Below are 57671 nucleotides of genomic sequence, written 5' to 3'. Positions count from 1 at the left end.
CGTTAATCCAGATAACCAGTTTGCCTTCTTCGATTTTGGCCAGAGCAGAGGCAGAAAACATCATTGTCGTCAGCGCAGACAACGCGAGGATACGTGCGCCGGTTTTAATTTTCATATGTTCCATCCTTTAGGTGATATGCACGTGGGTACACTGTGTGGCTTTACCTGCGCCAGTGTCGGATTAGAACAGAAAAATCTCATCCTCCCTGGCACTACGCCGTAGGGTTACTTTGTGTGATCGGCTTCTCATAAATCCCGGTTATGTGGCCCGCAGCACACAAAACGGCACCAATTTTTGAAATCAGGATCACGAAAATCCCTGTCAGCCCACGATTTTTCCTGCTTGTGTGCGTTTCTCATCCTCCCGTCTCCTCCCCCATAAAAAAGCCATGGGTGGAGGATTTTCCTCACGACAAACTCCCTCATAGTCGGACACATCTTGTATTACCTGCCGCTGGGCGGGTTGAGTGATGGATGAAGGGAGAAGTTCGATGGCAAACGTGCAGTTACAGAACGTAACCAAGGCCTGGGGAGACGTAGTGGTGTCGAAAGACATCAATTTAACAATCAACGACGGCGAATTTGTCGTATTTGTTGGCCCGTCTGGCTGCGGTAAATCAACGTTATTACGCATGATTGCGGGTCTGGAAACCATCACCAGCGGTGATTTGTTCATTGGTGAAAAACGTATGAATGATGTCCCTCCCGCTGAACGTGGTGTGGGCATGGTCTTTCAGTCTTATGCGCTTTATCCGCATTTGTCGGTAGCGGAAAACATGTCTTTCGGCCTGAAACTGGCTGGAGCCAAAAAAGAGCTAATTAACCAGCGTGTTAACCAGGTTTCGGAAGTGCTGCAACTGGCCCACTTACTGGACCGTCGCCCGAAAGCGCTCTCCGGTGGGCAGCGTCAGCGTGTAGCGATTGGCCGTACCCTGGTCGCGGAACCACGAGTATTCCTGCTGGATGAACCGCTGTCTAACCTGGATGCGGCATTGCGTGTGCAAATGCGTATTGAGATCTCCCGTCTGCATAAGCGCCTGAAACGCACCATGATTTATGTCACCCACGACCAGGTCGAAGCGATGACTCTCGCCGACAAAATCGTGGTGCTGGATGCCGGGCGTATCGCCCAGGTCGGTAAACCTCTTGAACTGTATCACTACCCGGCAGACCGCTTTGTCGCCGGATTTATCGGCTCGCCCAAAATGAACTTCCTGCCCGTTAAAGTCACCGCCACCGCGCTGGAACAAGTGCAGGTTGAGTTACCTAACCGCCAGCATGTCTGGTTGCCAGTGGAAAGCACTGGGGTACAGGTGGGCGCCAACATGTCTTTGGGGATTCGCCCGGAACATTTACTGCCCAGTGATATCGCCGATGTCACCCTCGAAGGGGAAGTACAGGTGGTGGAACAACTGGGGCATGAAACACAAATCCATATTCAGATTCCGGCGCTGCGTCAAAACCTGGTTTACCGCCAGAACGACGTGGTGCTGGTGAAAGAGGGCGCGACATTCGCCATTGGCTTGCCGCCAGAGCGCTGCCACTTATTCAAGGAAGATGGCACAGCCTGCCGTCGGTTGCATCAGGAGCCAGGTGTTTAAGTGACCCTCACAATAAAAGCAATGACCTCAGGAGATAGAATGATGATTACTCTGCGCAAACTTCCCCTGGCTATCGCAGTGGCTGCGGGTGTGATGTCTGCTCAGGCGCTGGCCGTTGACTTCCACGGTTATGCTCGTTCCGGTATTGGCTGGACGGGTAGTGGCGGTGAACAGCAGTGCTTTACCGCCACCGGCGCGCAAAGCAAATACCGTCTGGGTAACGAATGCGAAACCTACGCGGAATTAAAACTGGGACAGGAAGTGTGGAAAGAAGGCGATAAAAGCTTCTATTTCGACACTAACGTCGCTTACTCAGTTTCTCAGATGGATGACTGGGAATCTACCAGCCCGGCATTTCGTGAAGCCAACGTTCAGGGTAAAAACCTGATTGATGCACTGCCAGGCTCCACCATTTGGGCCGGTAAACGCTTCTACCAACGTCATGACGTTCACATGATCGACTTCTACTACTGGGATATTTCAGGTCCTGGTGCCGGTCTGGAAAACGTAGATCTCGGCTTTGGTAAGTTGTCTGTTGCTGCAACCCGTAACTCTGAAACTGGTGGTTCTTACACCTTCACCAGCGACCGTGCACATGAAGAGGCCTCCAAAACCGCCAACGACGTATTTGACGTGCGTTTAGCAGGCCTGGAAGTGAACCCTGGCGGTATGCTGGAACTGGGTGTGGATTATGGCCGTGCCAACCCGCGTGACAACTACCGCCTGGCAGATGGCGCAACCAAAGACGGTTACATGTTCACTGCTGAACATACTCAGTCTATTGGCGGCGGCTTCAACAAGTTTGTTGTTCAGTATGCAACCGATGCAATGACCACCTGGAACAGTGGTCATGCGCAGGGCACTTTGAACAACGACGGCCACATGATTCGTGTTCTGAACCATGGCGCAATCGACTTCAACGACAAATGGGCACTGATGTATGTCGGTATGTATCAGGATATCGACATGGACAGCAAGAACGGCAGCACCTGGTACACCGTGGGCGTACGCCCAATGTACAAATGGACGCCAATCATGAGCACCTTGCTGGAAGTGGGCTACGACAACGTCAAATCACAGAACGCTGGCAAGCACAACGACCAGTACAAAGTGACCCTGGCCCAACAATGGCAGGCTGGCGACAGCATTTGGTCTCGCCCGGCTCTGCGCCTGTTCGCCACCTACGCCAAGTGGGATGAAAAATGGGGCTACAACGACAGCGGTTACGCAGCTGCCGATACCAGCACCACCACCTACAGCCGTGGTGACAACGATGAGTGGACCTTCGGTGCTCAGATGGAAATCTGGTGGTAAGCCTGAAGACTACAACGCGTTAGACCAGAGGGGGGCAACCCCCTCTTTCACAGACCCAAATTGATTCTGAATACGGATACGCGCTATTGCCTGGCCACCGTATCCCGTTGCTACCGAGGTCATAACAATGAAAAAACGTCTCGTTGCCCTTTGCCTGAGTGCAGGGCTGCTCGCCGCTGTTCCCGCAATCTCCCTTGCAGCAGTAGACCTGGTGCCACAAAACCTCGCCGGGGCTCCTACTTTTAGTGCAAGTTCCCTCCAGCAACTGACCTGGCAGCCGTTGAATTCAGGCCAGAATGTGGAAGTTAAGCTGGCAACACAAGGCCAGCAACTGAATAATCCGGGCATTACCGGGCCGGTTGCAGCTTACAGCGTACCCGCCAATATTGGTGAGCTTACAATTACACTAACCAGTGAAGTGGCGCAGAACCGGGTCTATGCCCCGAATGTGCTGGTACTGGACCAGAATATGAACCCGTCGGCTTGGTTTCCGGCGAGTTTCTTTACCTATCAACAACCGGGTGTAATGGCCGCCGACCGGCTGGAAGGCACCCTGAAACTGACGCCTGCATTAGGGCAGCAGAAAATTTACTTACTGGTATTCACAACCCCGCAGGATTTACAACGCACAACGACATTGATTGCCCCGGCCAAGGCTTACGCAAAAGGCGCGGGTAACGCCATTCCGGATATTCCAGATCCGGTGGCGCAGCACGGCACAGAAGGTACGCTCAAACTGAAAGTGAAAACCTCTTCTGGTGCCAGCATTCTGGTAGGACCTATCTTTGGTTCTTCAGCCAGCACCCCAGCGGTTACTGTCGGGAATACTGCCACGGCGGTTGCGCCTGTTGCGGCACCAGCACCGGCTCCGGTGAAGAAAACTGAGCCCATGTTGAATGACACTGAAGATTACTTTAACCAGGCTATCAAGCAGGCCGTGGCGAAAGGTGATGTAGATAAGGCATTGAAATTACTCGATGAAGCTGAACGTCTTGGTTCCACCAGCGCACGTAAAACCTTTATCAGTAGTGTAAAAGGCAAGGGGTAATCACCCCACATTGCTGATCTTGTAAGCCTTGGTGCGCGTCTGCGCACCTTTTTTCCACAGACAGACTGGCCTGCGGCCGTTGGCTTTTTGTTACATAGCTGTTGGTTTCTGCTATTTTCCTGCCACACCCTTTTCATGTTCTGCGTTACAATGCCCACTGTTTTTTTTGGAGACTGTTGGGCATGATGCACCCTGCTTTAGCGCAATTACGGGCGCTGTCTTTCTCCGACACACTGCCGGATAACCTGTCGGCCTGGCTGCGAGACTGGCTGTTGTTGGAAGACTCAATGACAAAGCGTTTTGAACGCTGTTGCAGCAAGGTCAGTGTGACGCTGCTATCGGAAGGCTTTGTAACGCCGGAACAGGTGGGTGAAGACGCCGACTGGTTACCCCGTGAATCACTATACTGGTTACGGGAAATTATTTTATTGGGCGATGATACGCCCTGGCTGGTGGGGCGCACGGTAGTCCCCGAGTCCACGCTGAACGGCCCGGAGCTGGCGTTACAGCGTCTGGGCACCACGCCGCTTGGCCGGTACTTGTTTACCGCCTCGGCCCTGACACGCGATTTTATTCACCCGGGGCGCAGTGAAACCTTATGGGGGCGCCGTTCCCGCCTCCGTTTGTCGGGCAAACCATTATTACTGACCGAACTGTTTTTACCTGCGTCACCGTTGTATCAAGAGGATGAAAAATGGAGTGGAGTCTGACGCAGAAGAATAAACTGCTGGCATTTCACCGGCTCATGCGTACTGACAAACCGATTGGCGCGTTACTGTTACTCTGGCCTACTTTATGGGCGCTATGGCTTGCAGCGCCTGGTGTCCCGCCATTAACGATTCTGCTGGTGTTCATCGCTGGCGTTTGGTTAATGCGTGCCGCGGGTTGTGTGGTGAATGACTTCGCCGACCGCAAATTTGACGGGCATGTCAAACGTACAGCACGCCGGCCATTGCCCAGTGGTGATGTAACAGTACGTGAAGCGATTACATTGTTTGGTGTGCTGGTATTACTGGCTTTCGTGCTGGTGCTTACCCTGAACACTATGACAATTCTGCTGTCTGTCGCCGGGCTGGCACTGGCCTGGGTATACCCGTTTATGAAGCGTTACACCCATTTACCCCAGGTCGTTTTAGGGGCCGCGTTTGGCTGGTCGATTCCCATGGCGTTTTCGGCGGTGAGCGAACAGTTGCCGCTGAGTTGCTGGTTACTGTTTTTAGCCAATATCCTTTGGGCTGTCGCTTATGACACGCAATATGCCATGGTGGACAGAGATGACGACCTGAAGATAGGCGTGAAATCCACCGCTATTCTGTTCGGGCGTTATGACAAACTGATTATTGGCATATTGCAGGTGGCGGTGCTGGCGCTGTTAGTGCTGGTGGGGTTGCTTAACCACCTGAGCGGGGCGTTTTACTGGTCGCTGTTGCTTGCCGCAGGGCTGTTTTCATACCAGCAAAAACTCATTGCCGGGCGTGACCGGGATGCCTGTTTTAAAGCCTTTATGAATAACAACTATGTGGGGCTGGTGTTATTTTTAGGGTTGTTTGTCCACTATCTGCCGCCGTTATCCTGAGCGGCTATTATTGCGGGCATAAAAAATGGCGGGAATTCCCGCCATTTTTTCGCATACACTCAACAGTTATTGAGCCGGTGCGTCTTCGCCTTGTGATGCAGCGCTTTCAATTGTCAGGCGAATATCTGAGGTAATCAGTTCGGCCAGCAACTGGTAAACCTTCATGGTTTCTGTTGGCTCTGCATCACCGGTATCGCTGATATAGCCTTCATCACGCAGTGTCAGTACCAGTGAAGAGAACACCGCTTTATCGAAGAACTCCGGTGCGTTGATACCGTGCAGTACAGACAAACGCTGTGCCACAGTACGGCTCTCTTTCTCCAGTGTCCCGCGGTTAATCGTTGGGTTGGCACTCAGCAGCCAGAAGGTGATTGCATAACGCTGAATCGTCTCGCGTACCCCGGCCGCCAGCAACTGCAACGTACGTGAACGCGCAGGGTTCAGGCGGAAACGGCCACTGTCTTCCAGAATCAGGTTTTGCTGCACCAGCTCATTGAGCAGCGCATCCACCACAGAACTTAATGCTGCCTTATCCCAGTGCAGGAACAACTCGGCTTTAAGCATCGGGAACAGCACTTCTACCCGGCTCTGCAGATCCTCGCGCGTAATATTACGGTGTTGCGTAATAATCGAGGCCAGTAAAGACGGCATCACCAGCATATGCACAATGTTATTGCGATAGTAGGTCATCAGCACGGCCTGCTCACGTGGCAGAACGATAATATCGCCAATGGTGTCTTTTTCTACTTCGAACTTATTCATCTGCAACGCGTGATCAATCAGCTCGCTGGCCGACAATGCCGGGACGGTAGAATCCGGTGAATAAGGCACATTACGCAGCAGGCTCATGTAACACTCTAACTGCTCAGTCAGTTGTTCACGGGTAAGTGAACGCTGGCGAGAAGCAAGTAAAGCCGTACAACACAGGTTCATGGCGTTAGCCGCACCAGCATTGTTAATGCGCACCATCAGCGTATGAGCAATCTCGTTCACGCTGGGGGTTAACCATGGTGGGCGTATCGCTTCAATCGGGTCGATAGCATCGCGCCATTCTGGCACATGCTGGTTCAGCCAGTTAGTTAGCGGAATAGGTTCGCCAAAGTTGACATACCCCTGGCCCAGATTACGCAGCTTGCTCAGGCCGCGCATCATCTGGATAAGGCTCTCTTTCTCTTTCGTGGCACCACGCAACTCTTTCGCGTAGGTGCCCACTTCCATAACATGCTCATAACCAATGTAAATAGGCACCAGCGTAATCGGGCGGGTACCGCCACGCAGCATGGCCTGAATTGTCATGGACAGTGTGCCGGTTTTCGGGTCGAGCAGGCGGCCAGTACGTGAACGCCCCCCTTCAACAAAATATTCTACCGAATACCCACGGCTGAACAGCTCACCCAGGTATTCACGGAACACGGTTGAATAGAGTTTATTGCCTTTAAACGTACGGCGAATAAAGAAAGCACCCAGGCGGCGGAAGATCGGCCCGGCGGGCCAGAAGTTCAGGTTAATACCAGCAGCAATATGCGGCGGTACCAGCCCCTGGTGATACAGCACATAAGAGAGCAACAGATAATCCATATGGCTGCGATGGCAGGGAACATAAACCAGTTCGTGGCCTTCATGAGCCAACTGGCGTACCCGCTCAGCATTATGGACGTTAATGCCCTGATATAACCGGTTCCAGGTAAAGCCCAGCACGCGGTCCGTCATGCGGATGGCTTCATAGGAGAAGTTCGCGGCTATCTCTTCCATCAAGGCAACGGCATTTTGCTGTGCTTTTTCATGGGAGATTTTCTTGCTGCGCGCTTCATCTTCCACCGCTTTAGCAATAGCTTTTGAAGACAGCAATTTATTGAACAGATCCTGGCGAGCCGGTAAGCGCGGGCCTACAGCCGCAAGACGCAGCCGGGCAAAGTGCATACGTGCAACCCTTGCCAACTTCTGGGCGATAGTTTTGTCTGTGCCATGCTCGGTCGCCATCCAACGCAAAGAAACCGGCGGTGAAAAACGCACAAAGCTGTCGCGGCCCAGCCATAACACAGCAAAGAACTTCTGAATGCCGTTAAGCAGGCGCAGCGGCGGGTTTTCTTCGCCTTTTTCCCGGCCAGGTGAGCGGCCAAACATCACCGATACTGGCACCATCTGGACATCCAGATTGGGGTTGCTACGGTGCAGGTCCAGGTAATCATGAAACAGCTTGATAGACTCTTCTTTCGGCGTGTAATAGGTAAATACACGCGGCCCGCCATGTATAAAGACATAGCGCGGCAGACAAGCCCCGTCCACTTCAAGTGGCGTGAGTGGGTCTGGCAAATCGTGTGCCAGGCATTGTGCCCGTAATGTCAGTAAGTCTGCCTTTGAATTGTAAGGCAGCACGTACATAATAGGACGCGAGGTATCTAAACCCAATTCGGCGCAAGGATCCGCCGGAATAGATTTGCTTTTTACCAGCATACTTAATGGTAAATTCAGCAATTTGTAGTAAATTCGTGGCCAACCGGACATAAACGTTGTAAAGCCTCTGGTTAAAAACGCAAATGCGTCGCAAGAATAACAGAAACCCGTCGGGATTTCTGAGGAAGTTGCCTGCGCGACGCTACAGGCATTGACGCCACTAAGCTAAAAAGGTTCCTTCATGGCAAGTAACACCACTGGACTCACCCGAATCATTAAAGCAGCCGGCTACTCCTGGAAAGGTATTCGTGCCGCATGGAAAAATGAAGCCGCTTTTCGCCAGGAAGGGGTTGCTACTGTGCTGGCTATCTTTATTGCCTGTTGGCTGGATGTCGGTGCCATTGCTCGTGTGTTGCTTATCGGTTCCGTCACTCTGGTGATGATAATCGAAATTCTCAACAGTGCTATTGAAGCTATTGTTGACCGGGTGGGAACAGATTTTCACGAACTCTCTGGCAGGGCTAAAGATATGGGGTCCGCTGCAGTGTTGTTCGCAATTATACTCGCCCTGTTTACTTGGGGAAGTGTGCTCTGGTCTCATTTTTTCTGAGTTTTACCTGTAAAGAACGCCCGTCATTGTGGCTTTTGGGCTGTGGCGGGTTCCTCCTGGCGGCTTTATGGGATAAGTGCCTGGTTTTTTGCTTAATTGTGGTTTCAAAATCACCATTAACTGTATATACTCACAGCATAACTGTATATACACCCAGGGGGCGGAAGGAATGAAAGCACTTACTACCAGACAGCAGGAGGTCTACGATCTCATCCGGGATCACATTAACCAGACGGGGATGCCTCCAACCCGTGCGGAAATTGCGCAGCGTCTGGGCTTTCGTTCGCCCAATGCGGCAGAAGAACACCTGAAAGCACTGGCCCGTAAAGGGGTTATTGAAATCGTATCTGGTGCTTCTCGTGGTATTCGTCTGCTCCTGGAAGAAACTAATGATGACGGCCTGCCGCTGGTCGGCCGGGTTGCTGCCGGTGAACCTTTGCTGGCTCAGCAGCACATTGAAGGCCACTATCAGGTCGATCCTTCCCTGTTTAAACCACATGCTGATTTCTTACTGCGCGTTAGCGGTATGTCAATGAAAGACATCGGTATTATGGATGGCGATTTACTCGCAGTGCATAAAACGCAGGATGTGCGCAATGGCCAGGTCGTTGTAGCGCGTATTGATGATGAAGTAACCGTTAAGCGGCTGAAACAGCAAGGTAATACCGTGCAATTATTGCCGGAAAACAACGAATTTACGCCGATTGTTGTCGATTTACGCGAGCAAAACTTCACCATCGAGGGCCTGGCTGTGGGCGTTATTCGCAACGGCGATTGGCTCTGACCGAATCCTTAATCTGCTATGCTTTTACAGCCGTGATACAGCCAGCCTGTGTCACGGCTTTTTTGTGGGTGTTTTTCCCCAAACTTTTTTATCCGGGGTAAGTGATGCGATTTTTTTCCCGAACCGACCGGGCACTGTGGCGGCTTGCTATCCCCATGATTGTGTCCAATATCACTGTACCGTTATTGGGCCTGGTTGATACCGCCGTGATTGGGCATCTGGACAGCCCGGATTACCTCGGTGGTGTGGCTATTGGCGCAACGGCAACCAGTTTTCTGTTCATGTTGCTGCTGTTTTTGCGTATGAGCACCACCGGGTTAACAGCACAGGCTTATGGCGCAAGGGATGACCAGGGGTTGCTGCGGGCACTGATGCAGCCTTTGTTGCTGGCGTTAGTGGCGGGGGTTGCCATTGTGGTGTTTCGCACCCCATTAATTCATCTCGCGCTTACTGTTACCGGGGGCAGCGAAGCCGTGTTGGCTCAGGCACAGGCATTTTTATCGGTTCGCTGGCTGGGTGCCCCCGCTTCACTGGCTAACCTGGTGCTGTTGGGGTGGTTGCTAGGTGTTCAGTATGCTCGCGCCCCAGTTATTTTGCTGGTAGTGGGCAATGTGCTGAATATCGCGCTGGATATCTGGCTGGTAATGGGGCTGGGTATGAATGTGAAGGGTGCTGCGCTGGCAACCACCATCTCTGAGTATGTCACGTTGTTGCTGGGGCTGGTAATGGTCTGGCGGGTGTTGGTGATGCGGGGTATTCCCCTGTCAGGGCTGAAAACGGCGTGGTTCGGCAATATTCGGCGCTTGATGGCGTTAAACCGCGACATCATGCTGCGTTCTTTACTGGTTCAAGGGTGCTTTGCTTCTATCACTGTGTTGGGTGCCCGGCTGGGCGGCGACATTGTAGCGGTGAATGCATTATTGATGACATTGCTGACCTTTACTGCTTATGCACTGGATGGTTTTGCTTACGCAGTGGAAGCCCATTCTGGCCAGGCTTTTGGTGCCCGCAGCAAAGGGCAACTGTTGGCCGTATGGGGTGCAGCCTGCCGCCAGGCCGGTGTTGTTGCCTTGGGGTTCTCTCTGGTTTATGCCCTTGCCGGGCCACAAATTATAGGCTTACTCACTTCGCTACCGCAGTTACACCAATTAGCAGATAAATACTTATTCTGGCAGGTGTTGTTGCCAGTTGCCGGGGTATGGTGTTATTTGCTGGACGGGATGTTTGTTGGTGCGACCCGTGGGGCCGAAATGCGCAACAGTATGGCACTTTCCGCCGCCGGGTTTGCGGTGTGCCTGCTGACACTGCCGGGGTTTGGGAATCATGGGTTGTGGTTTTCTCTGGTGGTGTTTTTGGTGTTGCGCGGGGTGACGTTGGGGTGGTGCTGGCGGCGGCACTGGCGGGATGGGACGTGGTTTGAGGTGAAGTGAAAGTTATGTTCGTTTTGCGCTGATGCTGATGCTGATGCTGGTGCTGGTGCTGGTACTGGTTCGGTGAAAGTTCCGTTCACCTGAAGTGATGTGGTTAATGTGGCTTCACAGCCGGTGAACGTGTTAAGGGGCCCGCCCCTTAACAATCCGGTTTTTCGCGGGCAACCGGTGCTGCGCACTGCGTTCACCTCCGGGCAGTCAGCCTGCGGCCGGCTCGACTCGGCATCCATGCCTCGTTTCGCCTTATTCCGCCGTCCTGGCGGAATAACCTTGTCTTCCTTTCTGCGGTTCACCGGTTTTACGCGACTCAGCCAGCGCTGCAGGTGCGGGAATGCTTGTGTTGTCTGATGTGGCTGCGTTACGTTCACTGAACCGAATGCCGGTGTGGTGAAAGTTCCGTTCACTTCAAGTGATGTGGTCAATGTGGCTTCACAGACGGTGAACGTGTTAAGGGGCCCGCCCCTTAACAATCCGGTTTTTCGCGGGCAACCGGTGCTGCGCACTGCGTTCACCTCCGGGCAGTCATCCTGCGGCCGGCTCGACTCGGCATCCATGCCTCGTTTCGCCTTATTCCGCCGTCCGGGCGGAATAACCTTGTCTTCCTTTCTGCGGTTCACCGGTTTTACGCGACTCAGCCAGCGCTGCAAGTAGCGTGTTTTTTTGTGTGGTTCTGTGTGGCTGTGAGTTTTGTACCCGGTACGTCTGTATTTGTTTTTTCTGAGAGCTTACAAACGGGTGGGGTTAGTGGCCTCGAAATCGTTGAGGCGTGCCTGGCGGGCCGGGGCTGCCTGCAGGGATGCAGGCAGAGCGACGGGAGGCAGGAAGCCGACTCGGAGCGGTACCCGATAAGCCTGCCGGGGTAAGCCGAATGTCCGCGAAGCGGCGATTTTGCCAGCCACCAACGGGGGTGCAGGGGGGCCGGGCCCCCTGCGTGCGCCGTGCGCAGGCGGTGAGTGAAACTGGTGTTGCTGACACGGCGCGCAACCGGCGCTGTACTGGCAGAATATGGTTTGGGTTACATTCGCTGAACCTGTTGCCGGTTCGGTGAAAATTGCGTTCACTTGAAGTGATGAAGCTAATGTGGCTTCACAGACGGTGAACGTGTTAAGGGGCCCGCCCCTTAACAATCCGGTTTTTCGCGGGCAACCGGTGCTGCGCACTGCGTTCACCTCCGGGCAGTCCGCCTGCGGCCGGCTCGACTCGGCATCCATGCCTCGTTTCGCCTTATTCCGCCGTCCTGGCGGAATAACCTTGTCTTCCTTTCTGCGGCTCACCGGTCTTACGCGACTCAGCCAGCGCTGCAAGTGCGGGAATGCCTGTGTTGTCCGGTGTGGCTGTGAGTTTTGTACCCGGTACGTCTGTATTTGTTTTTTCTGAGAGCTTACAAACGGGTGGGGTTAGTGGCCTCGAAATCGTTGAGGCGTGCCTGGCAGGCCGGGGCTGCCTGCATGGATGCAGGCAGAGCGACGGGAGGCAGGAAGCCGACTCGGAGCGGTACCCGATAAGCCTGCCGGGGTAAGCCGAATGTCCGCGAAGCGGCGATTTTGCCAGCCACCAACGGGGGTGCAGGGGGGCCGGGCCCCCTGCGTGCGCCGTGCGCAGGCGGTGAGTGAAACTGGTGTTGCTGACACGGCGCGCAACCGGCGCTGTACTGGCAGATCATTTTACTGTGGCTGCGGTACGTTCACTGAGCCGGATGTCGGTTCGGTGAAAATCCCATTCACGCCAGTCTGGCGTGCCTGTAGACTCCAGACTCAGTTCAGTTTTGCAAAAAGAACACCCCCGTTGATCAAACCCCCTGAATCAATAACACCTGGTAGTCGGCACCCAAATTCCGGTGCTTTTTCGCTTTTTGGTAAGCATCGCTGTAGTACCAGGCTTTTGCGGCTTCCATATCCGGGAATGACAGAATCACCGCACCTTCGGCATCGTCGCCTTCAAGCGTGGTGATATCACCATAAAAAGCCAGCGGGGTAATAGGGTGGTTGCCACGCGCTTCGCCAGCCAGTTTGGCGTAGGTTTGCATTTCTTGTTCATCATGCGTGGTTTTGCGCACGAAAATCACATAAGCACTCATCGTTTCTCTCCGGGGATTGGCGGGTTAACTATAAAAGATAACGCCTATCATGGCAGAGTGCCCGTGGGTGTTTTTCGTGTTTCTTGCCTTTAACGCTATCAGGCGTTTTTGATTAACTGGTCGCGTAAGGTATCGAGTTGTTGCTTCAGCGTGATGAGTTCGGCCTGGTCGCAGGCGGAGGCGCACAAAATATGTTGGGGAATGGTTTCGGCTTGTTGCTGCAAGCCCCGGCCTTTATCCGACAGGCTGACAATCACCTGGCGTTCATCCTGTGTGGAGCGCTGGCGGGTAACCAAACCTGCAGCTTCCATGCGTTTCAGTAACGGCGTAAGTGTGGCGGAATCCAGGAACAGGCGTTCACCAATAGCCGAAACCGTTTGTTGGTCAGATTCCCAGAGGATCAGCAACACCAGATATTGGGGATAGGTTATCTCCAGAGGCTTAAGCACATTACGGTAGATTTTATTCAGCGCCAGGTTCGCGGAGTAGAGGGAAAAACACAGTTGGTTATCAAGGAGCAAATTTTCTGGTGGCATAAGCGGCAGGCCTTCACGGAGGATACCGCCAATGTTACCGCAACTTATTTTTTGGGGAAATCATTTTCCCCAGCGGGTTTTACAAGTTATTAACAGCGCTATGCAAGCGAGCGGAAAAGGCAGCGCTGTTTGAAGGAACTTACAGGCGGTATTGTTGGGGTTTATCAGTTAAACATTCTTAAAAAATAATCAAATACAATTTGATGAACTACAATTTTTCATGAAGTAAGCCAAACAAGCTGTCAGTAAACGGCACTGTTTCAATTAACCAACCGTGAGGACGCTGCGATGAATATAACGGAAATCAGTGGAGACTGGAAAATCATCAAAGGTAAGGTGAAAGAAGAGTGGGGCAAACTGACTGATGATGATTTAGAAGTCATTGAAGGGAAGCGTGACCAACTAATAGGACGAATTCAGGAACGTTATGGTTATGCAAAGGCCCGGGCTGAAGAGGAAGTGGCTGCCTGGGAAAAACGCGATGACTACCGGTGGTAAACCTGCTTTGATTCACAGTTACAGAGGGCTTCACGGCCCTCTGTAGACAAACTGTGGTTAGCGCTTTTTCTTGCCTGTTTCAGAATGATCATGCCCACAACTTTCCGGATGGCGGCAGCTCTCCACTTCCACGCATTGTGAACATAAGCCATGAGCTTCAATCACATTGTGGCGCAATGCAAACCCCATACTGGCCGCCAGGCCGTGCATAATGTCTTCTACGCCTTCCGCACACTCTTCTTTCACTGCGCCGCAACGGTCGCAAATAAACATGGCGGAGGTATGAGTGGGTTGGTCAAACAGGTGGCACAGCACGTAGCTGTTGGTTGATTCAACTTTATGAACAAACCCCTGCTCCAGCAAAAAATCCAGAGCACGGTAAACCGTGGGCGGTTTTGCCTGGGGTTCTGCAACACGTAATAAGTCCAGCAAGTCATATGCGCTTATCGACCCCTCCTGCTCGCTCATCAGGCGCAGCACTTCAAGGCGCTGTGGTGTCAGGCGTACATTGCGCTGCTGGCAAAGCTTTTCTGCCCGAGCTAACAGGTTTTGTGTCCCAGACTTGTCCATCCCGGCCCTCAACATGGTCGTAAAGAAGCTACTTTACCATGAACCGCTCAAAACACCGATATATACGCCACATTGCCGTTATTACCAGGACCAATCGATAGCCACCCTGTATCCCTTCGTCAAAAACCTTCACAAAAATCAAAACCCTGAACTATACATATGAGGTAGGTCACAAAATAACAATTTGTCCAGGATGGATACGTCTTTTCAAACACTGCAATAACCTGCTTTTTTCGCCGTTATTCACAGCAATAGCTTGCGGCTACCTGGGTGATAAAGAGGGTGGTCGAAAATTATTCACAATACCTGGACGGAATGCCTGTGAACAGAATAAGCAAAGTTTTAGTGGCGACCATGACTGCCACATTTTTGATTGCTCACCCGGCGTTGGCTGCCAATACCTGGGCCGAATCGCGGAGTGATGGGATGGGGGGAACAGGGGTAGCCTCTGCCAGTTATGGCAGCGGGGTACTGATAAACCCTGCTTTACTGGCGAAAGCGCACGATGATGACAATGTATCCGTTGTTTTGCCGTCTGTGGGTGTTGAGGTGTCAGATAAAGACAACCTGCAGGACGAAATTGACAACATCAGTGACAAAGTAAACACCTGGAAAGATGAACTGGGTAATATCACTTTGCTGAATTACACCCAGCAGTTGCCGCGGATTCAGGCTGCTGCAGGTGATTTGGCTGATGAACTGACTTACCTGGATGGCAAAACAGCCAGTGCTAAAGCAGCGGCTGGCCTGGCAGTTAGTATCCCCACCAGCACTATCTCTATGGCGTTTGTGACGAAAGCCTGGGCGCGTGCGCGGGTGAGTTCTTATATAGACCCCAATGATGTAACGCTCTTACAAGATATTGAGAACAGTACCGTAGCTGCGGCAGCCGCGGCACTGGACCCAAGTGCTGTTCAGGACAACCTGAAATCAACCGGCTTTGGCCGGGCGGCGATTGTCTCTGATTACGGCATTGCAGTGGCGAAGCAGTTTGATATTGGTGGTGTTCCCGTATCTGTTGGTGTAACTCCAAAACTGCAAAAAACCTGGCTGTATAACTACTCTGTTTCTATCTACAACTATGACAGTGACGACCTGCGTGACAGCAAATACCGTAACACCGACACCGGGTTTAACGTGGATGCAGGGATCGCGGCAGATTTTGGCGAACACTGGACTGTTGGCCTGAGCGGGCAAAACCTGGTCCCGCGCGATATCGATACTAAAGAGATCAACGGTTACAAAGATACTTTCCAGATCTCGCCACTGGTAACGGCAGGGGTTGCGTGGAGCAACGAGTTACTGACACTGACTGCCGATGGCGACCTGACAGAAACCAAAGGTTTTAAGAGCGAAGAGAACTCACAATACCTGAGAGCCGGGGCTGAAGTTCGCCCATTAAGCTGGTTGGCAGTGCGGGCGGGTTACCAGGCTGACATTAAAGGCAATGATAATAATGCGGTGACTGCAGGCCTGGGGTTTGCGCCATTTAACCGGGTTCACCTGGATATTAATGGCCTGGTGGGAGAAAAAGAAACATGGGGCGCGGGCGCGCAACTGACTTTCACCTTCTGATAAAACACACCCCGGTGGCAGTCGCTCGCCGGGGTGTGACTCTGCCAGTTATTTCATGCTGGCGGCGATGGTTTCCACGTTGTGTTTAAACGCAGCCACATAAGTCGGAGCAACCCCGTCTTTAGTGGTTAATGCTTCCGGGTACAATTCACCCCCAGGTTTAGCACCACTTGCTGCGGCAATTTGTTTTACCAGGCGCGGGTCAGTCTGGTTTTCAATAAAGTAGGTGTGGATATGCTCCTGCTTGATTTGGTTAATCAGCCCGGCAACATCGCTGGCACTGGCTTCGGCTTCAGTAGAAAAGCCTACCGGTGCAAGGAATTTCACACCATATTCAGCACCAAAATACCCAAAGGCATCATGGCTGGTGATGACATGGCGGCGGCTTTCTGGAATAGCGGCAAAGGTTTTTTTCGCCCAGGCATCCAGTTTGTTCAGCTTTTCAATATAAGCAGAACCGTGCTGGCGGAAATAATCAGCATCTTGCGGGTCTGCTTTAATCAATGCATTCATTACGTTACGCGCATAAATTGCGCCATTCGCCGCACTGTTCCATGCGTGAGGGTCAGTCACGGTTTTGCCATCTTCCTGCATTTGGCGCGAATTAACGCCCTCGGAAGCTGTGACTATTTCACCTTTATAACCCGATGCGCTGATCAGGCGGTTCATCCAACCTTCCATCCCCAGACCACTGACAAAAACGACATCAGCATTGTGCAGGGTTTGGCTGTCTGCCGGTTTCGGTTCAAAGGTGTGCGGGTCGCCATTCGGGCCCACCAGTGAAGTGACTTGCACATGTGTGCCGCCCACTTCTTTCACAATATCGCCCAGTACAGAGAAACTGGCGACGGTATTCAGTGTTGCGGCAAAAACGGCAGCCGGGCTGAATAACAGCGCTGCCAGAGATAAAGGCTTAATGTATTTCATGACGTTTCCTTCTGAGTGGTTCGCTTGCCAAAAACGGGAATCAGCCCGTTGTGAGCCCCAAAGAGAATTGAGACCATAAAGAACAGTGCGGCGGTGAGCACAATAGCCGGGCCTGCTGGTATCCCTGCATGGAACGAAAACACCAGCCCAATAAAGGCCGACAGCGCGGTTAATAGTGCTGAAATTGTGAGTAGTGCCGGGAGGCGGTTCACCCAACAGCGGGCTGAAATGGCGGGCAGCATCATCAGGCCTACGGTCATCAGTGTGCCGAGGATTTGAAAACCCGCCACCAGGTTCAGCACCACCAGTGTCATAAACAGCGCATTGATGATTCCCGGTGCCCGGCGGGCATTAACGGTAAGGAATGCTTTATCAAACGCTTCCATCACCAGCAAACGGTAGAGCAGGGCAATACACAGCAAAGTAAATGATGCGATATAGCCCACGAAAAATAACGCCTGCTTGTCTACCGCGAGAATGGAGCCAAACAGCATATGCAGCAGATCGACACTGGAGCCATGTAATGACACCAGGGTTACGCCAAGCGCCAGTGAACCCAGGTAAAAGCCAGCAAAGCTGGCATCTTCCCGTAACGGCGTCAGGTTGCTGACCCAGCCAGAAGCCAGCGCGACTAACAGCCCGGCGATAAACCCACCAAACCCCATCGCTACCAGCGACATGCCGTACATCAAATAACCGATTGAAACACCGGGTAAAATGGCGTGGGAAAGCGCATCACCCGCCAGGCTCATGCGGCGTAACAGCAAAAATACACCCGGTACAGTAATGCTAAGTGACAGCGCCAGGCAGGCGACCAAAGCCCGGCGCATAAAACCGAACTGAATAAAAGGATCGATAATGGTGTGATAAAACATGTCAGTTAACCCCGGACGGCATTTACGCCATCACTTCCAGGGTGTTCCCCCATTGGTAATGCTGGTTTTCAAGGCGCAGAGTGTCGGGAAAGCAACGCTTTACCAGGCTGCTGTCATGGAGAACAACAATTAATGTCTGCCCGTTACGGTGCATTTGTTGCATCACGCTGACCAGTAACTCACCGGTTTTCTGGTCAATCCCCGTAAATGGCTCATCCAGTAAAACCAGTGGTGCCTGTTGTAGCAGTAACCGGGCAAAAAGCATGCGTTGGAACTGCCCGCCAGAAAGCGTATTGATGGTATTTTTCGCCATATCCACCAGGCCAACCTGCTCAATAGCCTGCCAGACATGAGCCATGCGTTGGCGGGAGAAACGTTGCCAGAAGCGCAGGGCGGGCCAGCAGCCCATAGACACTACGTCAAACACGGTCAGTGGAAATTGATGGTCCAGCTCAGCCTGTTGGGGCAGCCAGGCAATCCGTGGCCGGCCATCCGGGAAACTCACCTGGCCGGAAACGGGCGGCAAAATGCCCGCCAGAGTTTTCAGCAACGTGGATTTTCCCGTGCCGTTGGCGCCAACAATGGCAGTCAGGCTACCAGTATGAAAGGTGCCATTAAATGGCGCGCCAATGCACTGGCGGCGGTAGCCTGTGGCTAAATTTTCAAGGTGTATCATGCTAGTGCGTTAGCCCAGTCAATGGCGCACCACATCCCAGCCAGCAACACCAACGCGAACACAATGCGCATCAATGAGGACAGCGTTAATAAGGAGTGGTGGCTTGTAGAAGAGTGCATCGTAAAAAAACCTGTAAAAATGTTATAACATAACATAATTGGTGCGCAGCAAAATGTGAAGTGATTTCATCAGAAAAAAGTGTCGGAATGTTTCGTATAAAGCGATGGGTTCTCGGTTGGTTCGCTGTATGCAGCAGGAAGGGATGGCGCAGCAGTAGTTGCGGGTGCAGCCATGCCGATTAGCTGCACCTTTGGTATTTTTGGTTAATCAAACGCATCATGAATAATTTCAGCAACAATGGCTGTGCTTATTACAACAGACACTAAATCATTTCCCACAATGCGCCATTCCCGGCCCGGGTAATAAGGCAACAAACGCCCCAGGTCGCCCGGAATCGCTTTTTTGGCGATCCCTGGTGGTAAAGGCTGCCCACGCACCAGTTTTTTGGCAATCCCTGGCGGCAGGGGTTTATACCCGGTGTACCCCATATGTTTTGCTTTCAGGCGGAAATCGCCCCAGTCGATATCTTTATCTTGTTTATTGTTGCCGTGGTTATTTCCCTGGCTGTGTTTGGCTTTGTCTGGTTTATGCCCGTTGCCATTATTGGCAAGGACGGCAGCAGGAAGTGATGCCAGGCTTATGGCGAGTAGTGCGTTTATCCAGAGGGTATGACGGTGACGCATAATAATTCTCCTTGTTAGCGCATCGCTGTGCACGTAACTGATAGATCCGCATAAAAATAAGTATAAACCTGGTAAGCGAATATCGCGGTAAATTGCAGCATTTGGCCGGGGCGGCCCGCAGGTATTAGCATAGCTTGCCCCCGCCACGTTGCCCCACTGTGGCCTGGACTGTATAATCCGTAGCCCATTTTTACGCCAGCCTGCTCAGGAATGCAGGTTGGTGGTGGGGTTACTGTTATCTACCGCTACTTTTCATAAAGGTTGTTTCTATGTGCTCAGCGTACTCAGCGTCGCGTTTCTCCATTGCCCCCATGTTGGACTGGACTGACCGCCATTGCCGCTATTTCTTGCGTCAGCTGTCACGCCATACGCTGCTGTACACCGAAATGGTGACAACCGGGGCGATTATTCACGGTAAAGGCGATTACCTGGCTTACAGCGAAGAAGAGCACCCGGTTGCGCTACAACTGGGAGGAAGCGACCCGGCGGCCCTGGCGCAGTGTGCGAAACTGGCTGAGCAACGTGGTTATGATGAAGTGAACCTTAATGTCGGTTGCCCGTCAGACCGGGTGCAGAATGGGCGCTTTGGTGCGTGCCTGATGGGGGAAGCGCAACTGGTGGCAGATTGCGTTAAAGCAATGCGCGATGTGGTGTCGATTCCGGTTACAGTGAAAACCCGTATTGGCATTGATGACCAGGATAGCTATGAATTCCTGTGTGATTTTGTGCAAACAGTTTCCCAACAAGGCGGGTGTGACATGTTTATTATTCACGCCCGTAAAGCCTGGCTTTCAGGCTTAAGCCCGAAAGAAAACCGCGAAATTCCGCCCCTTGATTACCCACGCGTATGGCAACTGAAGCGTGATTTCCCTCACCTGACAATGTCGATTAATGGCGGCGTGAAAACCCTGGAAGAGGCGAAACAACATCTGGAACATATGGATGGCGTGATGGTTGGGCGTGAAGCCTACCAAAATCCGGGTTTACTGGCGTCCGTTGACCGCGAGATTTTTGGCGACACCACAGACAGCCCGTCACCGGCTGATGTTGTGCGAGCCATGTACCCGTATATTGAGCGGGAACTGAGCCAGGGCGCTTACCTGGGCCATATCACCCGCCATATGCTGGGTTTATTCCAGAGTGTGCCTGGTGCCCGTCAGTGGCGGCGTTATCTGAGTGAAAATGCCCATAAACCTGGCGCAGATATTCAGGTTCTGGAAACCGCACTGAGTAAAGTGGTGCGTGTTGATTAAATTGACGCAATAATCGTTAAATTCGCTATATCCCAGCCTGTGTGCTGGGGTTTTTTATTTTAAAATCATGTAATTATATTTTGGCATGTTTCTTGTAATACCTCTGATTATTACCTGGAGGTACTAACGATGCTGGAACTGTTATTTGTGCTGGGCTTTTTTATTATGCTGCTGGTGACCGGTGTATCGCTGGTGGGGGTTTTTGTTGCGTTGCTGGTCGCTATGGGCGTGATGTTCTTTGGCGGGCTGCTGGTGCTAATGCTCAAAATGTTGCCCTGGTTACTGCTGGCTATTGTCGCGGTGTGGGTTATCAGGGCCATTAATGGTAACAATACCCAATCACGCTCACACTATCGCCGCGATATGCGTTGATAGGGCGGGACGTTTGAGCGCCTGATCACAACCTTGGAACTTTTTTACAACTTTTCCGTTAACAACATATTATTTACTTATTAAATCTGTCACTATGTTTTGGCTATCTACCAAATTCATCGCAGCTGTACCCTACAAATTCAGCGCGAACTATAAAAAATGAAGGGCTTCCTGCGGGAAGCCCTAATCATTTGTATTATTACCAATTTTCTGTCAGGGAATTAACAGGCTCGAGCCCTGAGTCTGGCGGCTTTCCAAAATCTTATGTGCATGGGCCGCATCTGCCAGAGCAAATTTCTGCGCTTGTGCCACCTGGACTTTAATCACGCCGCTGGCAATCAGTGAAAACAGTTCACTGCTCGCTTCCTGCAATTCTTCCCGGTTAGTGACGTAACCATTGAGTGAAGGGCGGGTTACATACAGCGAACCTTTCTGGTTGAGGATACCAAGATTTACACCTGTGACCGGCCCGGAAGCATTACCGAAACTAACCATCAAACCCCGGCGCTGCAGGCAATCAAGTGAAGATTCCCAGGTGTCTTTACCAACCGAATCATACACAACCGGCAATTTTTTCCCGCCAGTTAACGCGCGAACCCGCCCGGCAATGTCTTCTTCACGGTAGTTGATGGTGGCCCAGGCTCCGGCCTGCATAGCCCGCTCAGCTTTCTGTGCTGAACCAACAGTACCAATCAGCTTTGCTCCCAGCGCTTTAGCCCACTGGCAGGCAATCAGCCCAACACCACCCGCCGCGGCGTGGAACAAAAACATTTCACCGGGTTTGATTTCATAGGTTTTACGTAACAGGTAAAACACGGTTAGCCCTTTGAGAAAAGAAGCCGCTGCCTGCTCAAAGGAAATTGCCGTGGGAAGCAGAGCCAGGTTATGTTCAGGCACATTGTGTACGCTGCTGTAAGCACCTAACGAACTCTGCGCGTAAACCACCCGGTCACCAGGGCGAAAATGGGTAACATTTTTACCGGTTTTAGCAACGATGCCCGCCGCTTCCGTTCCCAACCCACTGGGCAGCGAAGGCGGGGGATATAACCCACTACGAATATAGGTATCAATGTAGTTGATACCTATGGCTTTATTTTCAACCTGGACTTCGTTGTCGCCAGGTTCGGGGGGCGTCCAGTCCACGGCGTGTAACACGTCGGGGCCGCCATGTTTGGTAAATTCAATACGCGTTGCCATAACTGTTTCGCTGCCTCCTGTGCGGGTATCGTGGTTTACTGATACAGGTAAGTGAATTCCACTGCCTGCAAACTGACGGTTTTCAGGTATAATGCCACGTTTCCCCGTTCAATTTTTGGTAAACCCTTTCACTATGGCAGGAAATAAACCCTTCAACAAACCCGCTGAGCCGCGCGAACCGCGTGATCCGCAAGTGGCCGGGCTGAAAGTTCCTCCGCATTCTCTTGAAGCGGAGCAATCAGTGTTGGGCGGGTTAATGCTGGATAATGAACGCTGGGACGATGTTGCCGAGCGCGTAGTCTCGGAAGACTTTTATACCCGGCAGCACCGGCTTATTTTTACGGAAATGCACCGCCTGCAGGAAACTGGCAACCCCATTGACCTGATAACGCTGTCCGAATCACTGGAGCGCCAGGGGCAACTGGAAAGTGTTGGCGGTTTTGCATACCTGGCTGAGTTATCAAAAAACACACCAAGTGCAGCGAATATTAGCGCTTATGCAGATATCGTCCGTGAACGTGCTGTTGTGCGTGAAATGATTGCCGTTGCCAACGAAATAGCGGATGCCGGGTTTGATCCACAAGGGCGCACCAGCGAAGATTTGCTCGACCTGGCTGAGTCACGGGTATTCCAGATAGCGGAAAACCGCGCCAGCAAAGATGAAGGCCCCAAATCGGTTGACCAGATCCTGGAAGCGACAGTTGCGCGTATTGAAACGCTTTACCAGCAACCGCACGATGGTGTGACTGGGGTTGATACCGGTTACCAGGACCTCAACAAGAAAACTGCAGGCCTGCAACGGTCAGACTTAATTATTGTCGCGGCGCGCCCCTCCATGGGGAAAACCACCTTCGCCATGAACTTGTGCGAAAACGCCGCCATGTTGCAAGATAAACCGGTGCTGATTTTCAGCCTGGAAATGCCCGGCGAACAGATAATGATGCGTATGCTGGCATCTTTGTCACGCGTCGACCAGACACGTATCCGTACCGGCCAGTTAGACGATGAAGACTGGGCGCGTATCTCCGGCACCATGGGGATTTTGCTGGAGAAGCGCAATATGTACATTGACGATTCTTCCGGCCTGACTCCGACAGAGGTTCGCTCTCGCGCCCGGCGTATTTTCCGTGAGCACGATGGCTTAAGCCTGATAATGATCGACTACCTCCAGCTAATGCGCGTGCCGTCTTTGTCAGACAACCGTACCCTGGAAATCGCCGAAATCTCCCGTTCTTTGAAAGCGCTGGCAAAAGAGCTTCAGGTGCCAGTAGTAGCGCTGTCTCAGCTTAACCGTTCACTGGAACAACGAGCAGATAAACGCCCGGTCAACTCAGACTTGCGTGAATCCGGCTCCATTGAACAGGATGCCGACTTAATTATGTTCATCTACCGCGATGAGGTGTATCACGAGAACAGTGATCTGAAAGGCATCGCGGAAATTATTATCGGTAAGCAACGTAACGGCCCCATCGGGACTGTGCGTCTGACCTTTAACGGGCAATGGTCGCGCTTCGATAACTATGCAGGCCCGCAATACGACGAAGAATAATTGAAGGAATAAACATGCAAGCGGCAACTGTTGTGATTAACCGCCGCGCTCTGCGACATAACCTGCAACGCCTGCGTGAACTGGCTCCGTCCAGCCGCCTGGTGGCAGTTGTGAAAGCAAACGCTTATGGGCATGGTTTGGTAGAAACGGCCCGTACCCTGCCTGATGCCGATGCGTTCGGCGTTGCCCGCCTGGAAGAGGCCATCCGCCTGCGCGAAGGGGGCATCACCCAACCTGTTTTACTGCTGGAAGGCTTTTTTAATGCCAGCGACCTGCCGGTTATCGCCAGCCAGCAGTTTCATACTGCGGTGCACAGCGAAGAACAACTTGAAGCCCTCGAACAGGCGCAACTGAGCCAGCCAGTCACGGTGTGGATGAAGCTCGATACCGGTATGCACCGCCTGGGGGTTCGCCCGGAAAAAGCAGAAGCGTTTTATGCCCGCCTGAGCCAGTGCAAAAATGTGCGCCAACCGGTAAATATCGTCAGCCATTTTGCCCGTGCCGATGAACCGGAAGTGGGGGCGACCGAACAGCAACTGGCTATTTTTAACCATTTTGCTGAAGGGAAACCTGGCCTGAAATCTATCGCGGCTTCGGGCGGTATTTTGCTCTGGCCTCAGTCTCATTTTGACTGGGTACGTCCGGGGATTATTCTCTATGGTGTTTCTCCGCTGGACCACAAACCCTGGGGGGCCGATTTTGGCTTCCAGCCGGCCATGAGCCTGACATCCAGCCTGATTGCGGTACGTGACCACAAAGCTGGTGAACCAGTAGGCTACGGCGGCACCTGGGTGAGCCAACGCGATACGCGCCTGGGCGTGGTGGCGATGGGGTATGGCGATGGTTACCCTCGTTGTGCGCCTTCTGGTACGCCAGTGTTGGTAAATGGCCGTGAAGTGCCACTGGTTGGCCGGGTCGCCATGGATATGATTTGTGTTGATCTGGGGCCAGATGCACAGGAACACCCCGGCGACAGCGTTGTGATGTGGGGGGAAGGGTTACCCGTTGAACGCATAGCGGAAGTAACAAAAGTGAGTGCTTACGAACTTATTACCCGCCTGACATCCCGTGTTGCCATGCACTACCTTGATTGATTCATTCATCCGGGCGGGTTACCGCCCGGTGTTATATCACCTGAATTGTTACATCAACTGAAGTGTTACACCGCCTGAAATCGTTGTTCCACCGTTAATCCACGCCGCTTTACTCTCGCTTTCCCGCTACTTCCGGTTTATTGTGTTATTCCCGTTAAACAGCGTGTTGTTACCTGCTTTATCCGTTGCTGTGGCTTGAGATAAACCCAGGTGAATATACAAGCCTTAGTTTGCGGCAACCCCTACTCAATGGATATCAGGAGAACCCCCGCGTGTTTCAGAACGTTGACGCCTACGCAGGCGATCCTATTCTGTCGCTGATGGAACGTTTTAAAGACGACCCCCGCCAGAATAAAGTGAACCTGAGTATCGGCCTCTATTACGATGAAGACGGTACTATTCCTCAATTGCGAGCCGTGGCAGAAGCCGAAGCCCGCCTGAATGCAGCGCCACATGGCGCATCTGTTTACCTGCCGATGGAAGGCCTGGGTGGTTATCGCAACGCCATTGCACCCTTGCTCTTTGGCACAGAGCACCCGGCGCTTCGCGAAGGGCGGATTGCAACCATTCAGACATTAGGTGGTTCAGGGGCACTGAAAGTGGGGGCCGATTTCCTGAAACGCTATTTCCCTGAATCCGGTGTGTGGGTGAGCGACCCAACATGGGAAAACCACATTGCCATTTTCGCGGGTGCGGGTTTTGAAGTGGGTACTTACCCCTGGTTTGATGACGAAACCAAAGGGGTTCGCACACAAGCCCTGCTGGACACCCTTGCCGGTTTGCCTGAAAAAAGCATCGTGTTGTTACACCCTTGCTGCCATAACCCGACCGGCTCTGATTTAGTGCCAGCAGAATGGGATGCGGTGGTGGATGTGCTCAAGGCGCGTCAGTTAATTCCGTTCCTGGACATTGCCTACCAGGGCTTTGGCGCGGGCATGGACGAAGACGCCTATGCCATTCGCGCCATTGCTAATGCCGGTATTCCGGCGCTGGTCAGCAATTCATTCTCTAAAATCTTCTCACTGTATGGCGAGCGTGTTGGTGGCTTGTCAGTGGTGTGCGAAGACGCGGATACCGCCAGCCGGGTGTTAGGGCAACTGAAAGCTACGGTACGCCGTAACTACTCCAGCCCACCGAATTTCGGTGCGCAAGTGGTGTCTTTGGTGCTGAATGACCCGGCACTGAAAGCAGACTGGCTGGCTCAGGTGGAAGAAATGCGTGTGCGTATTCTGAGCATGCGTGAAGCACTGGTAGCAACGCTCAAACAAGCGCTGCCAAACCATGATTTCAGCTACTTCCTGAAGCAACGGGGTATGTTTACTTACACCGGGCTGAGTGCAGCACAGGTTGACCGCCTGCGCGATGAATTCGGGGTTTACCTGATAGCCAGCGGGCGCATGTGTGTTGCCGGGCTGAATTCACGTAACGTTAAACGCGTTGCCGAAGCCTTTGCCGCAGTGATGTGAGTGCTTACTTACCTGTCGGGGTAGCAATATTCCGGCAGGTATCACACTTTCTGCTTATTTTTGTATAAAAAAACCTTCCCTCAAGACCGGCTTAACGTTAAGGTTTTCCTCAATTCACGCGATGAGCAAAACGAGATTAACTAACACCGTGATACACAGGGATAACATGCATAAACTGACCCGCGCATTGGGCGCACTCTTCCTGGGCCTGGCCCTTTCTCATACCGCAGTTGCCAAAGAATCCACTCCACCACTTTACAGCGGTATCAACGTTGCACAGTTGGCTGCACAGGCACCGGTTCACTGGGTATCTGTGGTGCAAATTGAAAATAGCCTGCTTGGCCGCCCGCCCATGGCTGTTGGGTTCGACATTGATGACACCGTGCTGTTCTCAAGCCCCGGCTTTTACCGCGGCAAGAAAATGTTCTCCCCGGACAGCAATGACTACCTGAGCAACCCGGCATTTTGGGAAAAAATGAATAATGGCTGGGATGAATTCAGCATCCCTAAAGAAGTGGCCCGCGCCTTGATTGATATGCACGTCCGGCGGGGTGACAGCATCTGGTTTATTACCGGGCGCAGCCAGACAAAAACAGAAACGGTCTCCAAAACCTTGCAGGACGATTTCCACATTCCCGCCAGCAGCATGAACCCGGTTATTTTTGCCGGTGATAACCCAGGCCAGAACACCAAAACAAACTGGCTGGTGGACAAACAGATCCGGATTTTCTACGGCGACTCTGATGGCGATATCACCGCGGCACGCGATGCCGGTATTCGTGGTATTCGCGTTTTGCGTGCCTCCAACTCCACTTATCGCCCGTTGCCTTCTGCGGGTAAATTTGGCGAAGAGGTGATTGTTAACTCCGAATACTGAGTACCAGAACGGCGGTGCACCACCCAGTTGTGCCGCTTGTGATGCCACAGGGTTTACCTTTTAGCAAAATGCTGCACACTTAAACACGCAGGCCCAATAGCCTGCGTGTGCTTTTTGTTAACCAGGGACAACACCATGTGGCATCAACAGATTCTGACACTCAGCGCTAAACCTCGTGGCTTTCACCTTGTCACGGCGGAAATTCTCGGCAATATTCCTGCCATCAGCCAGGTGAATACTGGCCTGTTGCACTTATTGCTGCAGCATACTTCTGCTTCGCTTACGCTGAATGAAAATTGTGATCCCACTGTGCGGGGCGATATGGAACGGCATTTTTTACGCACGGTTCCGGACCAGGGTAATTACGAGCACGACTACGAAGGGGCGGATGATATGCCCTCACACATCAAATCTTCTTTGCTTGGCGTATCGTTAGCCTTGCCCGTACAGCGCGGGCGAGTATTGCTGGGGACATGGCAAGGGATTTGGTTAGGGGAACACCGAATCCATGGTGGCGCGCGGCGTATTGCCGTGACGCTGCAAGGGGAGCCAATGCCATGAACCAGTCTCAGTTACTCACATTCTGTATGAATAAACCGGGCGTCACCCAGTCGGCACACCGCGATTGGGCCGCAACACAAATTAAACTGGCCGATGTGATGTTCGCTATGTTGCATGAAGTGGATGGCCGCCCGGCACTTTCGCTAAAAACCAGCCCGGCACTGGCCGAGCTGTTGCGTCAGTCTCATGAGGATGTTTTCCCCAGTGCGCTGCTGAATAAAGCGCACTGGAGCACACTGTGGCTGGATGGAAGCCTGCCGGACTCCCAAATTTATTACCTGGTGGAAGATGCCCGGCAGCAGGCGCTGGAATTGCTGCCTGCATCCCTGAAGCAGCAATATTCCCGTTAGAGCCGGTTTATTTCAGCATGGGTTTCAGGAAGCGCGCAGTGTGGGAAGCCTCGCATTCGGCAACGGTTTCTGGTGTGCCGGAAATCAGGATTTCCCCGCCGCCACTGCCGCCTTCCGGCCCAAGGTCAACAATCCAGTCTGCGGTTTTAATTACGTCCAGATTATGCTCAATCACCACGATGGTGTTGCCCTGGTCACGTAACTGGTGCAACACCTCGAGCAACTGCTGAATATCGGCAAAATGCAGGCCGGTTGTGGGCTCATCAAGAATGTACAGCGTCTGGCCTGTACCGCGCTTGGATAACTCGCGGGCCAGTTTCACACGCTGTGCTTCACCGCCGGAAAGTGTTGTCGCCGATTGACCAAGGCGAATATAGGACAACCCCACATCCATTAATGTTTGGAGTTTACGCGCCAGCGCCGGTACGGCATCAAAGAATTCGCGGGCTTCTTCAATGGTCATATCCAGCACTTCGTGAATATTTTTACCCTTGTATTTAATTTCCAGGGTTTCACGGTTATAGCGCTTCCCTTTGCACTGGTCGCAGGGTACGTAGATATCTGGCAAAAAGTGCATTTCCACTTTCAGCACGCCATCACCCTGGCAGGCTTCACAGCGGCCACCGCGCACGTTGAAACTAAAACGCCCGGGGGTGTAACCACGGGAACGGGATTCCGGCACACCGGCAAACAGCTCACGCACCGGGGTGAAAATACCGGTATAGGTCGCCGGGTTAGAACGTGGTGTACGGCCAATGGGGCTCTGGTCAATATCAATAACTTTATCGAAATGCTCAATGCCCTGAACCTCCCGATAAGGCGCAGGTTCTATGCTGGAGCCACCATTCAGTAACTTCTGGGCAATCGGGAACAGGGTGTCGTTAATCAGTGTGGATTTACCCGAACCGGAAACCCCGGTAATGCAGGTAAATAACCCGACGGGCAGCGTCAGTGTGACATCTTTCAGGTTATTGCCCCTGGCGCCACTCAGTTTTAACACTTTATTTGGGTCTGCCGGGACGCGTTTTTTCGGCACGCCAATTTTACGCACACCACTTAAGTACTGGCCGGTCAGTGATTCAGGTACAGCGAGAATATCTTCCAGTGGGCCTTCGGCAACCACATTCCCACCATGAACACCCGCGCCAGGCCCAATATCAATAATATGGTCTGCCGCACGAATGGCGTCTTCATCGTGCTCCACCACAATGACGGTATTACCCAGATTACGCAGGTGAATCAGGGTTTTCAGCAGGCGTTCGTTATCACGCTGGTGTAACCCAATAGAGGGTTCATCCAGCACGTACATCACCCCAACCAGCCCGGCACCAATCTGGCTTGCCAGACGAATACGTTGTGCTTCCCCACCGGAAAGCGTTTCCGCAGAGCGGGACAGCGTTAAGTAATTCAGCCCGACATTCACCAAAAATTGCAGGCGGTCGCCAATTTCTTTCAATACTTTTTCAGCAATTTTGGCCCGTTGCCCGGACAGTTTCAGGTTTCTGAAAAAATCCATGGCGTGGCCGATGCTCATATCAGAAATAGTCGGCAGCGCTGTGTTTTCTACAAATACATGGCGGGCTTCGCGGCGCAGGCGGGTGCCGCCACAACTGGTGCAGGGGCGGTTACTGATAAATTTCGCCAGCTCTTCGCGCACCGCATTGGATTCCGTTTCTTTGTAACGGCGCTCCATATTGTGCAGCACCCCTTCAAACGGGTGACGGCGCACCGAGGTATCGCCCCGGTCGTTGATATATTTAAATTCAATGGTTTCTTTGCCGGAACCATACAGCACCACTTTCTGAATATCGGCACCCAGGCTGTCCCAGGGGGCTTCGATATCGAACTCATAATGATCTGCCAGTGAACGCAGCATCTGGAAATAGTAAAAATTACGGCGATCCCAGCCACGGATCGCGCCGCCAGCCAGTGAAAGCTCGCCATTCTGAATAACCCGTTCGGGGTCGAAAAATTGTTGTACACCCAGCCCGTCACAGGTTGGGCAGGCCCCCGCCGGGTTGTTGAAGGAGAACAGGCGAGGTTCCAGTTCACTCATGCTGTACCCGCAAATCGGGCAGGCGAAGTTCGCAGAAAACAGAAGTTCCTCTGCTTTGGTGTCGTCCATGTCGGCGACAACGGCAGTACCGCCAGATAATTCCAGTGCAGTTTCAAATGATTCAGCAAGGCGCTGTGCCAGGTCTTCGCGCACTTTAAACCGGTCCACGACCACTTCGATGGTGTGTTTTTTCTGCAGTTCCAGTTTAGGCGGATCGGACAGATCGCAAACCTCGCCGTCAATACGTGCGCGGATATAGCCCTGGCTTGCCAGGTTTTCCAGCGTTTTGCTGTGCTCACCCTTACGTTCTTTAATGATAGGTGCCAACAGCATCAGGCGTTTGCCTTCAGGTTGTGCCAGCACATTATCGACCATTTGGCTTACGGTTTGCGCAGCCAGCGGGACATCATGATCCGGGCAGCGTGGCTCGCCTACACGGGCAAACAACAGGCGCAGGTAATCGTGAATTTCGGTGATGGTGCCGACGGTAGAACGCGGGTTATGCGATGTGGATTTCTGTTCAATAGAAATCGCCGGGGAGAGGCCTTCAATATGGTCAACATCCGGTTTTTCCATGAGTGAAAGGAACTGGCGCGCATAAGCTGAAAGCGACTCAACATAGCGGCGCTGGCCTTCTGCATAAAGTGTATCAAATGCCAGTGATGATTTACCCGACCCAGACAGCCCCGTCACAACAATCAGTTTATCGCGCGGAATGACCAAATTGATGTTTTTCAGATTGTGGGTGCGGGCGCCCCGAATTTCTATCTTGTCCATTCACCTTCCCCGGAGTAAATGCAGTCATCCCGGTTCTCGCCCTTGTTTTTACAACTAAAAACCAGCAAGACGAAAAGCCGGCGACCTGAAACGGCTAATTATGACACAATAAAACCTGAATGAATATCCAGTGTTTCTCTGTAAAGCATGTAACGTACAACGATACCCTGGAAGCATTATCGCAACTATAATCTGCTTAACTGGCGTGTTAGAATGCCGCGTTTAAACTATCGCTAACCGTTTTTCAGGAGAGACTATCATGGCCAGCAGAGGCGTAAACAAGGTGATTCTCGTCGGTAACCTGGGCCAGGACCCGGAAGTACGCTATATGCCGAATGGTGGTGCAGTAGCCAACATTACGCTGGCTACTTCCGAATCCTGGCGTGACAAGCAGACCGGTGAAATGAAAGAGCAGACTGAATGGCACCGTGTTGTGTTGTTTGGCAAGCTGGCTGAGGTCGCAGGTGAATATCTGCGTAAAGGTTCACAGGTTTATATTGAAGGCCAGTTGCGCACCCGTAAATGGCAGGATCAGAGTGGCCAGGAACGTTACACCACTGAAATCGTGGTTAACGTTGGCGGCACCATGCAAATGCTGGGTGGTCGTCAGGGTGGCCAGGGTGGCGCACCAATGGGTGGCAACCAGGGTAACCAGGGCGGGCAGAGTGGCTGGGGTCAGCCGCAGCAGCCGCAAGGCAATAATGCTGCATTCAGTGGTGGCGCGCAGTCTCGCCCACAACAGGCACCGAGTGCACCCGCACCGTCTAACGAACCGCCAATGGATTTCGACGACGATATTCCGTTCTAAGTGCGCATTTTAAATTAAGCGTATTTATTCCGGGACGCAGCGTTTCGCCAAGGCCGCAATGGTTAACATTGCGGCTTTTTTGTTGCGGTTCATCATTTATATTTCTCTGCTGCTTATCTGCTTATCTGCTTATCTGCTTATCTGCTTATCTGCTTATCTGCTTATCTGCTTATCTGCTTATCTGTGTTCACTGTCGTTAAAGAGGAAAACCTCCGGTAGTGTGTTGTATGCAGGGCTCTGCGCCGGGCCACTATGGCCTTACGGGCAGGCTCAGGGTTAAATCATTTTGTATCATGTTCCACACTACAGAAGCAGCGGGTGAGAGTGAGCGATTATGGCGGCGGGCTAATTGCAACTTCCGGTTTTCTATTGGATACAGCGGGCGGCACACCAACCCCAGTTTTTCAACGGCAGATGAGGCTATCTGTGGAATAATCGATACACCAATACCGGACTCAAGGATACGGAATATCGTTGCCACATGCCCCAGTTCCTGAACGACATGGGGAGTAACGCCATTGCGAATTAAGGCGTTATCAATTAACGAACGGCTACCAGAAGAGTCATCCAGCAATACCAGATCCTGGTTTTTTAAACGGCCCCATTCCACTTTTTTTTGGCGGGCGAGCTTATGTGTTGGTGGGAGGATCAGACAGAACGGTTCTTCCATGAAAGTCTCGGTGTGCAAATCTGAAGGCGTTGACGGCTCGACAATCACGCCAAAATCCACTTCACCATTTACCACTTTCTGAATGGTCTGCTTTTGGACCTGGTCATGGATCATCACGTTGATCTGCGGGTATTTATTGATCAGCTTTTTAATACAGTGCGGCATGATCCCGGCAGAGATAGTTGGACTGGTTGCGACATGTACCAGCCCACTGTGCTGTTCCCCCCGGCTCCATGCATTATTGAATGTGGCCTCCAGTTCCCCCATTAACCGGCGTAATTCCCCAGACAGATATTGCCCCTCCTGAGTAAGAAAAACCTCGCGTGTTGTGCGATCAAATAATTTGATCCCAAGCTCATTTTCCAAATCTCTGATGCTGTGGCTCATTGCTGATTGCGTTAGCCCAACCATGTTACCTGCCCGGCTGAACCCCTGATGTTCTGCGACTGCCAGAAAGATACGTAACTGGCGTAATGATATATTTGAAAGATTCATGAGTTTTGATCATCAACTGATAAATAAAAAACGTTTCCCACATTCATTCACCTGGGTCTTAATTAGGTTCGAAGGCGGAGTGAAAAAACATTTACTAACTTAATTTGCTAACTTTAAAAAATCATTGAGGAAGCTCTCAAAAAGAGTGGGCATATTTAGTTGTGTTACGTAATAAAACGAATTCGTAACACTGGATTTACTCCAAAATCCTGTGTGATGGGTTATCAGCCCGCCTCTGTACCCTACAAATAAAAATGAAAGTGGCAATTGTCACAATACCAGAAAATATTTATTTCGATCTGGTTTAGAAAATAAATGCTGATTGCTCTGGAAGCATTAGCCAAAGGTGCGAAAAGACAAATTTATACGTTTTTAAATACACCGAGTAGAACATCGATTTCTGATAATTCCTTAAACAGGAGAGATTTAAAATGAGCGATATGGTAAGACAACAGGATCGCACAGATAAAGAAATTCTGGGCTTTAGCCGATGGTGGCTATTTGTTCTGGCTTTTCTCGCGATGTCTGTAATTAGTCCTTATGAATATGCCTGGTCAGTTATTGCACCGCATTTTGCAAAAATTTATGGCTGGGAACCAACCAAACTTTCATTAATGTTTAGTGCCTTTGTTATATTCCAGGCATTTGGAACATTACCCGGTGGTATCTTAAGAGATAAGTTTGGTCCCAAGGTGGTATCAGTTGTTGCCGGGGTTATCTCCGGTTTGGGGATTCTGGCATGTGCCTTTGGCCAGTCGCTCTCGTATACCGCGATTTTTGTATTCTGGTGTATTGGGTGTTTCTTCTGCGGTTTTGTCTATAACGCAGCGGTAACCACCTGCAATAAGTGGTTCCCTGACCACAGAAATATCACCATAGGTATCATTTCCGCTGCGTTTTCCTGGGGGGCGATTCCATTCATTTTCCCCATCCGGGCTATCCCGGACAGCGCGCCAGACAGTGTATTTTTTAATGTTATCTATATGATGGCGGCTATCATTGGTGGGGTGATTATTATCACCGGGTTGTTCATGAAGGACCCGCCAAAAGGTTGGTCTCAGTTTTCAGCCGCCATATCTGCCAATAAGAAAATTAGAAAACGCCCGTGTGAGAAGCAATTTACTATGGGTGAAGCCATGCATACCTGGCAGTTCTGGATGCTGATTGCCTCATTTGTTCTCGTCTCTGCATCCGGGCTGACGTTTATCTCCAACAGTATTAAATTTGCTGCAGCATACCACTTTAGCTTGACCGCCGGCACCGTGGTGACAATTGGTATAGCTATTACCAGTGGGCTCAGCCGCGTTGTGGGGGGATGGATAGCAGATATTATCGGTGTCGATAAAACAATGTCCGTATTTTATATATTGTGCGGGGTGTTTTCTCTGGTGGCATTGTATTTTGCTGAGTCAGGTGGTGCGACTGGTTATATCGTTAGCTGTATTGTATCCATCTTCTTCTGGGGAGCGTTGTACTCGTTATTTGCGTCAATTGTTGGGTATTACTATGGCGAGGTAGCTTCTGGTGCAAATTACGGGATGCTTTATGCAACAGCTAAAGGAATGGGCGGTATTTATGGTGGGGTGTTGTCGGCTTATTTAATATCCACCTATGGTCACTCATTCACAATTACTGTCTCCTCTGTAATGGCTGTGCTTTCTGGTGTGATTTTAATTCCTTTATGGAAAAATCCACCAGTCTGGAAGGATACACCCGAATTATTTATTAATGACCCTTTGAAGCATTAATTAACTTTATCGAGATAGATAAAAAGAAGAGAGGTTTATATGTGTAGCATTATTGAGCTTGAAAAAGAAGTCGATTCTGAAACAAAACAGCCGGTATTAACGGATGGATTTCATCTCTTCCTTGATGCACTTAAATTGAATGGTATTGATACATTATTTGGTTTACCCGGGATTCCGATTACTGATCTTTTGCGCATGGCACAAGCAGAAGGCATGCGTGTCATTTCTTTCCGTCATGAGCAAAACGCCGGTAATGCCGCTGCAGCCGCTGGTTTTCTGACAGGGAAACCGGGTGTGTGTATGACAGTTTCCGCGCCGGGCTTCCTCAATGGCCTGACTGCGTTAGCTAACGCCACTACCAACTGCTTCCCAATGATTCTGATAAGTGGTTCCAGTGAACGTGAAATTGTTGACCTGCAACAGGGCGATTATGAAGAAATGGACCAGTTGGCGATTGCCCGGCCAATGTGTAAAGCCGCATTTCGTGTACTGCGTGCTCAGGATATTGGTATCGGGATCGCACGGGCGATTCGTGCCGCAGTCTCTGGCCGCCCTGGTGGGGTCTATTTGGATTTGCCTGCGAAACTGTTCTCGCAAACCATGCCTGAAGAAGAAGGGAATAAGTCCTTAATTAAAGTGGTTGATGCTGCGCCATCTCAGCGCCCGGCTGAAGAAGCAGTGGAGCGTGCAATTACGTTACTCAAAGGCGCCAAAAAGCCACTTATCCTGCTGGGTAAGGGGGCCGCTTATTCACGTGCAGACCAGGAAATTCGCGAGTTAGTCGAAAAAACAGGGATCCCCTATTTGCCAATGTCCATGGCGAAGGGGCTGCTCCCGGATACCCATGAACTCTCTGCTGCTGCTACACGCTCCTATGTTTTACAGGAAGCGGATGTTGTGGTGTTGGTTGGCGCGCGTCTGAACTGGCTGCTTTCCCACGGTAAAGGCAAAACCTGGGGCCAGGCAAACGGGCCGAAGAAATTTATCCAGATAGATATTTGCCCGGGGGAAATTGACAGCAACGTCGCCATTGATGCACCGCTGATTGGTGATGTGGGTTCCTGTGTGCGCGCTCTGTTGGCCCGTATTGGCAATGACTGGGCGAAGCCATCACAGGAATGGACTGGCCCCATTGCAGAACGCAAAGCCAAAAACCTTGGAAAAATGGCTGACAAGCTGGCTGAACGCCCATCGCCAATGAATTTCCACAGCGCACTCAGCGTGGTTAAAGAAATTGTCCGGGATAACCCGGAAGCCATTGTCGTTAGTGAAGGTGCCAACACCCTCGATTTTGCCCGCAGCATTGTGGATATGTACCTGCCACGTAAACGCCTGGATGTAGGGACGTGGGGTGTGATGGGCATTGGTATGGGCTTCGCCGTTGCTGGTGCCGTGGTAACCGGTAATCGGGTCATTGCCATCGAAGGGGATTCTGCCTTCGGTTTCAGTGGGATGGAAGTTGAAACCATTTGCCGCTACCAACTGCCAGTGTGCGTGGTGGTCTTCAACAACAACGGTATTTATAAGGGCACAGACAAGAATGCCTCTGGTGGCACGGACACTGCACCCACTGTGTTCGTGAAAAATGCCCGCTACGAAATGATGATGCAGGCCTTCGGTGGCGTTGGTGTGCAAGTCACCACAACTGGCGAATTGCAGCAGGCAATGAATGAGGCCCTGGCTTCAGGAAAACCCACATTAATTAATGTCGCCATTGATGAAACTGTTGGGACAGAGAGTGGGCGTATTACCAATCTGAATCCGGCTAAAGCCGTTAAGAAGTAAGCCATTTTCACCATAGTGATGTGTGGCTGTTAAAAAATATATGATGGAGATTAAATTATGAACAGTAACAACAATCTGCCTTTGGCCGGCGTTCGGATCATCGATTTCACCCATGTTCAGGCAGGCCCTGCCTGTACGCAAATGTTGGCCTGGTTTGGTGCTGACGTTATCAAAATTGAACGCCCTGGCTCTGGTGATATTACCCGTAATCAATTACGTGATATTCCCGATGCAGATGCACTGTATTTCACCATGCTTAACAGCAATAAACGTTCTTTGACTCTGAATACAAAAACAGAAGAGGGTAAAGAAGTGCTGGTTAAGCTGATTAAAGAATGCGATGTCATGGTGGAAAACTTTGGTCCGGGTGCTCTGGACCGTATGGGGTTCACCTGGGAATATATTCAGGAACTGAACCCCCGCATGATTCTGGCATCAGTAAAAGGCTTTAGCGAAGGTCACCATTATGAACATTTGCGGGCCTATGAGAACGTAGCCCAGTGTGCAGGTGGGGCGGCTTCAACAACCGGCTGGTGGAAAGGGGAGAATGCCGGCCCGACAATTTCTGCCGCAGCTCTTGGCGACAGCAATACTGGGATGCATTTAGCCATCGGTATTCTTACCGCTTACATTGGCCGCCAGAAAACCGGGCGCGGGCAAAAAGTGGCCTGCGCCATGCAGGATGCCGTACTTAACTTGTGCCGTGTGAAAATGCGTGACCAGTTGCGCCTTGACAGAGTCGGTTACCTGGAAGAATACCCGCAATACCCTCACGAACCTTTCACCGATGTCGTGCCGCGCGGCGGGAATGCCGGTGGTGGTGGCCAGCCTGGCTGGATCCTGAAGTGTAAAGGATGGGAAACCGACCCAAATGCCTACATCTATTTCACCATACAAGATTTGGTCTGGACACCCATTTGCGAAGCCATTGAACGCCCAGAATGGAAAGAGAACCCGGCCTATACCACGCCGAAAGCGCGCCAGCCACATATCATGGATATTTTCGGTGCTATTGAAAGCTACATTCTGGCTACAGATAAAGACAAATATGCCGCGGTAGAATACTTCGGTAAGTTCGGCATCCCCTGTGCACCAGTAATGTCTATGAAAGAATTGCTGCACGATGAATCACTGCTGAAGAGTGGCTCGATTGTTGAAGTGCCGCATAAAGTGCGCGGAAGCTACTGGACAGTGGGTTGCCCTATCAAGTTCTCTGACCTGAAACCGACCATCACGGCTTCTCCGTTACTGGGGGAACATACCGATGAAGTTCTGAAAGAACTCGGTTATTCAACGCAACAAATCGCCGCTATCCACGCTGCGAAGGCAGTCTGATTGCTATGGCACTCTCTTTGCAACACTTCCTGTCTGTGATTGGTGATGCCGTTGTTATTGCTGATGCGAACGGCATCATCACCACCTGGAATTGTGCCGCTGAAGCAATGTTTGGTTATGCACAGAGTGAGGCCTTAGGTGCCTCACTTGACATCATCATTCCTGAGAAATACCGCATGCGTCATGCCGCGGGCTTTGAGCAGACGATGAATACGGGAAAGAACCGCTACGGTACATCACTGTTACATGTACCTGCGATGAAACGTGATGGCAGCTCTATTTCTATTGCTTTCTCAATTGCATTAGTTTTGGGGGAAGCGGGCAAGCCTGAGTCGATAATCGCCATTATTCGTGATGAAACGCAGCGTTTCCAGGAAGAACGCGCTTTACGCAAACGGCTTGCTGAACTCGGGAATGGGGAATAACCCGGAATAATATTGATGGGTGAAAACCCCGGCTGAATACTTCAGTGCAGTTATTTCAACAAATTCATTATTGATGAATAAAGAAAAGGATGGCTGTGATGAAAAAGGCATTGGACGGAATTAAAATTATTGATTTTACACATGTGCAGTCCGGACCGAGTTGTACCCAATTACTGGCATGGATGGGGGCAGATGTTATTAAAGTCGAACGTGTTGATGAAGGAGACGCAACACGTAAACAGTTGCGGGATATCCCCGATGTGGACAGCCTTTATTTTACTATGCTGAATCACAATAAACGCGCAATTACATTAAATACAAAATCTCCGGAAGGGAAAGAAATATTAGACAGTCTTATCGCCACTAGCGATGTATTAGTTGAGAACTTTGCACCAGGTGCACTGGACAGAATGGGAATGACCTGGGAGCATATTCATTCGGTAAACCCCAGAATGATACTGGCATCGGTAAAAGGGTTTGGTGCTGGCCGTTATGAAGAGTGTAAGTCTTATGAAAATGTCGCACAGTGTGCTGGGGGTGCGGCTTCAACAACCGGGTTTGATGACGGTGTACCGGTAGTTACCAGTGCGCAAATCGGGGATTCTGGTTCAGGTTTACATCTGGCTCTGGGGATTGTTTCTGCACTATTCCAGCGTGTGACCAGTGGGCGCGGCCAGAAAGTTTCTGTTGCTATGCAGGATGCAGTGCTTAATCTTTGCCGGGTAAAATTACGTGACCAGCAACGGCTGGAACGTACTGGTGTACTTGAAGAATACCCGCAATATACGCACAAACCTTTTGGTGTTGCCGTGCCGCGCGCGGGTAATGCTTCTGGTGGTGGGCAGCCTGGTGCGGTGCTGAAATGTAAAGGCTGGGAAACTGATCAGAATGCCTATATTTACTTTATTCTTCAGGCCGCAGTATGGCCTGCGGTGTGTAAAGTGATTGGTGAGGAAAGTTGGGCTGATGATGAAGCAATGAATACGCCTCAGGCAAGGTTGCCACAGTTGCAGTCTATTTTTCAGCGTATTGAGCAATGGACAACAAAGCACTCTAAATATGATGTGGTGGAAATATTAAAACATTATAATGTGCCTTGTGGGCCAGTTCTTTCAATGAAAGAGATAGCAGAAGATTACGATTTACAAGCCAGTGGAAGTATTGTTGAAGTCAATCATCCTGTACGTGGTAAGTATAAAACTGTGGGCATGCCTATAAAAATGTCCGACAGCCCAGTTGATATTACTTCTTCTCCATTGCGGGGGGAACATACTGCAGCGGTATTACATGACCTGGGTTATAGTGCGCCCGAAATTAATTTATTGCGTGAAAAACATGTCATCTGAATGATTTTACCAGAAGTCAATTTTTACGGCTGCTGAGCCGGGAGTATTAATTATTATATTTTTTACGTTGAGTAGTCTTCCTCTCTTCTCATTATAATAAAGTACCTCAGTGGTATAAGTACGTGGCTTTGATACTCCGGATGGGAACATTCGGAGTTTTTTTATTCAGAAATCACCTGTACTCCTTCTCATTTTTAGCCGCCCAGGTTTTAACACTGTTGGTGAATACGGGCACGGTGGTTTTTGTGCCTCGCTGTAACGCTTCTGAAAGTACCGGGCATTTGCCCTGAACTGCCCTGAAGATGATAACCCGGCGGTACTCATGTGTTCGCAAGATACGGTGTGATACATGTTGATTCACAGCAAAAACCATTGTAACCGATTTCAGAGACTCCAAAAAACCATGCTATCTGGTTATGTCAATGTAACTTAATCAAAATTACACACTGGTACTTACTTTTTATAACTATATGATTAATATTAATTTTAATATTATTTTAATTTACATAATGAAATTAAAGTTAAAACATGTGAGATAACAGACATTATTAGTTAGTGGTAGCGATTACACTCCCTGCTATCAAACAGCTTTTGGGTGAAGGATAGGAGTGGCAGATGGCTAACATCGAGAACGGCTTAGGCACCCTGGACTTTATGGTTTTCGCCGTTTACGTTGCGATAATCATTGGGGTCGGGATCTGGGTTTCCAGAGACAAGAAAGGAAGTAAAAAGAGTACAGAAGACTATTTCCTGGCAGGGAAATCACTGCCCTGGTGGGCGGTTGGGGCATCATTGATTGCCGCGAATATCTCCGCTGAACAGTTCATTGGTATGTCTGGTTCGGGCTATTCTATTGGCCTGGCTATCGCATCCTACGAATGGATGTCAGCAATCACGCTGATTATTGTGGGTAAATACTTCCTGCCGGTCTTTATTGAGAAAGGCATTTATACCATTCCTGAGTTTGTTGAAAAGCGTTACAACAAGAACCTGAAGACCATTCTGGCTATCTTCTGGATTGCCTTGTATATCTTCGTCAACCTCACTTCCGTGCTCTACCTGGGTGGCCTGGCGCTGGAAACTATCCTCGGGATCCCAATGATTTACTCCATCATTGGCCTGGCTGTCTTTGCGCTGGTTTATTCGCTGTATGGTGGCCTTTCTGCCGTCGTGTGGACCGACGTGATTCAGGTGTTCTTCCTGGTACTCGGTGGCCTGATGACAACCTGGATGGCCGTCTCCTTTATTGGCGGTGATGGTGGCTTCCTGTCCGGCTTCGGCAAAATGTTTGATGCCGCACCTGAACACTTCCAGATGATCCTCGACCAAAGCAACCCGCAGTATATGAACTTGCCGGGTATTGCTGTGTTGATTGGTGGCCTGTGGGTTGCCAACCTGTATTACTGGGGCTTCAACCAGTACATTATCCAGCGTACTCTGGCGGCGAAATCTGTTCCGGAAGCACAGAAAGGTATTCTGTTTGCTGCCTTCCTGAAACTGATTGTTCCGTTCCTGGTGGTTATTCCGGGTATCGCGGCTTATGTCATTACCCAGTCTCCGGAACTGATGGCGCAAATGGGTTCTGTTGCGGCACATAACCTGCCAAGTGTTGCACATGCCGATAAAGCTTACCCGTGGCTGACTCAGTTCCTGCCTGCTGGTATTAAAGGCATTGTGTTTGCGGCACTGGCTGCAGCAATTGTGTCTTCCCTGGCATCCATGCTGAACTCCACAGCGACCATTTTCACCATGGATATCTATAAAGCGCACATCGCACCGAATACCGGTGACCACAAACTGGTTAACGTTGGGCGTATTTCCGCTGTAGTGGCTTTGATTATTGCCTGCTTTGTTGCGCCTATGCTGGGTGGCATCGGACAGGCGTTCCAGTATATTCAGGAATATACTGGTCTGGTGAGCCCGGGTATCCTGGCGGTCTTCCTGCTGGGTCTGTTTTGGAAAAAAACCACCAGTAAAGGCGCTATCGTTGGGGTTGTGGCATCCATTCCGTTTGCACTGTTCCTGAAGTTCATGCCGCTGAACATGCCGTTTATGGACCAGATGCTGTATACCCTGCTGTTTACTATCGTGGTTATTGCCTTCACCAGCCTGAGCACATCAGAGCAGGATGATGACAGCGGTGCAATTCATGTTACTGCCGCCACCTTTAAAACAGAGCGTAGTTTTAACGTCGCGGCTTATGCCATTGTTGTGATACTGGCTGTTCTGTACGCACTGTTCTGGTAAGACACGGCAGGTTTTTATTGGGTGGCACCCTCAGGTTCTGTGCGGACATGAGGTTTGTCATCAGCTTCAGGCCTTCAGTAGAAGGCCTCAGATTGATGAAAAAGAAGGAAAAAGCGTGGTTTTCCCTTCTTTTTAGTTAGCGGGCGAAAATCAATGAATTGATTTTCCTGGTTTTTTACTTGGTGGCACCCTCTGGTTCTGTACGTACATGAGGTTTGTCATCAGACTCAGGCCTTCAGTAGAAGGCCTTTGTTGTTTATGGCGGAGGTGTTGATGAATGATGAATTACTGCCAAATATCATAAACTTTCTGCAATCGCTGAAGCCTTTTGAATCGCTGCCTGTTTCTGTGCTGGATAGTATTTCCCGCCATATGGAAATTCTCTGGCTGGCACAGGATGACGTGCTGCAGTACCCGCCAGATAACCAGGAATACCTCTATTTTATTCGTTCTGGTGTGGTTGAGCAGCGCCATAAAGATGGCAGCCTGCGCGCCAAACTGGGCAGTGATGATCTGTTCGGTTTCAGCCTGCATGCCAGCCCGGAACAACAGGTGGCTGATTATACGGTGCGGGCGCTGGAAAGCTCACTTATCTACCGTATTGTTTACGCGCACCTGATTGATGCGCTGGCCGGTTACCCGCACATTATTTCGCAACTGGCGCGCAGTGCGTGGGCCCGCATGGCGTCAGCGGTTGAAGTTCAATGGTCAGACACCGATAAAGGCTTGTTCTTTAAGCCAGTGACAGAAGTTGCCAGCCGGAATATAGCACTGGTTAAACCGGGCGATACCATCCAGCAGGTTGCGCACCAGATGCGTAATGTCGTGCGTACTACCTGTGCTTTTGTTGTCGATGACGCGGGCCGCCTGGTCGGTATGATGACGGACAAAGACATGACTCGCCGGGTGGTGGCGCAAGGGGTTGATATTCAACGGCCGGTAGCAGATGTGATGACCGCCTCTCTGCACACCGTGCAGGATGACCAGCGGGTGTTGCGTGCCACATTGCTGATGATGCAATACAACATCCAGAATATCCCGGTGCTCAATGCCCGCCAGCAACCTGTGGGGCTGATAACCCCTCAACAGCTTATTCAGAAAAACAGCGTTCAGGCGATATTTTTAATCGACCAAATCAGCCGGGCAGATTCCGTCGCTGCATTGCAGGCATTGTTGCCCGTGCGGGAAGCCATTTTTGCGGCACTGGTAGATGGTAACGTGGCAACCGACATCATTGGTGATGTTATGACCATGATTTACGATGCCTTTACCCGCCGCCTGATAGCCATGGCGATTCACTATTTTGGCGAGCCGCCCTGCGCCTGGAGCTGGGTAGTCGCAGGGTCTCATGCCCGTAATGAAGTGCATATGTCTTCCGACCAGGATAATGCATTGATTCTTGAAGACAGCGCCACTGAACGTGACCTGCGCTACTTTAACCACTTCGCCATGTACATTTGCAAAGGGCTGGCGGAGTGCGGTTATACCTTGTGCAGTGGCCGGTTTATGGCGGCCACGTCTAAATGGTGCCAGCGCGAAAGAGTCTGGTGCCATTATTACCGTAAATGGGCAACTAACCCGGAATATGAATACCTGCTCAACCTAAATGTATTTGTTGAGCTGCGCTGCCTGGATGGGGACCCGGCGCTGTTTGCCAGGGTGGACGATTACCGCCATCAGCAAGTGAGCAATAACCCACGGCTTATGGTTTCATTGTTGCGTAATGCACTGCGTATGCGCCCCCCTTTGGGTATCTTCCATAATCTGGTACTGGAAAAAAATGGCGATAACCAGAAGGTACTGAATATCAAAGATGCCTCTATTCACTGCCTGGTGGATTTGGTGCGCATTTACAGTTTGCACCAGGGGTTACGGCAACTGAATACTGGTGAGCGTATTCAGGCACTCATTGAAGCAGGGGTTCTGAACCATGCCTCTGGGGAGAATATGTCTGGCACCTGGCATTATGTAAACCAGTTACGTTACGTTCACCAGCGTGAAGCCCTGAAACGCGGAGATAACCCGGACAACATCCTGCAACCTGCGCGTTTCGGTAGTTTTGAACGCCAGCACCTGAAAGACGCTTTCCGGATTATCAGCGGTTTTCAGGATGCCGCGAAAATGCACTTCGGGCTATAAGATGCGTTGGCCTGCTCCTCGTCGTTCTGCCTGGCAACGCCTTGCGCACCGCTACGCACATCAGGCCAGTTTACCCTGGCAAGGGGCACTGGCTCAGTTATTTTCCCGGCCACTGGCTGGTGAAAATGCACCTCTGTTCGGGCAAACCATTCTGGCGCTGGATTTTGAAACCAGTGGCCTGAACCCGGAACAGGACAATATTGTCAGTATCGGGTTTGTGGCATTGCAGGCGGGCATTATCCGCCTCGCCTCTGCGCGGCATATGCTGGTGCAGTCGCCAGTGCCAGAACAGGGAGATGCAATTCGGTTACATCATATTCTGCCCCAAATGCAGCGCCAGGGGCTGCCACTGGCAGAAGCACTGGAAAGCGTATGGCAGGCGCTGGATGGGCAAGTGGTATTAGGGCATGGCACCGTGGTTGAACAGGCGTTTATTGAGTGCTTTTTCAAGCATGCGGGGCTGCCTGCCCCCGCCCTGATTTGGCTGGATACGCTGAATATCGAAAAATCATTACCCCGGCCCTGGGGAATGGAGCAAGAGCCGCGTGGTTACTGGCAACTGGCTGAAGTCCGCCGCCGTTACGGGCTGCCGGATTACCCGGCGCACCATGCGCTGGTGGATGCGGTGGCTTGTGCTGAGCTACTGCTGGTGCAAATCGACCGGTTATTCCGCCACACAGCTGCCAGTGCCACAGTTGGGGATCTGTACTTGTATTCGCAACCCTGACGCTATTTGTCACACACACTGTTTGCCACACATACAAAAGGGAAGAGTGCTCGCGCAAACTTCCCCTGGTTGCTTACCGCTGCAGTTTAATCGCCTGGATTAATGCCGCCACACCTTGCTCCACTTTGGCGCGCGGGCACCCAAGGTTGAGCCGCAAGTAACCACGGCCAGATTCCCCGTACACCTCGCCAGGCATAATAGCAACGTGAAACTGTTCGATTAATGCCTGGTGAAGCTCTGCCATATTGAGCTTCAACGGCCGCAGGTCCAGCCACGCCAGGTAGGTTGCATCGGGCAGTTGGTAGACTATTTCAGGGAATGCACTGTGCAGTGTTTCCTGTAAATACACATGATTCGCCCGAACATAGTTATTCAGTGCATCAAGCCATTCAGCGCCTTCGTGGTAGGCTGCCATGGTTGCCAGAACAGCCAGAATAGAAGGTGATGAAAGGCCATCCACCTCTTTGAGTTTGTGCAGGTACCTCTCTCTGGCCTTGGGGCAGGGAAGCAACGCCCAGGCACCGTTCAGTGCCGGGATATTGAATGATTTGGATGCGGAAGTTACCAGCGCCCAGTGGTTAGATAGCCCAAAGCCGATATACGGCGTATGGGGTTTAAAACAGAGATCCATATGGATCTCATCGGAGATAACCCTGACATGGTGCTGTTCACAAAGATCGGCGAGTTTTTGTAGATCGTGCCTGCTCCACACCCGCCCGGTTGGGTTGTGTGGGCTGCATAATAAGAACAGTGTGTTATTGGTATCCGCCAGCTTGCGCGCTAAATCGCCCCAGTCGATTTCAAACCGGCCCTGCCTGTTAACCAGCGGGCTATGAATACACGCTCTTCCCTGGCCGGTAATCATTTTGTCGAACGCATCGTAAGCGGGTGTATGAAAAACAACGCCCTGCCCAGGTTCAGTCCACTGCTCAATCAGTTTAGAAACCATGTAGATAACAGATGGCCCGTAAACCACATGTTGTTTATCAATGCCACAGCTAAAACGGGACTGGCACCAATGGCTGATGGCCGATTTAAAGTCATCATGATTCCAGCGGCTGTAGCCCAAAACCGGATGTTCGAGCCGCTGCTTAAGTGCAGCTAACACGGGTTCTGGTACGGCAAAGTCCATGTCTGAAATGGTAAAAGGCAACAGGCCAGGCTGGCCGAATCTGTCCTGGACATAATCCCACTGTGTACAGTAAGTACCTGTGCGGTCGATTGGTGTATCAAAGTCAATGTTCTGCGTCATGCATATCATCCCTGGTTACACACCTTCGGTACTGGAAAGAAACGTGCCGAAGGTGAGTGTTAATCAATACTGTGATCAGCTGGCGGACATAATGGCCTGCATTTCGTTTTTCACCAGGTGAACTTGTGTGCCAATCACTACCTGCAAGTTGTGTTTATCTAATTTCACTACACCCAATGCACCCAGCGCCTTCAATTTGGCGTCGTCCACTAAGCTCATATCGTTAACGGAAAGGCGCAGGCGCGTTATGCAGTTATCCAGTGCAGTAATGTTCTCTTTTCCACCGAGTGCAGCGAGTACCGCCGCGCCTTTGCCTGATTCATTGGCAAATACTGCCTGCAGCTCTTTATCTACCCCGGTGTTATCCACTTCCCGGCCGGGTGTTTTCAGGTTGAAACGGGTAATAGCGAACTTAAACACGCCGTAGTAAACCGCGAACCAAATCCCTGCCACCACAGGCACCAAATACCATTTCGTCGCTGTGCCCTGCAGTACGCCAAATACCAGGAAGTCGATTAGATTGCCGTCGGTGTTACCGATAGTGACATCCAGCATCCCCATCAGCATAAAACCAACACCCGTCAGGATGGCGTGAATCAAATACAGAACAGGGGCAACAAACAGGAACAGGAATTCCAGTGGTTCGGTAATGCCACCAATAACGCAGGCTACAACGCCGGAAATAAGCAGCGCTTTGATTTTTGAACGGTTTTCTGGGCGGGAACAGTGGTACATCGCCAGTGCTGCACCAGGCAAACCCCCCAGAAAAGCAGGCATTTTCCCTTGAGATAAAAACGCAGTCACTTCTGGTGTGAATGCCGTGGCCGTGGGGCAAGACAGTTCAGAATAGAAGATGTTCAGTGCGCCAGAGACCGTTTGCCCACAGACATCCATCGTGCCGCCTGCTTCGGTAAAACGGACCAGTGCCACCAAAATATGATGAAGCCCAACAGGAAGCAGCAAGCGCTCGCCGGTGCCAAAAAGCATTGGGCCAAAGACCCCGGCCTTTTCAATGAAATGGCCTATGCTGTTAATTCCCGCGGCGAAGTAAGGCCAGACATAAGGAATAAATACGCCCACCACACCCAGAACAATGGCGGAAATGATGGGCACAAATCGCGCACCACCGAAGAAGGCCAGCGCATCCGGCATTTTGAATGTGTAGTAGCGCTGGTGGAGCCTGGCGACAATCACACCGACAATCACGGCACCAAGAATGCCGGTATCAATAGACTCGATGCCGATAATATTTTTTACGCCATAAGCTGCCCGTGCTGTTGCATCATCCAGCACGCCCGCGACAGTTAAGAAAAAATTGATGGCGAGGTTGAATGCCGCGTAGCCAACAAACCCCGCAAACCCTGCGACGCCTTTCTCTTCACGGGCTAAACCAAGAGGAATGGCTATTGCAAACATCACCGGTAAATAGATAAAGGCGACCAGGCCAATCTTAGTCATCCACATGAACAAGTATTGAAGCAAAGTATTATCCAGTAGTGGCAATGCATCTTTAACCGCACTACTCGATAGCGAACTGCCAATACCGAGCAAAATACCGGAAAATGCCAGCAATGCCACGGGCAACATGAAGGTCTTGCCAAGGCTTTGCAGGAACTCCCAAATGGTTGATTTATTAGCATTCGACATACCATGTCTCCAGAGTTTGATCTCTTCCAGTGCACAATCCATGAGCTGATTATGTGCATGATGTTTTTCTCTTTATCCGCACAATATACAGAGGTGAAATTTTGATAAAACGTTTTATCAAAATATCTGTGATCGTGTTAAACAAGTTTTATTTTCCGGGGTAAGAACTTTGAAAATCAGACTTATAAGGTTAAAGTTTTCTGATAAAACGTTTTTCTACTGTTAAAAGTGAATCTATGTCTGCAAAAAAGGTAACCATCACAGAAGTGGCTAAACACGCCAGTGTTTCTGTTTCTACGGTATCTATGGTGCTGGGCAACAAAGGGCGGATTTCTGCTGACACAATAGAAAAAGTAAATTCTGCAGTTGAAGAGTTGGGGTATATACGCAACCTGGCCGCGGCTAATCTGCGTTCTGGCTCGGGTGAAATCATTGGATTAATACTGAAAGACATCAGTGATCCTTACTACGCTGAAGTGGCTTCTGGCATCAGCGAAGAAGCAGAACAGCAGGGGTATATGTTGTTCCTTGCTCAAAGCGGCGACAGCCAGGAAAAATTTGAGAAATGCATGTTAACCATGGCGCGGCAAGGTGTAGGCGGGATTGCGTTTTGCCCAATAGATGAAAGCCAGCAGTTCAACATTGAGAACCTTCAAGAACATCGTTTACCTCTGGTTTGCATCGCACGTGCGCCGGTATACAAACAAGTTGATTATGTTGGGCCGGATAATATGTCTGCGGCGAAACTCGCAACTGAACATCTTATCCGCCAGGGGCACCGCAGAATTGCGTACATCGGTGGGGCAAGCCACTCTTTATGCCGGGCTGAACGTATTGGTGGGTACTGCTCTACACTCTTGCAGTTTGGTTTACCATTCCGGCCTGAATGGGTGGTCGAATGCGGTAAAAGCCAGTCCTCTGCGGCTGAGGCGGTGGAACAATTATTGTTAGCGCAGCCGCAAGTGACCGCGATGCTGTGCCACCATTCTTCAACGGCACTGGGTGCGGTTTATGGCGTCCACCGGGCGGGGCGGTCAATTGGTAAAGATCAGTTTATTGGCCAGCAAGTTTCCATTATTGGTTTTGACGATGTCGAAGAAGCGGAACTCACCGAACCCCCGCTTACTTTTGTCAATTTCAATGCGCGTGAAATGGGGCGGCAGGCCGCCAGAAGATTGATTAGCCAGCTTGGGCAGAGCGCAAATGAAGCCTACAGCCTGATCCTGCCACCAAAACTTATCATTCGCGAATCGGCATAGGTTGCGCAACATCCCATTAAGGCCAACAGACTAAAATAACGTGAAGCTAATTGACGGTTTCAGTGGGAAAACACAAGATAGCGTTTTGGTTAATTAGGCATCAGGAAGAGAGTATGACGTTGGTTGAGCGCCACCTGGAAAAAGTCAGGTTACACCTGGATGAAGAAAATCAGTCTCAGTGGGCTGTGTTACGTGGCGCAACAGCACAAGCGCTTGCGCAACTTAAAGGGCGTTACCCACAATGCCCGACTGAATTACAACAACTGCTAAATCGAGTCGATGGTACATACTGGAAAAAGTATGACGGGCAAATGGTGAATTTGCTGTTACTGGCATCCGATGTAGGCGAGGACTTCGGTTACTACCTGCTTTCCTGTGAGCAAATGCAGGAAGAACAACGTTTTGGGGATTCAATCAGCGATATTTATGGGGAATGGCTAGGCCAGGAAGATGTTATCCTGGTCGACCCGCGCATTGATACCACTATCGCGATGAGCGAACGTCTGTGCTTCGCGCATTGCCTGAATAATGGGGGTACTTCACGCCTGTATATCGATTTTCACCCTGCTCCCGGTGGGGTTTGTGGGCAGGTAGTGCGTTATCTTCATGATCCGGACAGCTATATTGTCCTGGCAAACAGTTTTGCGGAGTATATCGCCGGGGTACTGGAAAGTAATTACGCTTTTGTTAGTGAATATTAACGCGCCAGGGCGTGAAATAAACATCATCATCTTGTCCGGTGTAATAGAACACAGATGCTCATTCCCTGGCTGTTTTTATTGTGCGGGCGTAATAAAAAAGTCGCCGTGTGTTTCAATAACGTTTTGTTTTTTCGTTTTTATCTGTGAGCGGAAAGCCTTTTTGGCTACCGGAGTGGTTAACTTACCATTACTGGCCACTCAGGCGGTGTATGGCTCATAATATCAACCATCACATCTTTGAAATGTGCCCAGAAGATACTCAAGTCAACCAGCGATAACCCCAGCAATGCTGTTGCAAACCAGCAAGATGCAGCCAGGCCAAGACTGGTACTGACAAACGCCAGAGCATAGCGCTCATTTCTCCGAAAGCGAATATTCAGTGTGCTTGCCATAAACATCAGTACAGCGCTGAACAGTGGCCAGCGCATCAGCATTACGCTCATTGTTAGAGTAGTAGCCATGAAAACAATCCTCAGTAATACGGTGGCTTTCTGTGGCGGTTCTGGTAACTGGCAGCCTTAAGAAAGCACTGTGACATTGCAGGTGATGAAGCAGTCTTTAACTCATTTTTGTGAACTATATCACATTTGTTGTTTTATTCACCAGTTGACGACGATAATTTTTAAAAAATGCACCCGTGAGTTTTATGTGATTATTTTATAAGGAGAAAATAGGGTGGCAGCCTGTGATTGACAGAAAATCTCCTAAGAATAATCCTAGGCTTCATTGATTATATAATTAAAATCATATAGTTATAAATTAAGCTGTGCCGTCAGGATCGGTCTGCATTATTTACAGTCGAACTAAGCTGACTTATTATGTCGGAAGTAATTATTGACTGCACTTGTATGCCAGTTTACTGATTACTAATACTTTTTTATTAATTATTACACTGTGTTTTATCACGGTGGGTTTTTTTAGACCTTACTCAACCTTTTTCGATATTGGTTGTTATCGTTATATTTTTTGGCGCTTCACACTGTATACAGATTTATGGTCAGTTTGTATTTATAACGCAATGCGATAGCGTTGTTCAGTGAATTTTATGCGAATTCATATGGTTATGCGAAGAATTCTAAATGAAAAATGATAATACTGAGCACGATATACAGACACCTGGTTCAATATTGAATGCTCTGGCTGGGGTACTTCCGGTTATTCTTGAAAGTACCTCTCTTGAACAGGTCATTGATGCTTTTACTTGTGCACTGGGTGCGCCCATGGGCTGGGTGGCGCTTATCGAAAAAAACCAACATCTCAATGTCAGGGTGAGTGGATATTGTCCTTGCCGGGAGCAGGATGTTCACCAAATGCTTGCAGACATACGCCTGCAGTCCTGCGGGTGGAACACTATTGCATGGGAGAGAGGGGTTGGCAGGCATTTCTTTGCCCGTTCAGGGGAAGGCCTGCGTGCGCTTGAATCAGCGGTCCTGGGTAAGCTCCGTAATCAAAATGGTGAAGTCGCGGGTTATTTTTTTCTCGCATTCCCTCACCAAAACTACTCACAAAAAATACTCCGTAATCTTGCTGCTATTATTTCTGGTGAAATAAAAGAATATTTAATTAAATATTACTTCGTTCATCATTCTCTGAATGAAACAGAGAAAATAGTTACTCAATACACCACCCTTTTTTCGAATTCACCAATATTAATAAATTCATTTAGTGCAGATAATCGCTGCATATTATGGAACGGCGAATGCCAGCGATTATTTGGCTGGAACAGAGATGAATTAAATCGTTTTCCAGACCCATTGGCGCTTTTTTATCCAGACTTAACAATACGCGAGAAAGTACGGGCTTCGGTCACGACATCTCCCGGGGAGAAAATGCAGGAATGGTACCCGATTGATAAAAATGGGCGTGTATTAACGACCTTGTGGTCAAATATTTTATTGCCGGATCACTCCATTCTAAATATTGGCGTGGATATTACTGCGCGTAAACGTGAAGAACAACGCCTGGCACGCAAAGCCATTACTGACGAACTCACCAAGTGCTTCAACCGGGCCGGTGTGCTTGCGCAACTTAACGATATTCTGTTGCGTAATGGGCAACGTGTCATTCAGCATGGGATATCTGTCATTATGTTTGACCTGGATTATTTTAAACGCATTAATGACTGCTGGGGCCACTCAGCTGGCGATATTGCGCTGTCTTGTTTTGGCCGGGAATTGCAGGCACGTCCGTTACCCGGCATGGTTAGCGGCCGCCTTGGTGGGGAAGAGTTTTTAGTGATTTTACCCGAGGCAGATAGCCAGCAGGCATGGTGTTTTGTTGAACAGTTTCGCCAGCGTCTCACCAACACCCAGGTTATACCAGGTTATCAGGAACTGCGTATCTCATTTAGTGCTGGCATTCTTTCTCTGCGTACCGGTGATGTTATGTCTGCCAACGAAGTCTTAAAGCAGGTTGATGAAGCACTGTATGGCGCTAAACGCAATGGGCGGGGAATGTCTGTTATTGTAGGGGACACACCTGGGCAGGCCGTGAAAACCGCAATAAATTAAGAATTATCTTAATTTTTTTGGTATAAAAATTCGAGTTTTTACCGTCTTAGGTTATGTTACTGCTATTATTTTGCTTAGGTCGGGCTTTACTGTTCTTCACATTCCATTATCATGGTTTTTTCGCAGCCAGTGTATTTCTCATGCAATAGCTGTAATTGATTATCAAAACACCAAGTCATTTTATTTATAGCTTTAATTTATGGCTAATAGCGGGTTGTATCTCTGCAATTTAAGAAAATTAAAGGCATTCCCTATTGCTAATTTTTAGCGATTCATGCAACGTAAACGTCTATTTTTACTGATTCTCATTACCAGGTGCTATAACCGCGCTCATGAGGCATGTATGACTCTCCAGCCGTGGAAGAAAACGTTGCGAATAATCGGCGTTTTGCTGATAGTCATGCTACCTATTGTCTTTGCAATCTGGTTTGCGCGAATTCGTGCTGAAAATGATACTCAACAGCACTTGCAGGCATATGCCTCCATGATTCTTGAGAAAAGTGAAAACGTAATTCGCCATGTGAACGATGTTCGTGAAGATGCCAGCCGTTTTCGCGGTGTTCCTTGTTCGCCCGCTCATCAGGTGAGTATGCTGAGTAGCCTGCGCACTTCTATGGATGTAGACGAACTGATTTACGCCCATAATGATGACTTGATTTGCTCCACGTTTTTACACCCATCGCTACCTTTTTACCTTGGTACTCCGGACTATTCACGTGACGGTGATGTTGCTATCTATTATTTCCGCGATACGCCTTTTTTCTCCGGCCACAAAATGGTCTATATGCGTAAAGGGAATTATGTTGCGGTAGTGAATCCCCTGTCATTTGGTAACGTCATTACCAATGACAAATCGATGAAATGGGGGATTTTTGATACCCGCACAATGCGCTTCTTCTCTCTGAGTCCAGGTGTAGATGCGCAGGCTCTGTCCGGATTAATCCGGCATGACCAATCGATGTTTCGCGCCAATCAGCGGTTCTACAGCATAACCCATGCAAAACGGCCTGTTGCCGTCATTGCTTCAACCTCAGATACCCTGTTTTACAGTTTCTGGTCTCATCAAATGACCGTGACTGTGCCGTTGGGGGTTATTCTAAGTTTGCTGATTTTTATGGGCTGGTCGCGGGCGCAGCGGGAGCTAAACTCCCCCCGTCGTTTGTTGATGAATGCCATGAAGAAAAAACAGTTTCACCTGCATTATCAACCTATTGTTGACATCAAACATGGCCGTTGTGTTGGGGCGGAAGCATTACTGCGCTGGCATGGCTATTCAGGCCCTTTGATGAGCCCGGCAGTGTTTATTCCCGTGATCGAACGGGAAGGGCTGATGTCTCACCTGACTGAGTATGTTGTTGATTACGTATTTGATGATTTGGGTGAGTATCTGGCAAAAACCCCAGATATTTACATTTCAATCAACCTGTCGGCCACGGATTTTCACTCCCCTTATTTGATTGACTGGATTTCTGATAAAGCACACCAGTTCGGTGTGAAAACAGAGCAAATCAAGATTGAAGTGACAGAGCGCGGTTTTATCGATGTGGCGAAGACAACACCAGTGATTCAGGCCTTTAGGGCTGCAGGATTTGAAGTCGCCATTGATGACTTTGGTACCGGGTATTCTAACCTGCAAAACCTCTATTCACTGAATGTGGATATTCTCAAAATTGATAAGTCCTTCATTGATACACTAATTGGCCCCAATACCAGCCACCTGATTGCGGAACATATCATTGAGATGGCTCACAGCCTGCAACTCAAAACGATAGCGGAAGGTGTTGAGAATATGGAACAAGTCGCATGGTTGCTTAAGCGGGGCGTACAATTTTGCCAGGGCTGGTATTTTGCCCGGGCAATGCCATCTGATGAGTTTGAGGCCTGGCTTGCCCGAAAAACCATTTTCCCCGGCAAGCCGCACTGGGTCTTTTGATGCTACCTGTCAGGCCTGTAACCGGTAGTCAGTTGGCGTTCTGTCAAACTGGCGGCGGAAAATGCGTGAAAAGGTCTGTTGCGATACATAGCCATAGTCCATAGCAATGTCGAAAATAGGTCGTTCAGTTGTGCGTAACGCCTCTGCTGCCATTGTCAGCCTGCGCTGGCGGATATAATCACCCAGTGTTTGGTGCATTACTCCCCGAAACATCCGCTGTAAATACCACTTCGAATAGCCAGATTTTTGCGCTACAACATCAATGTTTAAAGGCTGATCAATATGTTCATCAATCCACTCAACCAGCGTTTGGATAATATCCCGATGTGACATAAGACTCCCTCGCGTTGCTCTCAATTAGAAAGTTTCATCTGGGGCGAGTATAATTCCTCAAGTTAACTTGAGGTAAAGCGGATTATGCAAAATAAATCTCCCCGGATAAAAGCGCTCCTCACGCCAGGTGAGGTTGCCAGACGTAGTGGTGTGGCGGTTTCTGCGCTGCATTTTTATGAAAGCAAAGGCTTAATTAAAAGTACGCGAAACAGCGGTAATCAGCGGCGCTATACGCGTGATGTATTGCGTTATGTGGCAATAATTAAGATTGCGCAGCGCATTGGTATACCGCTGGCAACCATTGGTGAAGCCTTTAGTGTCTTGCCCGAAGGGCATCGGCTAACCCCCGCTGAGTGGAAACAGCTTTCCTCTGAATGGCGGGAAGAACTGGACCACCGTATCAAAACATTAGAAGCCCTGCGCGATGAGCTGGATGGTTGTATTGGTTGCGGTTGCCTTTCTCGTAGCGACTGCCCATTGCGTAACCCAGGCGATAAGCTGGGTGAACAGGGGAGTGGCGCACGTCTGCTGGAAGATAAGTAAGCATCAATAACGACGAAAGCGCCATTGCTGGCGCTTTCGTTTTGCCGGACTGTCTTTCGCTCTATCCCGCATTGGGCAGGAGGGTTTCCCCCGACATCGGGGCCCCTGTGCAGCGTTATGCCTTCAGGTGCCGGTGCTCCCCGACATCAATAATTATAATGCGCTGTACGAAAAACACACAATTTTACAGGCGATTTTTTTTCTAAACATTTTCGGTTGTTTGCCGAAGCTCTTATATCTCAGGCAATTTGTTGATTGCGATTGTATTTGCACACTTTCATGTCTGATTTCCTGCAATGCGAAGTATTTTGGATATAGTTAAATAACAGTGTTCTTTAGGGGAAGAGTATGAAACTGCATCATCTCACTAACTCTCGTTCGCACAGAATTCTTTGGATGCTGGAGGAGTTAGGGGTACCTTACGAGCTGGTGTGCTATCAGCGGGAAAGTACGTTGTTGGCACCAGAAGCACTGAAACGCATTCATCCTTTGGGAAGCTCCCCTGTTCTGGAGGATAACGGCCTGGTTTTGGCGGAATCTGGTGCGATTCTGGAATATCTGCAAGAAACCTACGACGCACAAAATCAGTTCAAACCCACTACGCCGCAAGCCAAAGCGGATTACCGTTTTTGGCTGCACTACGCAGAAAGTTCATTAATGCCATTGATGGTAATGAAAACGGTTTTTGGCAACCTGGACCGGCCCCCGGTTCCAGAAATGTTCCGTAAAATCGGGGCGATGTTTGGTGAGGCGGTACAAAAAACCTGGCTAAACCGGCGCATCGACACTCATGTCAATTTTGTGGAACAACAACTGGCTGCCCATGAATGGTTTGCCGGGGATACGCTCAGTTGCGCTGATTTTCAAATGAGTTTCCCGGTGGTTGCCATGCTTGCCCGGCGCGCACCCGAAGAGCTGCCTCATGCTCGCCGTTGGCTTTCCACTGTGGAATCCCGCCCGGCCTGGCAGAAGGCTATTGAGGTTGGGGGGCCGCTCATACTCAGTGCCGGGGGGTAAGCGTGAGGCTCTTTGCTATCGCGGTACACCTAATGCTGCAATAATGTTGCAGCATTGCGCATATACGATAACGATTGCGCATCGGCTGGTTAATCCTTGGTCAATGGAACGTTTTATTTCACTAAAAGCCGCACAGTTAAGTTGAAAATGGCTATCCGATAGTTTGATAATCGCACCCTTCAAAAAACAGTCAGTGTTTTCGCTTGCGAAGTTAAACGTTTGCTTTTGTGGTGCCTCGCTTTACCTCAATCAATTGCAGGAAGTTGACGTTTGCCGGATTGCCCCTTCGCAGTAAAACCAGTCAAAAAATCTCAGGGGATTTTTCAGTATGTCTACACCTTCTCCGCGTGCCGGCGGTACTCTCGACGCCTGGTTCAAAATTTCAGCACGTGGCAGTACCGTGCGCCAGGAAGTTATTGCCGGTCTGACAACCTTCCTCGCCATGGTTTATTCCGTCATTGTGGTGCCGGGCATGCTCGGTAAAGCGGGTTTCCCACCTACTGCTGTATTTGTAGCTACTTGCCTGGTTGCGGGTTTTGGCTCACTCCTTATGGGGTTATGGGCCAACCTGCCACTGGCTATTGGTTGTGCTATCTCATTAACTGCCTTTACTGCATTCAGCCTGGTGCTGGGGCAGCACATCAGTATTCCGGTTGCGTTAGGCGCCGTTTTCCTGATGGGGGTTTTGTTCACCATTATTTCCGCAACAGGTATTCGTAGCTGGATTTTACGTAACCTGCCAGCGGGTGTTGCGCAAGGTACCGGGATTGGCATTGGCTTGTTCCTGTTACTGATTGCCGCCAATGGGGTGGGTTTGGTGATTAAAAATCCGCTGGATGGTTTACCGGTTGCATTGGGTGATTTCGCCAGCTTCCCTGTGATTATGTCGCTGATTGGTTTGGCGGTGATAATTGGCCTGGAAAAACTGAAGGTGCCGGGCGGGATTTTGATAACTATCGTCGGGGTTTCTGTTGTTGGGCTGATTTTCGACCCATCAGTACATTTCCACGGTTTCTTTCAAATGCCTTCATTGAATGATGAAAATGGTCATTCACTGATTGGCAGCCTGGATATTATGGGCGCACTGAATCCGGTTGTTTTACCCAGCGTACTGGCTTTGGTGATGACAGCCGTGTTTGACGCTACAGGTACGATTCGTGCAGTGGCGGGGCAGGCAAATCTGCTGGATAAAGACGGGCAGATTATTGATGGTGGTAAAGCACTAACCAGCGATTCGGTGAGCAGTGTGTTCTCCGGTTTGGTGGGGGCTGCACCTGCTGCTGTATATATTGAGTCTGCTGCCGGGACGGCTGCCGGGGGTAAAACTGGGCTTACTGCTGTGGTGGTTGGCTTGTTATTCCTGCTGATTATGTTCTTGTCTCCGTTGTCTTATCTGGTGCCTGCTTATGCTACTGCCCCAGCGCTGATGTATGTAGGGTTGCTGATGCTGAGCAATGTGTCGCGCCTTGATTTTGATGATTTTGTCGATGCAATGGCGGGTCTTATCACGGCGGTGTTTATTGTTCTGACTTGTAACATTGTGACCGGGATTATGCTGGGTTTTGCTGCGCTGGTGATTGGGCGTGTGGTATCTGGCGAATGGCGTAAGTTGAATATTGGTACCATTGTGATTGCTGTTGCTTTGGTGGTGTTTTATGCCGGGGGATGGGCGATTTAAGGGGCTTGCCCCTTTGTTATCCCGGTTTTGTTCACTTGATGTCAGTATGGTGAGCGTTCCGTTTACCTGAAGTGATGCTGGTTCGGTGAAAATTCCGTTTACTTTTCACAGTGTCAGTGTGGTGAAAGTTCCGTTCACTTTACGTGATGTGGTCAATGTGGCTTCACAGCCGGTGAACGTGTTAAGGGGCCCGCCCCTTAACAATCCGGTTTTCCGCGGGCAACCGGTGCTGCGCACTGCGTTCACCTCCGGGCAGTCAGCCTGCGGCCGGCTCGACTCGGCGTCCT

At 50.4% G+C, this 57671-nt stretch carries 52 protein-coding genes (1 of these 52 running past the window's edge); 34 read left to right on the top strand and 18 right to left on the bottom strand.

Annotation, left to right across the window (positions count from 1 at the left end; translation table 11 throughout):
- Nucleotides 1-115, bottom strand: the beginning of a protein-coding gene (malE, locus tag LC084_RS22010) for a maltose/maltodextrin ABC transporter substrate-binding protein MalE (RefSeq protein WP_226574187.1). The gene continues 1076 nt to the left of window position 1, outside the view; the window shows 115 of its 1191 coding nt (coding positions 1-115); its start codon is at nucleotides 113-115; its stop codon lies off the left edge, out of view.
- 376 nt (nucleotides 116-491) lie between these two features.
- Here malE and malK point away from each other — a divergent pair, with 376 nt between their 5' ends.
- The 5 genes from malK to ubiA all read left to right on the top strand — a co-directional run bounded on the left by malK (nucleotide 492) and on the right by ubiA (nucleotide 5539).
- Nucleotides 492-1601 (top strand): maltose/maltodextrin ABC transporter ATP-binding protein MalK, encoded by a 1110-nt coding sequence (gene malK, locus LC084_RS22005; protein ID WP_226574184.1) that lies wholly within the window; start codon nucleotides 492-494, stop codon nucleotides 1599-1601.
- A 39-nt stretch (nucleotides 1602-1640) separates the two neighbouring features.
- Nucleotides 1641-2915, top strand: a complete 1275-nt coding sequence (locus LC084_RS22000; protein WP_226574181.1) for a maltoporin — start codon at nucleotides 1641-1643, stop codon at nucleotides 2913-2915.
- Nucleotides 2916-3036: 121 nt separating this feature from the next.
- Nucleotides 3037-3963 carry a maltose operon protein MalM gene (gene malM / locus LC084_RS21995; RefSeq protein ID WP_226574235.1) on the top strand — a complete coding sequence of 309 codons (927 nt, stop codon included), beginning with the start codon at nucleotides 3037-3039 and terminating at the stop codon, nucleotides 3961-3963.
- Nucleotides 3964-4145: 182 nt separating this feature from the next.
- Nucleotides 4146-4673 (top strand): chorismate lyase, encoded by a 528-nt coding sequence (gene ubiC, locus LC084_RS21990; RefSeq protein WP_226574178.1) that lies wholly within the window; start codon nucleotides 4146-4148, stop codon nucleotides 4671-4673.
- A complete protein-coding gene (ubiA, locus tag LC084_RS21985) occupies nucleotides 4658-5539 on the top strand; it encodes a 4-hydroxybenzoate octaprenyltransferase (RefSeq protein WP_226574175.1) in 882 nt (293 codons plus the stop codon). The genes ubiC and ubiA overlap by 16 nt, the downstream gene beginning before the upstream one ends.
- A 66-nt stretch (nucleotides 5540-5605) precedes the next feature.
- On the opposite strand, the gene plsB is transcribed toward ubiA, so the two are convergent.
- Nucleotides 5606-8044 carry a glycerol-3-phosphate 1-O-acyltransferase PlsB gene (plsB, locus tag LC084_RS21980; RefSeq protein ID WP_226574172.1) on the bottom strand — a complete coding sequence of 813 codons (2439 nt, stop codon included), beginning with the start codon at nucleotides 8042-8044 and terminating at the stop codon, nucleotides 5606-5608.
- 130 nt (nucleotides 8045-8174) lie between these two features.
- On the opposite strand from plsB, the gene LC084_RS21975 reads away from it, so the two are divergent.
- The 3 genes from LC084_RS21975 (at nucleotide 8175) to dinF (ending at nucleotide 10757) form a co-directional block, all read left to right on the top strand.
- On the top strand, nucleotides 8175-8543 hold the full coding sequence (locus tag LC084_RS21975) for a diacylglycerol kinase (RefSeq protein WP_226574170.1): 369 nt from the start codon (nucleotides 8175-8177) through the stop codon (nucleotides 8541-8543).
- A gap of 169 nt (nucleotides 8544-8712) precedes the next feature.
- Nucleotides 8713-9327: a transcriptional repressor LexA gene (gene lexA / locus LC084_RS21970; protein ID WP_226574167.1), complete on the top strand. Its 615-nt coding sequence runs from the start codon at nucleotides 8713-8715 to the stop codon at nucleotides 9325-9327.
- Nucleotides 9328-9431: 104 nt separating this feature from the next.
- Nucleotides 9432-10757: an MATE family efflux transporter DinF gene (gene dinF, locus LC084_RS21965; RefSeq protein WP_226574164.1), complete on the top strand. Its 1326-nt coding sequence runs from the start codon at nucleotides 9432-9434 to the stop codon at nucleotides 10755-10757.
- Between the two features lie 1789 nt (nucleotides 10758-12546).
- Here the strand turns inward: dinF and LC084_RS21960 are convergent.
- Nucleotides 12547-12834 carry a DUF1330 domain-containing protein gene (locus LC084_RS21960; protein WP_226574163.1) on the bottom strand — a complete coding sequence of 96 codons (288 nt, stop codon included), beginning with the start codon at nucleotides 12832-12834 and terminating at the stop codon, nucleotides 12547-12549.
- Between the two features lie 98 nt (nucleotides 12835-12932).
- Complete coding sequence (locus LC084_RS21955) at nucleotides 12933-13370, bottom strand: MarR family winged helix-turn-helix transcriptional regulator (protein WP_226574160.1); 438 nt, start codon at nucleotides 13368-13370, stop codon at nucleotides 12933-12935.
- A 288-nt stretch (nucleotides 13371-13658) separates the two neighbouring features.
- On the opposite strand from LC084_RS21955, the gene LC084_RS21950 reads away from it, so the two are divergent.
- Nucleotides 13659-13868, top strand: a complete 210-nt coding sequence (locus LC084_RS21950) for a CsbD family protein (protein ID WP_226574157.1) — start codon at nucleotides 13659-13661, stop codon at nucleotides 13866-13868.
- A gap of 57 nt (nucleotides 13869-13925) precedes the next feature.
- On the opposite strand, the gene zur is transcribed toward LC084_RS21950, so the two are convergent.
- On the bottom strand, nucleotides 13926-14438 hold the full coding sequence (gene zur, locus LC084_RS21945) for a zinc uptake transcriptional repressor Zur (RefSeq protein ID WP_226574153.1): 513 nt from the start codon (nucleotides 14436-14438) through the stop codon (nucleotides 13926-13928).
- 321 nt (nucleotides 14439-14759) lie between these two features.
- Here zur and LC084_RS21940 point away from each other — a divergent pair, with 321 nt between their 5' ends.
- A complete protein-coding gene (locus LC084_RS21940; protein WP_404808888.1) occupies nucleotides 14760-16013 on the top strand; it encodes a conjugal transfer protein TraF in 1254 nt (417 codons plus the stop codon).
- A gap of 48 nt (nucleotides 16014-16061) precedes the next feature.
- Here LC084_RS21940 and LC084_RS21935 read toward each other — a convergent pair whose 3' ends face one another.
- From LC084_RS21935 to LC084_RS21920, 5 genes are all read right to left on the bottom strand, one after another.
- Entirely contained in the window at nucleotides 16062-16940 is an 879-nt protein-coding gene (locus LC084_RS21935) for a metal ABC transporter substrate-binding protein (RefSeq protein WP_226574149.1), read from the bottom strand.
- On the bottom strand, nucleotides 16937-17815 hold the full coding sequence (locus tag LC084_RS21930) for a metal ABC transporter permease (protein WP_226574148.1): 879 nt from the start codon (nucleotides 17813-17815) through the stop codon (nucleotides 16937-16939). The genes LC084_RS21935 and LC084_RS21930 overlap by 4 nt, the downstream gene beginning before the upstream one ends.
- A gap of 22 nt (nucleotides 17816-17837) precedes the next feature.
- Complete coding sequence (locus LC084_RS21925; protein ID WP_226574146.1) at nucleotides 17838-18491, bottom strand: metal ABC transporter ATP-binding protein; 654 nt, start codon at nucleotides 18489-18491, stop codon at nucleotides 17838-17840.
- Complete coding sequence (locus tag LC084_RS23265; protein WP_264193605.1) at nucleotides 18488-18610, bottom strand: hypothetical protein; 123 nt, start codon at nucleotides 18608-18610, stop codon at nucleotides 18488-18490. The genes LC084_RS21925 and LC084_RS23265 overlap by 4 nt, the downstream gene beginning before the upstream one ends.
- Before the next feature lie 204 nt (nucleotides 18611-18814).
- Nucleotides 18815-19234: an anti-virulence regulator CigR family protein gene (locus tag LC084_RS21920; RefSeq protein ID WP_226574144.1), complete on the bottom strand. Its 420-nt coding sequence runs from the start codon at nucleotides 19232-19234 to the stop codon at nucleotides 18815-18817.
- 269 nt (nucleotides 19235-19503) lie between these two features.
- Here LC084_RS21920 and dusA point away from each other — a divergent pair, with 269 nt between their 5' ends.
- On the top strand, nucleotides 19504-20487 hold the full coding sequence (gene dusA / locus LC084_RS21915) for a tRNA dihydrouridine(20/20a) synthase DusA (RefSeq protein WP_226574142.1): 984 nt from the start codon (nucleotides 19504-19506) through the stop codon (nucleotides 20485-20487).
- Between the two features lie 129 nt (nucleotides 20488-20616).
- Nucleotides 20617-20859 carry an envelope stress response protein PspG gene (gene pspG / locus LC084_RS21910; protein WP_226574140.1) on the top strand — a complete coding sequence of 81 codons (243 nt, stop codon included), beginning with the start codon at nucleotides 20617-20619 and terminating at the stop codon, nucleotides 20857-20859.
- 213 nt (nucleotides 20860-21072) lie between these two features.
- On the opposite strand, the gene LC084_RS21905 is transcribed toward pspG, so the two are convergent.
- Entirely contained in the window at nucleotides 21073-22056 is a 984-nt protein-coding gene (locus tag LC084_RS21905; RefSeq protein WP_226574137.1) for a quinone oxidoreductase, read from the bottom strand.
- A 133-nt stretch (nucleotides 22057-22189) separates the two neighbouring features.
- Here LC084_RS21905 and dnaB point away from each other — a divergent pair, with 133 nt between their 5' ends.
- From dnaB to LC084_RS21875, 6 genes are all read left to right on the top strand, one after another.
- A complete protein-coding gene (gene dnaB, locus LC084_RS21900; RefSeq protein ID WP_226574229.1) occupies nucleotides 22190-23605 on the top strand; it encodes a replicative DNA helicase in 1416 nt (471 codons plus the stop codon).
- Between the two features lie 14 nt (nucleotides 23606-23619).
- A complete protein-coding gene (gene alr / locus LC084_RS21895; protein ID WP_226574134.1) occupies nucleotides 23620-24699 on the top strand; it encodes an alanine racemase in 1080 nt (359 codons plus the stop codon).
- A 272-nt stretch (nucleotides 24700-24971) separates the two neighbouring features.
- Nucleotides 24972-26165, top strand: a complete 1194-nt coding sequence (locus LC084_RS21890) for an amino acid aminotransferase (protein WP_226574131.1) — start codon at nucleotides 24972-24974, stop codon at nucleotides 26163-26165.
- 166 nt (nucleotides 26166-26331) lie between these two features.
- Nucleotides 26332-27042 carry an acid phosphatase AphA gene (gene aphA, locus LC084_RS21885; RefSeq protein WP_226574129.1) on the top strand — a complete coding sequence of 237 codons (711 nt, stop codon included), beginning with the start codon at nucleotides 26332-26334 and terminating at the stop codon, nucleotides 27040-27042.
- Nucleotides 27043-27177: 135 nt separating this feature from the next.
- Nucleotides 27178-27603, top strand: coding sequence for a secondary thiamine-phosphate synthase enzyme YjbQ (locus LC084_RS21880; RefSeq protein ID WP_226574127.1), 426 nt, complete (start codon nucleotides 27178-27180; stop codon nucleotides 27601-27603).
- Nucleotides 27600-27953 (top strand): MmcQ/YjbR family DNA-binding protein, encoded by a 354-nt coding sequence (locus LC084_RS21875; protein WP_226574125.1) that lies wholly within the window; start codon nucleotides 27600-27602, stop codon nucleotides 27951-27953. The genes LC084_RS21880 and LC084_RS21875 overlap by 4 nt, the downstream gene beginning before the upstream one ends.
- Nucleotides 27954-27960: 7 nt before the next feature.
- Here LC084_RS21875 and uvrA read toward each other — a convergent pair whose 3' ends face one another.
- Complete coding sequence (gene uvrA, locus LC084_RS21870) at nucleotides 27961-30786, bottom strand: excinuclease ABC subunit UvrA (RefSeq protein ID WP_226574123.1); 2826 nt, start codon at nucleotides 30784-30786, stop codon at nucleotides 27961-27963.
- Between the two features lie 259 nt (nucleotides 30787-31045).
- Here uvrA and ssb1 point away from each other — a divergent pair, with 259 nt between their 5' ends.
- Nucleotides 31046-31594, top strand: coding sequence for a single-stranded DNA-binding protein SSB1 (ssb1, locus tag LC084_RS21865; RefSeq protein WP_064596724.1), 549 nt, complete (start codon nucleotides 31046-31048; stop codon nucleotides 31592-31594).
- Between the two features lie 250 nt (nucleotides 31595-31844).
- Here ssb1 and LC084_RS21860 read toward each other — a convergent pair whose 3' ends face one another.
- Nucleotides 31845-32759: a LysR family transcriptional regulator gene (locus LC084_RS21860; protein WP_226574121.1), complete on the bottom strand. Its 915-nt coding sequence runs from the start codon at nucleotides 32757-32759 to the stop codon at nucleotides 31845-31847.
- Nucleotides 32760-33190: 431 nt separating this feature from the next.
- Between LC084_RS21860 and LC084_RS21855 the strand changes: the two genes are divergently transcribed.
- From LC084_RS21855 to LC084_RS21820, 8 genes are all read left to right on the top strand, one after another.
- Nucleotides 33191-34507: an MFS transporter gene (locus LC084_RS21855; protein WP_226574119.1), complete on the top strand. Its 1317-nt coding sequence runs from the start codon at nucleotides 33191-33193 to the stop codon at nucleotides 34505-34507.
- Nucleotides 34508-34546: 39 nt separating this feature from the next.
- Nucleotides 34547-36292, top strand: coding sequence for an oxalyl-CoA decarboxylase (gene oxc, locus LC084_RS21850; protein ID WP_226574116.1), 1746 nt, complete (start codon nucleotides 34547-34549; stop codon nucleotides 36290-36292).
- Between the two features lie 57 nt (nucleotides 36293-36349).
- Entirely contained in the window at nucleotides 36350-37627 is a 1278-nt protein-coding gene (frc, locus tag LC084_RS21845) for a formyl-CoA transferase (protein WP_226574113.1), read from the top strand.
- Between the two features lie 5 nt (nucleotides 37628-37632).
- The gene (locus LC084_RS21840; RefSeq protein WP_226574110.1) at nucleotides 37633-38052 is read left to right on the top strand and encodes a PAS domain-containing protein; all 420 of its coding nucleotides are present in this window, start codon (nucleotides 37633-37635) and stop codon (nucleotides 38050-38052) included.
- A gap of 98 nt (nucleotides 38053-38150) precedes the next feature.
- Nucleotides 38151-39398, top strand: coding sequence for a formyl-CoA transferase (gene frc, locus LC084_RS21835; protein ID WP_226574108.1), 1248 nt, complete (start codon nucleotides 38151-38153; stop codon nucleotides 39396-39398).
- 615 nt (nucleotides 39399-40013) lie between these two features.
- On the top strand, nucleotides 40014-41645 hold the full coding sequence (locus tag LC084_RS21830; protein WP_226574106.1) for a sodium/sugar symporter: 1632 nt from the start codon (nucleotides 40014-40016) through the stop codon (nucleotides 41643-41645).
- Nucleotides 41646-41918: 273 nt separating this feature from the next.
- Nucleotides 41919-43784: a putative nucleotidyltransferase substrate binding domain-containing protein gene (locus LC084_RS21825; RefSeq protein WP_226574104.1), complete on the top strand. Its 1866-nt coding sequence runs from the start codon at nucleotides 41919-41921 to the stop codon at nucleotides 43782-43784.
- A gap of 1 nt (nucleotide 43785) precedes the next feature.
- Entirely contained in the window at nucleotides 43786-44511 is a 726-nt protein-coding gene (locus tag LC084_RS21820) for an exonuclease domain-containing protein (protein ID WP_226574102.1), read from the top strand.
- Nucleotides 44512-44584: 73 nt separating this feature from the next.
- Here LC084_RS21820 and LC084_RS21815 read toward each other — a convergent pair whose 3' ends face one another.
- Nucleotides 44585-45772, bottom strand: coding sequence for a MalY/PatB family protein (locus LC084_RS21815; protein ID WP_226574100.1), 1188 nt, complete (start codon nucleotides 45770-45772; stop codon nucleotides 44585-44587).
- A gap of 66 nt (nucleotides 45773-45838) precedes the next feature.
- A complete protein-coding gene (gene malX, locus LC084_RS21810; RefSeq protein ID WP_226574098.1) occupies nucleotides 45839-47410 on the bottom strand; it encodes a maltose/glucose-specific PTS transporter subunit IIBC in 1572 nt (523 codons plus the stop codon).
- A gap of 236 nt (nucleotides 47411-47646) precedes the next feature.
- Here malX and malI point away from each other — a divergent pair, with 236 nt between their 5' ends.
- Nucleotides 47647-48669 (top strand): Mal regulon transcriptional regulator MalI, encoded by a 1023-nt coding sequence (malI, locus tag LC084_RS21805; protein WP_226574096.1) that lies wholly within the window; start codon nucleotides 47647-47649, stop codon nucleotides 48667-48669.
- 113 nt (nucleotides 48670-48782) lie between these two features.
- A complete protein-coding gene (locus LC084_RS21800) occupies nucleotides 48783-49370 on the top strand; it encodes an SMI1/KNR4 family protein (protein WP_226574093.1) in 588 nt (195 codons plus the stop codon).
- Nucleotides 49371-49546: 176 nt separating this feature from the next.
- Here LC084_RS21800 and LC084_RS21795 read toward each other — a convergent pair whose 3' ends face one another.
- Nucleotides 49547-49831: a YjcB family protein gene (locus LC084_RS21795; protein WP_226574091.1), complete on the bottom strand. Its 285-nt coding sequence runs from the start codon at nucleotides 49829-49831 to the stop codon at nucleotides 49547-49549.
- A gap of 618 nt (nucleotides 49832-50449) precedes the next feature.
- Here LC084_RS21795 and LC084_RS21790 point away from each other — a divergent pair.
- Nucleotides 50450-51880, top strand: a complete 1431-nt coding sequence (locus LC084_RS21790) for a sensor domain-containing diguanylate cyclase (protein ID WP_226574088.1) — start codon at nucleotides 50450-50452, stop codon at nucleotides 51878-51880.
- Between the two features lie 343 nt (nucleotides 51881-52223).
- The gene (locus LC084_RS21785; RefSeq protein ID WP_226574085.1) at nucleotides 52224-53813 is read left to right on the top strand and encodes an EAL domain-containing protein; all 1590 of its coding nucleotides are present in this window, start codon (nucleotides 52224-52226) and stop codon (nucleotides 53811-53813) included.
- A 9-nt stretch (nucleotides 53814-53822) separates the two neighbouring features.
- On the opposite strand, the gene soxS is transcribed toward LC084_RS21785, so the two are convergent.
- Complete coding sequence (gene soxS / locus LC084_RS21780) at nucleotides 53823-54146, bottom strand: superoxide response transcriptional regulator SoxS (RefSeq protein WP_226574082.1); 324 nt, start codon at nucleotides 54144-54146, stop codon at nucleotides 53823-53825.
- Between the two features lie 84 nt (nucleotides 54147-54230).
- On the opposite strand from soxS, the gene soxR reads away from it, so the two are divergent.
- From soxR to LC084_RS21765, 3 genes are all read left to right on the top strand, one after another.
- Nucleotides 54231-54689 (top strand): redox-sensitive transcriptional activator SoxR, encoded by a 459-nt coding sequence (soxR, locus tag LC084_RS21775; protein ID WP_226574080.1) that lies wholly within the window; start codon nucleotides 54231-54233, stop codon nucleotides 54687-54689.
- 348 nt (nucleotides 54690-55037) lie between these two features.
- Nucleotides 55038-55706 carry a glutathione S-transferase family protein gene (locus LC084_RS21770; RefSeq protein ID WP_226574078.1) on the top strand — a complete coding sequence of 223 codons (669 nt, stop codon included), beginning with the start codon at nucleotides 55038-55040 and terminating at the stop codon, nucleotides 55704-55706.
- 328 nt (nucleotides 55707-56034) lie between these two features.
- Nucleotides 56035-57384 carry an NCS2 family permease gene (locus tag LC084_RS21765; protein WP_226574075.1) on the top strand — a complete coding sequence of 450 codons (1350 nt, stop codon included), beginning with the start codon at nucleotides 56035-56037 and terminating at the stop codon, nucleotides 57382-57384.
- Nucleotides 57385-57489: 105 nt separating this feature from the next.
- Here the strand turns inward: LC084_RS21765 and LC084_RS21760 are convergent.
- A partial coding sequence (locus tag LC084_RS21760; protein WP_226574072.1) for a hypothetical protein occupies nucleotides 57490-57671 on the bottom strand: 182 nt, incomplete at its 5' end.

Origin of the sequence: Mangrovibacter yixingensis (assembly GCF_020523985.1) — a bacterium.
Classification (GTDB): Bacteria; Pseudomonadota; Gammaproteobacteria; order Enterobacterales; family Enterobacteriaceae; genus Mangrovibacter; species Mangrovibacter yixingensis.
The sequence above is the reverse complement of the archived record's forward strand: the minus strand, read 5'-3'. Positions and strand labels throughout refer to the sequence as shown.

Coding starts and splice junctions, on each gene's coding strand:
- LC084_RS21925 (WP_226574146.1), bottom strand. CDS start 18,491: ATGATACACCTTGAAAATTTAGCCACAGGCTACCGCCGCCAGTGCATT.
- LC084_RS22000 (WP_226574181.1), top strand. CDS start 1,641: ATGATGATTACTCTGCGCAAACTTCCCCTGGCTATCGCAGTGGCTGCG.
- LC084_RS21975 (WP_226574170.1), top strand. CDS start 8,175: ATGGCAAGTAACACCACTGGACTCACCCGAATCATTAAAGCAGCCGGC.
- pspG (WP_226574140.1), top strand. CDS start 20,617: ATGCTGGAACTGTTATTTGTGCTGGGCTTTTTTATTATGCTGCTGGTG.
- LC084_RS21830 (WP_226574106.1), top strand. CDS start 40,014: ATGGCTAACATCGAGAACGGCTTAGGCACCCTGGACTTTATGGTTTTC.
- LC084_RS21935 (WP_226574149.1), bottom strand. CDS start 16,940: ATGAAATACATTAAGCCTTTATCTCTGGCAGCGCTGTTATTCAGCCCG.
- LC084_RS21820 (WP_226574102.1), top strand. CDS start 43,786: ATGCGTTGGCCTGCTCCTCGTCGTTCTGCCTGGCAACGCCTTGCGCAC.
- LC084_RS21960 (WP_226574163.1), bottom strand. CDS start 12,834: ATGAGTGCTTATGTGATTTTCGTGCGCAAAACCACGCATGATGAACAA.
- LC084_RS21920 (WP_226574144.1), bottom strand. CDS start 19,234: ATGCGTCACCGTCATACCCTCTGGATAAACGCACTACTCGCCATAAGC.
- soxR (WP_226574080.1), top strand. CDS start 54,231: ATGCAAAATAAATCTCCCCGGATAAAAGCGCTCCTCACGCCAGGTGAG.
- LC084_RS21905 (WP_226574137.1), bottom strand. CDS start 22,056: ATGGCAACGCGTATTGAATTTACCAAACATGGCGGCCCCGACGTGTTA.
- lexA (WP_226574167.1), top strand. CDS start 8,713: ATGAAAGCACTTACTACCAGACAGCAGGAGGTCTACGATCTCATCCGG.
- zur (WP_226574153.1), bottom strand. CDS start 14,438: ATGGACAAGTCTGGGACACAAAACCTGTTAGCTCGGGCAGAAAAGCTT.
- alr (WP_226574134.1), top strand. CDS start 23,620: ATGCAAGCGGCAACTGTTGTGATTAACCGCCGCGCTCTGCGACATAAC.
- LC084_RS21795 (WP_226574091.1), bottom strand. CDS start 49,831: ATGGCTACTACTCTAACAATGAGCGTAATGCTGATGCGCTGGCCACTG.
- ssb1 (WP_064596724.1), top strand. CDS start 31,046: ATGGCCAGCAGAGGCGTAAACAAGGTGATTCTCGTCGGTAACCTGGGC.
- LC084_RS21770 (WP_226574078.1), top strand. CDS start 55,038: ATGAAACTGCATCATCTCACTAACTCTCGTTCGCACAGAATTCTTTGG.
- dusA (WP_226574142.1), top strand. CDS start 19,504: ATGTGCTCAGCGTACTCAGCGTCGCGTTTCTCCATTGCCCCCATGTTG.
- LC084_RS21825 (WP_226574104.1), top strand. CDS start 41,919: ATGAATGATGAATTACTGCCAAATATCATAAACTTTCTGCAATCGCTG.
- ubiC (WP_226574178.1), top strand. CDS start 4,146: ATGATGCACCCTGCTTTAGCGCAATTACGGGCGCTGTCTTTCTCCGAC.
- frc (WP_226574108.1), top strand. CDS start 38,151: ATGAAAAAGGCATTGGACGGAATTAAAATTATTGATTTTACACATGTG.
- LC084_RS21840 (WP_226574110.1), top strand. CDS start 37,633: ATGGCACTCTCTTTGCAACACTTCCTGTCTGTGATTGGTGATGCCGTT.
- frc (WP_226574113.1), top strand. CDS start 36,350: ATGAACAGTAACAACAATCTGCCTTTGGCCGGCGTTCGGATCATCGAT.
- malI (WP_226574096.1), top strand. CDS start 47,647: ATGTCTGCAAAAAAGGTAACCATCACAGAAGTGGCTAAACACGCCAGT.
- LC084_RS21860 (WP_226574121.1), bottom strand. CDS start 32,759: ATGAATCTTTCAAATATATCATTACGCCAGTTACGTATCTTTCTGGCA.
- soxS (WP_226574082.1), bottom strand. CDS start 54,146: ATGTCACATCGGGATATTATCCAAACGCTGGTTGAGTGGATTGATGAA.
- plsB (WP_226574172.1), bottom strand. CDS start 8,044: ATGTCCGGTTGGCCACGAATTTACTACAAATTGCTGAATTTACCATTA.
- LC084_RS21790 (WP_226574088.1), top strand. CDS start 50,450: ATGAAAAATGATAATACTGAGCACGATATACAGACACCTGGTTCAATA.
- LC084_RS21955 (WP_226574160.1), bottom strand. CDS start 13,370: ATGCCACCAGAAAATTTGCTCCTTGATAACCAACTGTGTTTTTCCCTC.
- aphA (WP_226574129.1), top strand. CDS start 26,332: ATGCATAAACTGACCCGCGCATTGGGCGCACTCTTCCTGGGCCTGGCC.
- ubiA (WP_226574175.1), top strand. CDS start 4,658: ATGGAGTGGAGTCTGACGCAGAAGAATAAACTGCTGGCATTTCACCGG.
- dnaB (WP_226574229.1), top strand. CDS start 22,190: ATGGCAGGAAATAAACCCTTCAACAAACCCGCTGAGCCGCGCGAACCG.
- uvrA (WP_226574123.1), bottom strand. CDS start 30,786: ATGGACAAGATAGAAATTCGGGGCGCCCGCACCCACAATCTGAAAAAC.
- oxc (WP_226574116.1), top strand. CDS start 34,547: ATGTGTAGCATTATTGAGCTTGAAAAAGAAGTCGATTCTGAAACAAAA.
- LC084_RS21855 (WP_226574119.1), top strand. CDS start 33,191: ATGAGCGATATGGTAAGACAACAGGATCGCACAGATAAAGAAATTCTG.
- LC084_RS21950 (WP_226574157.1), top strand. CDS start 13,659: ATGAATATAACGGAAATCAGTGGAGACTGGAAAATCATCAAAGGTAAG.
- LC084_RS21880 (WP_226574127.1), top strand. CDS start 27,178: ATGTGGCATCAACAGATTCTGACACTCAGCGCTAAACCTCGTGGCTTT.
- LC084_RS21800 (WP_226574093.1), top strand. CDS start 48,783: ATGACGTTGGTTGAGCGCCACCTGGAAAAAGTCAGGTTACACCTGGAT.
- LC084_RS21815 (WP_226574100.1), bottom strand. CDS start 45,772: ATGATATGCATGACGCAGAACATTGACTTTGATACACCAATCGACCGC.
- LC084_RS21765 (WP_226574075.1), top strand. CDS start 56,035: ATGTCTACACCTTCTCCGCGTGCCGGCGGTACTCTCGACGCCTGGTTC.
- LC084_RS21785 (WP_226574085.1), top strand. CDS start 52,224: ATGACTCTCCAGCCGTGGAAGAAAACGTTGCGAATAATCGGCGTTTTG.
- malX (WP_226574098.1), bottom strand. CDS start 47,410: ATGTCGAATGCTAATAAATCAACCATTTGGGAGTTCCTGCAAAGCCTT.
- LC084_RS23265 (WP_264193605.1), bottom strand. CDS start 18,610: ATGCACTCTTCTACAAGCCACCACTCCTTATTAACGCTGTCCTCATTG.
- LC084_RS21930 (WP_226574148.1), bottom strand. CDS start 17,815: ATGTTTTATCACACCATTATCGATCCTTTTATTCAGTTCGGTTTTATG.
- malK (WP_226574184.1), top strand. CDS start 492: ATGGCAAACGTGCAGTTACAGAACGTAACCAAGGCCTGGGGAGACGTA.
- LC084_RS21875 (WP_226574125.1), top strand. CDS start 27,600: ATGAACCAGTCTCAGTTACTCACATTCTGTATGAATAAACCGGGCGTC.
- dinF (WP_226574164.1), top strand. CDS start 9,432: ATGCGATTTTTTTCCCGAACCGACCGGGCACTGTGGCGGCTTGCTATC.